A 57,671-nucleotide genomic window follows, 5' to 3' on the forward strand; every position below is an offset into this window, starting at 1 on the left:
AGCTAAGCCCTCCAGCGCCGATGGTACTGCACCCTAACCAGTGTGGGAGAGTAGGACACCGCCGAACACAACATCCCACGATGCCCCCGCCTCACGGCGGGGGCATCGTGCTTTTTCGTCTCTTTTCCTCTCATTCAGCGTGGGACAGCAACACGGCCCAGCCGGCAATGGATTGCGCGTCCACGATGCGCCCGCCGACGATCGCCGAGACGACTTCGTCGCGGGTCCACCAGGTCCATGTCATGTCGCTCTCCGTGCTGTCTCGATGATGCTCTCCATCGGCGAGATCCTCGGCGAGGACGATCGTGGTCTGTTGGGCGGTGAATCCCGGAGCCACGTCGAGGACCGCCAACAGTCGCAGCGTCGACGCGGCGAGTCCTGTCTCCTCCCGCAGCTCACGTCGCGCCGCACCGACTGGGTCGGTGTCCACCGCGTCCGCGGTGCCGGCGGGGAACTCCCAGCGCCGTGCGCCGACGGGGTAGCGGTATTGCTCCACGACACAGAACTCCTCGACGTCGTCGACCACGCGCCGCGCGATGACCACGACGCCCGGCGCGCGGTGCACGACACCGTAGATGCCCCTGCTCCCGTCGCTGCGGCGCACCACGTCCTCGGTGACCGACATCCAGTCGTTGCGATAGGTCTCGCGGCCGTCGATCCGCTGGACGTCGGCGGGGCGGGTGTCGCGGCGGGGCGTCGGTGTCACGCCACTAGGGTGACACCCGTGCGCTTGGTGATCGCGGAATGTCAGGTCGACTACGTGGGACGGCTGACCGCCCACCTCCCCCGGGCGAAGCGTCTCCTGCTCATCAAGAACGACGGGTCGGTGAGCGTCCACGCCGACGACCGCGCGTACAAGCCCCTCAACTGGATGAGCCCGCCCTGCCGGCTCGTCGAGCATCCCGCGCCCGAGGACAGCGATGCGTCGGCTCTGTGGGTCGTCACCAACAAGGCGGGTGAGGAGCTGCGCATCCTGCTCGGCGAGGTCGAGCACGACTCCGCGCACGAGCTCGGTGTGGATCCCGGTCTGGTCAAGGACGGGGTCGAGGCGCACCTGCAGGAGCTGTTGGCCGAACACGTCGAGACCTTCGGTCCCGGCTACACCCTGGTGCGGCGGGAGTACATGACGGCGATCGGGCCCGTCGACCTGTTGTGTCGGGACCCGGCCGGCGGCACCGTCGCCGTCGAGGTGAAGCGGCGCGGGGAGATCGACGGTGTCGAACAGCTCACCCGGTACCTCGAGCTGCTGAACAGGGACGCGACCCTCGCCCCGGTGCACGGAGTGTTCGCCGCCCAGATCATCAAGCCGCAGGCGCGGACGCTGGCCGAGGACCGCGGTATCCGCTGTGTCACCGTCGACTACGACGCCCTGCGGGGCATCGAGAGCACCGAGTTCCGGTTGTTCTGACCATGCCTCGCCGCAACCGTCGTCCGCCCGCGACCGCACGCGGGGTGTCCGGCGGGATGGCGCGGACCGAGCGTGGTCCCGACGGGCTCGAGCGTGATCACCACGTCCGCACCATCTCCGGCGACCGGGCGACGAAGCCCTACCGGTGCCCGGGCTGCAATCAGGTCATCGCTCCCGGCACGGCACACGTCGTCGCGTGGCCGGTCGACGACCGTGACGGCGACGACCGTCGCCACTGGCACACGGGATGCTGGCGCGGACGGGGCGCGCGGACCGGGTACCGCCGCTGAGACGGTTCAGGACCGGGTGATCTGGGCGTCCTCCGACAACCCCTTGTTCAGCAGATCGGTGCTGTCGAGTTCGACGAGGTCCTCCTCGCCGTCGAGCTCCGCCAGCAGGCGCGGCAGCTCGTCGAGCTGCGATCGCACCTCCGAGAGCTGCGCGAGCATCCGACTGCGGAGCTGACGTGCACTCTGGACGAGCTCGGCCGAGCGGGTGACCCGCTCGGTGGCCAGCGAGTGCGACCGTGCCAGCAGACGCTCGGACTCGGCCCGGGCGTTGTCGACGAGTTCGCGAGCGGTGGCCTCCGAGGACAACTCGAGCTCCTTGACCGCCTGGACGGCCTTGTCGCGGCGGGCGGCCATCGTGACGTCGAAGTCCTCCTGCGTCCGCTCACGATCGCGGTGCGCCTGGGCGTCGAGCTCCGCGGCCTCGGCCCGGGCGTTCGCGACGATCCGCTCTGCCTCCTGCTTCGCCGCGGCCATCGCCGCCGCGTGCTCGGACTCCATCGCCGCGGTGCGGTCGGCGACGAACCGCTCGTTCTCGTCGTGCGCCGTGCGGGCGGCCTCCTCCAACCGGGCCGCCTCGCCGCGCAGTCGCTGGGACTCGACCTTGGCCGCGGCGAGCTGCGAGTTCGCCTCCTCGGACGCGTCCTCCCGCAACTGTGCGGCCTCCTGTCGCGCGACCGACAGGATCTCCGCGGACTCGGACTGGGCGTTCGCGCGCATCTCCGACGCCTCGTCGGCCGCGAGCTGGAGCATCCGCGAGATGCGATCGCTCATGCCCTGCGCGGTGGTCACCGGCACGGACAAGGAGTCCACCTCGCGACGGAGCTGTTCGATCTCGTCGCGTGCGTCGTCGAGGTGCTCGGCGAGCTCGCGGGCATTGGCGGCCGCGGCGTCGCGGTCCGCGGCGATGACCCTGAGCTCCGCGTCGGACCGGGCGAAGAACTCCGCGACCTGGTCACGGTCGTAGCCGCGCATGGCGATGGCGAACGGGAGTCCGTGCGATGAGCCCTGATCGTGTTCCGGCATGCCGCGTAGCTTACTTGCCGCCGTCGGGGCCGCAGCAGGTCCGCCGCGCAGGGATCAGTGCACGTCGGCGGGCGGTTCCACCAGCTCCAACAGCACCCCGCCCGCGTCCTTCGGGTGCACGAAATTGATGCGGGAGCCGGCGGTACCGCGCCGGGGCTCGGGGTAGAGGACGCGGAGGCCCTTCTCGGTGAGCCGACGGACGACCTCGTCGACGTCGGTGACGCGGACCGCGAGCTGCTGCAGTCCGGGACCGTTGCGGTCGAGGAACTTCGCGATCGTCGACGACTCGTCGAGGGGGGCCAGCAGCTGGATCTGGGCCGCGCGGGTCGCGCCGGCGTCGGCGGGTCCGACCATCGCCTCGATGACACCCTGCTCGGTGTTCGTCTCCTGGTGCAGGCAGACGAAACCGAGAGTGTCGGAGTACCAGGCCTTCGCGGCGTCGAGGTCGGCGACGGCGATCCCGACATGGTCGATCGCGGTCACGAGTTCCCCGAGGTCGGCCGTCGCGACAGAGGTGGGAGTGGATGCACTGGTCGACATGCTGTGACGGTACCCTTGGCACCGAGCGATCGCTCGGGTCGGGCCGTACCCGCCGCCCGATCACCGGTCGCGCAGCATCCCCGAACCCAGAACGAAGAGGTCCTCAATGTCGTCGGTCATCGTCGCCGGAGCGCGCACCCCCGTCGGTCGCCTGATGGGCGCCTTCAAGGACACCAGCGCCGTCGACCTCGGCGCGACCGCCATCCGCGGCGCCCTGGACAAGGCGGGCGTCCCGGCGTCGGCCGTCGAGTACGTGATCATGGGCCAGGTCCTCACCGCCGGTGTGGGTCAGATGCCCGCGCGACAGACAGCCATCAAGGCCGGGATCGGCTGGGACGTCGCCGCACTCACGATCAACAAGATGTGCCTCTCGGGCATCGACGCCATCGCCCTCGCCGACCAGCTCATCCGCGCCGGCGAGTTCGACTGCATCGTCGCCGGTGGCCAGGAGTCGATGTCGCAGGCGCCGCACCTGCTGCCGGGCAGCCGGGGCGGGTTCAAGTACGGATCCACCGAACTGGTCGACCACATGGCCTTCGACGGCCTCTTCGACCCGTTCACCGACCAGCCGATGGGCGCGCTCACCGAGCAGACCAACGACGTCATCACCTTCACCCGTGAGCAGCAGGACGAGTTCGCCGCACAGTCCCATCAGCGCGCGGCCGCGGCCTGGAAGAACGGCGTCTTCGCCGACGAGGTGGTCCCCGTGAGCATCCCGCAGCGCAAGGGCGATCCCGTCGAGGTGACCGAGGACGAGGGCATCCGTGCGGACACGACCGCGGACACCCTCGCCCGTCTGCGTCCGGCATTCCGCAAGGACGGCACCATCACCGCGGGCAACTCGTCGCAGATCTCCGACGGTGCCGCCGCCGTGGTCGTGATGAGCAAGGAGAAGGCGACCGAGCTCGGGTTGACCTGGCTCGCAGAGATCGGCGCGCACGGCGTCGTCGCCGGCCCCGACTCGTCGCTGCAGGCGCAGCCGGCCAACGCCATCGAGAAGGCGTGCGCGCGTGCGGGCATCACCCCGGCGGACCTCGATCTCGTGGAGATCAACGAGGCGTTCGCCGCTGTCGGGCTGGCCTCCACCCAGCAGCTCGGCATCGACCCGGAGAAGGTCAACGTCAACGGCGGCGCGATCGCCATCGGGCACCCCATCGGCATCTCGGGCGCCCGCATCGCACTGCACCTGGCACTGGAGCTGCAGCGCCGTGGTGGCGGCACCGGCGCGGCCGCGCTGTGCGGTGCCGGTGGTCAGGGTGACGCGCTGATCCTGACCGTTCCCTCCCGGTCCTGACGACCGCCGGCGTGACCTCTACTACCTGTGGTAGTAGAGGTCACGCGCGTCGGGCACAATGGTGTCCATGAGCTCTGTCCTCAACCCCCGCACCGTCGCCCGCGTCTTCCGTGTCGTGGCGATCCTCGAAGCCATCTCCTGGTTGGCCCTGCTGATCGCGATGTACTTCAAGTGGGTGGAGGGACACACCGAGGCCGTCGCCGTGCCGGGCATGGTGCACGGGATCATCTTCGTCGTCTTCGTGGTCGTCTCGATCGTGACCGCGCGAGTGCTCCGGTGGACGATGCCGACCACCCTGTGGGCGTTGTTCTCCAGCATCCCGCCCTTCGGCACGCTCGTCTTCGAGATCTGGGCGCAGCGGACCGGGCGCCTCGAGCGCGACGGCGACCGCGGCGCCGTTGCCAAGCGCGCCGCATCCGTGTGAGGAGTGGTCCGGTGATCGTCGCCTTCAGCCTCGCCCCGTCCGGTGGGACCGCCGTCGCCGACGACGGCAGCATGAGCGCCGCCGTGGCCGAGGCGGTCCGCGTCGTCCGTGAGTCCGGTGTCACCCACCAGACGACGTCGATGTTCACCTACCTCGAGGGGGAGTGGGACGAGGTGATGGCCGTGGTCAAGGACGCCACCGACGCCGTCCTCGCCCTCGCGCCCCGCGTCTCGCTGGTCCTCAAGGCCGACATCCGTCCGGGTCACGACGACCAGATGACGGCGAAGGTCCGCAGGGTCGACGAGCACCTCGCGTGACGCCGCCGGCCGCGGGCCGGGCGGGCCATCGCGCGACCGCGGCGTCACCCGTCTCGTGGAGGGCGCGACGCCGGGCCGTCTCGACCGTCTTCTTCGTCAACGGGTTGCTCGCCGCGATGTGGGTCGCGCACATCCCCGTCATCTCCGACGCCACCGGCGTCGACCACGGGACCCTCGGGGTCCTGCTGTTGTTGCTCGGCGGGTGCGCCTTCCTCGGGATGCAGGTGTGCGGGCCGATCATCGACCGACGGGGGTCGCGCGGGGTGATCCTGGTCGCGGCGACGACCCTGGCGGTCGCGGCGCTGCTGCCCGTGCTGGCGACCACGGCGTGGCAACTCGGTCTCGCCCTCGCTCTGTTCGGTGTCGCGAACGGCGCCATCGACGTCGGCATGAACGCTCACGCCGTGGTGGTGGAGCAGGACCGGGGGCGGCCGGTGATGTCGTCGTTCCACGGCTTCTTCTCGCTCGGTGGCCTGGTCGGGTCGGGGATCGTGGCGGGCGGGTTGTTCCTCGACGTGCCCGTCGTCCTGACCGTCGCGGTGGTGGTCGTCGCCTCGGTGGCCGGTGTCGTCGTCATCCGCCCGTCGTTGACACGGGGACCGCACCGCTCCGACGACGTCACGCAGCAGCACGACGAGGGGTCCCGGTTCCCGATCGGGATCCGGGGACGGATCGTGCTGATGGCCGCGGTGGCGTTCGCCCTGATGCTCGCCGAGGGCACCGCGTACGACTGGAGCGCACTGCACACGACGGAACGTTTCGGGGTCGGCGACGGCGTCGGGGCACTGGCGTTCGGGGCGTTCAGCGCGACGATGCTCGTCGGCCGATTCCTCGCCGACCGCGTCACCGCCCGTCTCGGACCGGTCGCGGTGGTGCGCGGCGGTGCGGCGACGGCTGCGGTGGGCATGGTCGTCGTGATCTCGGCGCCGACACCGGTCGTCGGGATCCTCGGGTGGGCCGTCTTCGGGATCGGGGTCGCCGGCGGCGTGCCGCAGCTGTTCACCGCGGCGGGCAACGTGACGACACAGCCCAGCGGCCGGGTCATCTCGACGGTGGTGGGGTGCGGCTATCTCGGGATGTTGGCCGGTCCGGCCGTCGTCGGGTTCATCAGCCGTGCGACCACCCTGGGCACCGCGCTGTGGGTCGCGGTGGCGGCGATGGCATTCGGCTGTGCGACCGCGGGGGTGGTCCGGGCGGCCGGAGCCCGGGGCGCCCTGCGGCGTGGTGAACCCTCGGGCGTCCGTGCCAGACTGGACGTGTGAGCCGACCTCAGAACCGCGCGCAGGCAGGCGCGCTCGCCCGCGCCGCAGCGATGTCCGGGGCTGTCGACCTCTCCGGTCTCAAGGAACGCGCCGACGCCGAACGCTCGCGCGCCGCGGCACCGCAGCGACCTCCCGCCGCCCCTCCCTCAGGGCAGGATGCGGGTGCCGCGGACGGCACCGCTGCCGTGCCGCCGATCGTCGAGATCACCGAGGCGACCTTCGAGTCCGAGGTGATTGCCCGGTCCGACCAGGTGCTCGTCCTCGTCGACCTGTGGGCGACGTGGTGCGGTCCCTGCAAGCAGCTCTCGCCGATCCTCGAACGCCTCGCCCAGCAGGCCGACGGCAGATGGATCCTCGCGACCGTCGACGTCGACGCCAACCCGCGCATCGCGCAGGCGTTCGGCGTGCAGTCGATCCCGACCGTCGTCGCCATCGCCGCCGGCCAGCCCGTGTCCGCGTTCCAGGGCGTGCAGCCCGAAGCGCAGATCTCGGCGTGGATCGACGAGATCCTCGGCAAGGTCGGTGACCGGCTGACCGGGCTGCCGACCACGGCCGAGGCGCCGGTGGAGGAGCCGGGCGACCCGCGCATGGAGGCCGCCGGAGCCCTGCTCGACGAGGGCGACTTCGACGGTGCGCTCGAGGCCTATCGCGCACTCGCGCAGGAGGATCCGTCGAACCTCGAGGCCGCCTCGGCGGCGCGCAACATCGAGTTCGTCGTCCGGGCCCGAGCCCACGACCCCGCCGTGGTCGACGCCGCGGCCCCCGGTGACGTCGACGCCGCGCTCGCCGCAGCCGACGTGCTGCTGCTGAATCAACAGCCCGAGGCCGCCTTCGACCGGATCATCGAGGTCGTCCGGGTGACCGCGGGCGACGACCGGGCACGCGCACGCGAGCGACTGCTGTCACTGTTCGAGCTGTTCGACCCCGCGGAGACGTTCGTCGTCGCCGCGCGTCGCAAGCTCGCCAGCGCACTCTTCTGAGGGCACGCCCGGCGAGCCGGTCGGCGGGTCAGTCCTCGGGGACGACCCAGACCGCGCCGTTGGCGGGCAACGTCATCCGGGCCGATGCGGGACGTCCGTGCCATGACTCCGCGGTCGCCGTGACGGACCCCAGGTTCCCCTCGCCCGATCCGCTGTAGTGCGGCGCGTCGGTGTTGAGGACCTCGCGCCACACACCGGCCTGCGGCAGCCCGATGCGGTAGTCGGTGCGGGTGGTGCCGGAGAAGTTGAACACCGCCGCCAGCACGCTGCCGTCGCTGCCGAACCGCAGGAAGCTGATGATGTTGCCCGCGGTGTCGTTGGCGTCGATCCACGAGTAGCCGTTGGGTGTCGTGTCCTGGCTGTACAGCGCAGGCGTGCGGCGGTAGACGGCGTTCAGGTCGGCGACGAGCGAGGCGATCCCGGCGTGCAGTTCGCCCTCCCAGCCGGTGCGCTGGTGCCAGTCGAGGGACCGTTCCTCCGACCACTCGGCGGTCTGGCCGAAATCCTGGCCCATGAACAGCAACTGCTTCCCCGGGTGCGCCCACATGTACGCCAGCGCCACCCGCACGCCGGCCGCCTTGGTGCGGGCGTCACCGGGCATCCGCGACCACAGCGTGCCCTTGCCGTGCACGACCTCGTCGTGGCTGATGGGGAGGATGAAGTTCTCGCTCCACGCGTACATCAGCGAGAACGTGATCTCGTGGTGGTGATGACTGCGGTGCACCTGGTCCCGGCCGAGGTAGCCGAGCGTGTCGTGCATCCATCCCATGTTCCACTTCATCGTGAAACCCAGTCCGCCGAGCGCGGTGTCACGGGTGACGCCCGGCCATGACGTCGACTCCTCGGCGGCGGTGACCACCCCGGGGAAGGTCTTGTGGACAGTCGCGTTCATCTCCTGCAGGAACTGCACCGCCTCGAGGTTCTCCCGACCGCCGTGCACGTTGGGCGTCCACCCGCCATCGGGTCGGGAGTAGTCGAGGTAGAGCATCGACGCGACGGCGTCGACGCGCAGGCCGTCGATGTGGAACTCGTCGAACCAGAACAGCGCGTTGGCGACGAGGAAGTTCCGCACCTCGTTGCGTCCGAAGTCGAACACGTAGGTGCCCCAGTCGAGTTGCTCGCCGCGACGGGGGTCGGCGTGCTCGTAGAGCGGGGTGCCGTCGAAGCGGGCCAGTGCCCATTCGTCCTTGGGGAAGTGTGCGGGGACCCAGTCGACGATGACGCCGATGTCGCGGGCGTGCAGCGCGTCGACGAAGGCGCGGAAGTCGTCGGGGGTGCCGAACCGCGACGTCGGCGCGTAGTACGACGTCACCTGGTACCCCCAGGAACCGCCGAAGGGGTGCTCGGCGACGGGGAGAAATTCGACGTGGGTGTACCCCATCCCGGTGACGTAGTCGCCGAGTTCCTGCGCGAGCTGGGTGTAGTCGAGGCCGGTCCGCCACGAGCCGAGGTGCACCTCGTAGACGCTCATGGGTTCGTCGGTCGGCACGCCGACCGCGCGGCGGGTGATCCACTCGTCGTCGGACCACGTGTGGGTCGAGTCGTCGACGACGGACGCGGTGGCCGGTGGCACCTCGGTCCGGCGCGCCATGGGGTCGGCCTTCTCGCGGACCCCGCCGTCGCGACCGGTGATGCGGAACTTGTACCGCGTGCCGACGCCGACGTCGGGGACGAAGACCTCCCACACGCCGCTCGAGCCGAGCGACCGCATCGGCGCCGTGCGGCCGGTCCACCCGTCGAAGGACCCGATGACGGTGACGCCCACCGCATCCGGCGCCCACACCGAGAAGGAGGTTCCGGAGACCCGCCCGTCGGGGGTGTCGAAACCCCGGAGGTGGGCGCCGAGGATGTCCCACAGCCGCTCGTGGCGCCCCTCGGCGAACAGGTGCAGGTCGAGTTCGCCGAGCGTCGGCAGGAACCGGTAGCCGTCGGCGACGACGTACTCGGTGGTCCCGCCGGAACCGTCGGGGTACGCGACGCGGTAGCGGTAGTCGATCAGGTCCTCGATGTCGACGGCACCGACGAAGACGCCGTCGGACTGCTCGGTGAGGGGGTGGTCGACCCCGCCGATGACGGCCGTGACCGAGACCGCGTCGGGGCGCAGCGTGCGCAGCACCGTTCCGCCGGGGACCGGGTGCGCGCCGAGGACCGAGTGCGGATCGTGGTGGGTGGCCGTCCGCAGCAGGTGCAGGTCGGCGCCGGGCACCCGCGGGTCGGGTTCGTTCGTGGTGTCGGTGGTGCTCATCCGGTTGCCTCCTCGGACGGCAGTCGGTACGCCAGGCGGGTCGCCGTCGCGGGGTCGACCGGCGGCAGCGCGACGATGTGCGCGACCGCACGCCACGGCTCGAGGCGCACGTAATTCGCCTGCCCCCAGTGGAAGTGCTCGCCGGTCACCTCGTCGACGCCGGAGAAGCGGTCGTTCCAGTCCTGACCGATGGCCGGCATGTCGAGCCACAGCGTCGACTCCTCCGCCCCGAACGGGTTGAGGTTCACCACGACGACCACCCGGTCGCCGGTGACCGGGTCGATCTTCGAGTAGGCGATGATCGCGTCGTTGTCGACGTGGTGGAAGGTGATCTGCCGCAACTGCTGCAGCGCGGGATGGCGCCGTCGGATCGCGTTGAGTGCGGTCAGCCACGGTTCGAGCGAGTCGCCGCGGGACGCCGCGGCCTTGTGGTCGCGGGGACGCAGCTCGTACTTCTCCGAGTCCAGGTACTCCTCGCTGCCCTCGCGGACGGGCTGCGACTCGAACAGCTCGTAGCCCGAGTACACGCCCCACGTCGGCGCCATCGTCGCGGCGAGCGCCGCGCGCAGCGCGAACATGCCCGGGCCGCCGGTCTGCAGGCTCTCGTGCAGGATGTCGGGGGTGTTGACGAAGAGGTTGGGACGCGCCTCGTCGGCGTGCTCGGCGATCTCGGTCCCGAACTCGGTGAGCTCCCACTTCGCGGTGCGCCACGTGAAGTAGGTGTAGCTCTGGGTGAACCCGAGCTTGGCGAGCCCGTACAGCCGCGCCGGACGGGTGAAGGCCTCCGACAGGAACAGCACGTCGCGGTCGCGCTTCTTCACCTCCGCGATGAGCCACTCCCAGAGGTCCGGTGGCTTGGTGTGCGGGTTGTCGACCCGGAAGATCTTGACCCCCACCGACACCCAGTGCAGGACGACGGCGAGCACCGCCCGGTAGATGCCGGCACGGTCGTTGTCGAAGTTCAGCGGGTAGATGTCCTGGTACTTCTTGGGCGGGTTCTCGGCGAACGCGATGGTGCCGTCGGGCAGGACCGTGAACCACTCGGGGTGCTCGGTCGCCCAGGGGTGGTCGGGGGCGCACTGCAGGGCGAGGTCGATGGCGACCTCCATGTCGAGCTCACGCGCCCGCGACAGGAACCAGCGGAAGTCCTCGAGGGTGCCCAACTCGGGGTGGATCGCGTCGTGTCCGCCCTCGGCGGACCCGATCGCCCACGGCGAACCCGGATCGGTCGGTGCGGGCGTCAGCGTGTTGTTCGGGCCCTTGCGGTTCATGATCCCGATCGGGTGGATCGGCGGGAGGTACACCACGTCGAAGCCCATGTCGGCGATGCGCGGGAGGTCGGCGGCAGCGGTGAGGAACGTCCCGTGGACCGGTCGGCCGTCGTCGTCCCACCCGCCGGTCGACCGCGGGAACATCTCGTACCAGGACCCGAACAGCGCGCGCGGCCGGTCCACCCAGACGCGGTGGGCGCGACTCTTGGTTACCAGGTCGCGCACGGGGTGCTCGTGCAGCAGCGCGGCGACCTCCGGCGAGAGGGCGGGGCGGACGCGGACCGCGAGGTCGCGGTCCTCACGCAGCGTCGCCGCGGCGTCGTCGAGCAGCCGCCGGTCCGACGGGGGCACGCCGTCGGCGGCCCGGGTGAGCAGGCGCGCGCCGATCTCGAGGTCGTTGGCCAGCTCGGCCGCGTCCTGACCCGCGTCGAGCTTCGCGGTGACCGCGTGGTGCCAGGTCGCGTACGGATCGCTCCAGGCGTCGATCCGGAAGGTCCAGTACCCCACCGCGGTGGGGACGAAACCGGCGTTCCAGGTGTCGGGTTCGTGGGCGCGCACCATCGTCGTCTCGATCGCCGACGCGCGCCCGGGACCGTCGACGTGCAGGGTGGCGGCGACGGCGTCGTGACCCTCGCGCCAGACTGTCGCGCTCACCGGGACGAACTCGCCCACAACGGCTTTCGCGGCGAACTGCCCGCAGGTGATCACCGGGGCGACGTCGTCGATGCCGATTCGTCCGATCACGCGGGCGTCCGCCTCTCTGCCGTCGAGGGGTGCGCGGGGACCCGCACACCTGCTCTCGGGTCAACCGTAGGGGATCGGCCCGGTGAGTGGGGACGCCCGGGCGGAGGAGCCTCAGACGGACGAGCGGTCGCCGAGGCGGGACAGGGCGGCACGGACCACGGCCGGGTCGGTGGTCTGCCAGTACGGCGGCAGCGAGGCACGCAGGAAACCGCCGTAGCGGGCCGTGGCCAGCCGCGGGTCGAGCACCGCGATGACGCCGCGGTCCCCGGTGCTGCGCAGCAACCGTCCCGTCCCCTGCGCGAGCAGCAGGGCGGCGTGGTGCGCGGCCACCGCGAGGAAGCCGTTGCCGCCTCGCGCCGCGACGGCACCCTGACGCGCCACGAGCAGCGGGTCGTCGGGGCGGGGGAAGGGGATGCGGTCGATGAGCACCAGCGACAGCGACGGGCCGGGCACGTCCACGCCCTGCCACAGCGACAGGGTGCCGAACAGACAGGTCGCCTCGTCGTCGGCGAAGCGCTGCACCAGCTGCCCGGTGGGCGCGTCGCCCTGACACAGCACGGGCAGCGACACCCGCTCCCGGACGGCGGCCGCCGCCTCCTTCGCGCCGCGGGTGGACGAGAACAGACCCAGCGTGCGTCCGCCGGCCGCCTCGATGAGCGCGACCATCTCGTCGAGCGTCGACGACGACATCCCCGACCGCCCGGGCGGCTCGAGATGGGTGGCGACGTAGAGGATCCCCGAGCGTGCGTGGTCGAACGGCGAACCCACGTCGAGCCCGGTCCAGCGGACCGACGCCCCGTCCGACGGGACCGTCTTGCCCGACGCGGTGAGGTCGGACAGTGCGTACACCGACTCGTCGGTCCCCGCGGGACCGGATGTCGCGGCCTGCGGTGGAACGGTCTCGCCGGCGCTGCGCCCGGCGATCGGCAGCCCCCACGTCGCGGCGAGTGCGTCGAAGTTGCCCCCGATCGTGAGCGTGGCGGAGGTCAGCACCACGGTCGCGTCGGCGAAGAGCGACGAGCGCAACAGACCGCCGACCGACAGCGGCGCCACCCGCAGCACCCGACGACGGTCGTCCTTCGTGCTGTCCTCGTCGACCCACACCACGTCGCGGCGACGGGACTCGTCGGGCTCGTCGAATGCGCCGAGGATGCGCACCGCGGTGTCGTGGGCCTCGTCGAGGCCGGTGATCGCGGCCGAGCGCGCGGCGGCGTCGGTCGAGTCGGTGCCGGCCTGGGGCGGGCCGATCGCCGACCGTGCGCGCCAGAGACGGTCGCGGACGGCCGCGAACACCGCGGCAGCGCCGTCGGGCAGCCGCGTCCACCGTCCGGGGGTGGTCTCGTCGAGCAGGCGCGCCAGGACCTCGCCGGCACCGGCGACGTCGTCGGCGATCTCGTCGTCGACGAGCTTGCCGCAGCGGCGCGCCAGCATCCCCAGGGTCGCCGGGGCCATCTCGGCGGTCGCGACCGAGGTGATCCGGTCGACGAGTTCGTGGGCCTCGTCGACGATGACGACGTCGTGCTCGGGCAGGACGTTGAAGCCGCTGATCGCGTCGATCGCGAGCATCGCGTGGTTGGTGACGACGACGTCGGCGTGGCCGGCGCGGCCGCGGGCCTTCTCGGCGAAGCAGTCGGCGCCGTAGGTGCACGACGAGGCGCCGAGGCACTCGCGGGCCGACACGCTCACCTGACGCCAGGAGCGGTCGATGACCGCGGTCGGCAGGTCGTCGCGGTCACCGGTCTCGGTGTCGCTGACCCACTCGCGCAGGCGGACCACCTCGCGTCCGACGCGCGAGGAGGTGAACGGGTCGAAGAGCTCGCCGGTCTCCTCCTGCGCCTCGCCGGAGTGGATCTTGTTCAGGCACACGTAGTTCGCGCGGCCCTTGAGGATGGCGAACACCGGCTCGCGACCGAGCGGCTTCGCGAGGGCTTTCGCGAGGCGGGGGAGGTCACGGTCGACGAGTTGGCGCTGCAGGGCGATCGTCGCGGTGGAGACCACCACGGTCGAGCCCGACTCGACCGCGTGGCGGATCGCCGGGACGAGATAGGCCAGCGACTTGCCGGTGCCGGTGCCGGCCTGCACCGCGAGGTGTTCGCCGGTGTCGATGGCGTTCGCCACCGCCGACGCCATCGCGAGCTGGCCGTCGCGGCGGGTGCCGCCGAGCGCGGTGACGGCGTCGGCGAGGAGGTCGCCGACGCCGGGGATCGTGGTCACGGGAGGACGAAGCGAGTCGGGACGGCCGGGTCACCCGAGGACAGACCGAGCCCCTCCCACGGGAGGCTGACGAGGGCGTCTGCGAGGTGGGCGCGGGCCTGTTCGAGGGTGGGCAGGTCGGCCACGGGCTCGCCGCCGCGCACGAGCGGGATCTGCAGCGGCCGCACCGACAGGCCGGGGGTCGCCGGCGGTTCGGTGTCGGCGGCGTACACGATCTCCTCGACGATCGTCCCTGTCTCGCGGGCGGTGCGGACCGCGGCCTTGCGTCCGCCACGCGACTCCTTGTGGCTTGCGCGCTTGGCCACGCCGATGCCGTCGACCTCGACGAGCTTGTAGACCATCCCCGCGGTCGGCGCGCCGCTGCCGGTGACGAGCTGTGTGCCCACCCCGTAGGCGTCGACGGGCTCCGCGCGCAGCGCGGCGATGCCGTACTCGTCGAGGTCACCGGAGACGACGATCCGGGTGTCGGTGGCACCGAGGTCGTCGAGCTGGGCGCGGACCTGCCGAGCCAGCACACCGAGGTCACCACTGTCGATGCGGACGCCTCCGAGGCGGCGGCCGGCCACCTCCACCGCCGTGGCGACTCCGCGGGTGATGTCGTAGGTGTCGACGAGCAGGGTGGTGCCGACGCCGAGCGCGTCGACCTGCGCGGCGAACGCCGCCCGCTCGTCGGGGCCGTCGGGACCGGTGTGGGCCAGGGTGAAGGAGTGCGCGCTGGTCCCCGCCCCCGGCACGCCGTAGCGACGCGTCGCCTCGAGATTCGACGTCGAGGCCATCCCGGCGAGATACGCGGCGCGGGCCGCGGCGACGGCCGCCGCCTCGTGGGTTCGTCGGGAGCCCATCTCGATGATCGGCCGCCCCGCGGCCGCGCTGACCATGCGCGCACCGGCGGACGCGATCGCGCTGTCGTGGTTGAGGATCGACAGGATCAACGTCTCGAGCACGACCGCCTCGGCGAACGTGCCGCGGACGGTGAGGATCGGCGAACCCGGGAAGAAGAGCTCCCCTTCGCGGTACCCGTCGATCGAGCCGGAGAAGCGGTAGTCGTCCAGCCAGGTGAGGGTGTCGGGGTCCAGGAACTGCTCGAGCGCGGTGAGCCGGTCGGCGTCGAACCGGAAACCGGCGAGGGCGTCGACGAGACGCCCGGTGCCCGCGACCACCCCGTAGCGGCGACCGTCCGGCAGGCGTCGGGCGAAGACCTCGAAGGTGCACGGTCGGTGCGCCGTGCCGTCCCGCAGGGCCGCGGAGACCATCGTCAGCTCGTACCGGTCGGTGAACAGAGCCGTGTTGTCGATGCTCACCATCACCTACCCTTGTGGCCATGCGCGGACGGACGTCGATCGCAGACGCACGCACCGACCGACCGGATGAGGCACGCCTCGAGCGGTGGCGGTCGGGTGCCGTCGCGGTCGACGGTCGGCACGAATCTACCCCGGGCGGCGCGGCGGTCGCCGACCCCGACACGGCCGACGCGAACACCTCCGACGACCGCCCGTGGGTGACGATCGTGTGGGACGACCCGGTGAACCTGATGCGCTACGTCACCTACGTGTTCCAGAAGCTGTTCGGGTACTCCGAGACCCGTGCCGCGGAACTGATGATGCAGGTGCACACCGAGGGCAGGGCCGTGGTCTCCAGCGGCGACCGCGACAAGGTCGAGATCGACGTGCGCAAGCTGCACGCCGCGGGTCTCTGGGCCACGATGCAGCGCGACAGCTGAGACGGTGCAGAACTGGAAGCGACGCGGACGTGGTGCGTCGCTGCGCATCACGAGCCGCCTCGACGTCCACGAGAGCGAGTTGATCGCCTCGCTGGTGTCGTCGATGACCGAACTGCTCGACGAGCGTGCGTCGACCGCGCCCGACGACGAGCTCGCCGCGATGACGGGCATCGCCGTCGGCCACTCGTCGGCCCCGGAGGACGCCACCCTCGGACGACTCCTGCCCGACTTCCACCGGCCCGACCAGGACCGACACCTCGCCGCCGACGCGGTCACCGGCGACCTCAACGGCGCACTGCGCAGCGTCCACGAGCCGCACATCATCGAGGCCAAGTCGCAGGCGCTGCGCACCGTGCTGGAGACCCTGCCGCAGGGGGGTGGTGACGTCTCGCTGACGCGTGCCCAGGCCGAGGAGTGGATGACCGCGATCAACGACGTGCGGCTGGCGCTCGGGGCCATGTTGGGCGTCACCGAGACGACTCCCGACCATCTGCCACCCGACGACCCGCAGGCCGCGCATCTGGACGTCTACCACTGGCTGACCGTCGTGCAGGAGCTGCTCGTCGTCGCGGTGATGGGCGCGTCGCGATGACCCCGCGCCGCCGATGACCGGACTCGGCGCGATCACCGACGTCGCCGGTATCGCGGTCGGACACGCGCACCGCATCGACGACGACGCCACAGTCGCCACCCCCGACGCGCCCGGCTCCGGGTGGGCCACCGGGGTCACCGTCCTGACACTCCCGCCGGGGTCGATCGCGGCCGTCGACGTCCGCGGCGGGGGACCGGGAACCCGGGAGACCGACCTGCTCGACCCGGTGAACTCGGTGCAGACCGCCCACGCGATCGTTTTGTCCGGCGGCAGCGCCTACGGGCTCGCCGCCGCCGACGGCGTGATGAGCGGCCTCGAGGACTCCGGCGTCGGGCTGCACATGGACGCCCGCGGGGGAGTCGTCCCGATCGTTCCCGCCGCCGTGATCTTCGACCTGCCGGTCGGCGGATGGCACAACCGCCCTGATGCCGCGCTCGGTCGGTCCGCGTTCACCGCGGCCGGGCATTCCACGGACCGGGGCTCGGTCGGTGCCGGTGCCGGTGCACGGGCGGGGGTGCTCAAGGGCGGCGTGGGGACGGCGTCCACGACCGTCGACCTGGGCGAGGGCGTGGTGGTCACCGTCGCGGCGATCATGGTCGCCAACCCCGTCGGTGACGTCCTCGACCCGACCACGGGACTGCCGTGGGACGCCGCGCCCGACGAGCTCGCGGCCCACGGGCTCCGCGCGCCGTCGGCCGCGGAGATCGCCGCGCTCGGGGAACTGCGGGCCAAGGCCACCGTGCTCAACACCACCATCGGGGTGGTGGCGACCGACGCCCGCCTGGATCCCGCGGCGACGCGACGCATTGCGATGGCCGCCCACGACGGCATGGCCCACGCGATCCGCCCCGCTCACTCGCCGCTCGACGGCGACACCGTCTTCGCGGTCGCCACCGGAGCCCTCGTCCCACCGTCGGATCCTCGCGTCCCCGCGGGGATGCATCCGGCGGTGCCCGCGATCGCGCGGATCGGCGCCGCGGCCGCGATCGTGACCCGGCGGGCCGTCGTCGACGCGATCCTGTCCGCGACGGCCGTCGCGAGCATCCCGGCCTGGCGCGACGTCCTGCCGTCGGCGCTGCGCGGATAGTCGGTCGGCGCGGACACGTCGGTATCCTCGGGTGACCCGACACGAGGAGCGCAGGTCATGGTGTCCACCGGAGCGCCGCAGGGCGCCGTCCCACCTCTCGGCGCCGGATCGGGACCCCGCGTCGGCCCCGGCCGCGAGCCGCGTCTGGCGCTGTGGATCCGATCGGCCGTCGTCATGGCCGTGGTGATCGGTGTGCTGTACGTCGTCGAGGCGTTCGACGCCGCCGCGAACTTCCGCCTCGACGACGACGGCATCCATCCCCGGGACACCGACCGGTGGTGGGGGATCCTCACCTCGCCGTTCCTGCACGCCGGCTTCGACCACCTCACCTCCAACGCGGTCCCCGCCGCGGTCCTGGGTTTCCTGCTGCTTCTCGCCCGCCGGTTCGTGATTACGACACTGGTGGTGTGGGCGTTCTCCGGGATCGGCGTGTTCCTGTTCGGCCCGGCCACCTCGGTGACCATCGGGGCGTCGGGGATCATCTTCGGCTGGCTGGCGTTCCTGCTGGTCCGCGGACTCTTCAACCGGTCACCGGCGCAGATCGGCATCGGTGTGCTGCTGCTCCTCGTCTACGGGTCGGTCCTCTGGGGTGTGGTACCCGGTCAGCCGCAGATCTCCTGGCAGGCGCACCTGTTCGGGGCGATCGGCGGGGTCGTCGCCGCGTGGGCGTTGGCCGGACGTGATCGTCGCCGCCGCGCCGCGACGTCCGCGCCGGTTCTCGAGCCCCGCCGGTGACCGACGTCGATCCCCGCCAGGACGCACCGATCGGGATCTTCGACTCCGGCGTGGGGGGACTGACCGTCGCGCGGGCGATCGTCGACCAACTGCCCGACGAGGACATCGTCTATGTCGGTGACACCGCGAACGGTCCGTACGGACCGCTCCGGATCCCCGAGATCCGTCGGCATGCGCTTGCGATCGGCGACGACCTCGCCGACCGCGGCGTGAAGGTGATGGTGATCGCGTGCAACACCGCGTCGTCGGCCTGCCTGCGCGACGCCCGGGAGCGGTACCCGGTGCCGGTCGTCGAGGTGATCCTCCCGGCGGTCCGTCGTGCGGTGGCGACCACCCGGAGCGGCCGGATCGGCGTCATCGGTACGGCGGCGACGATCGCCTCGCGCGCCTACGACGACGCGTTCGCGGCCGCCCGCGGTGTGGAACTGACGACCGTCGCGTGCCCCCGCTTCGTCGACTTCGTCGAACGCGGCATCACCTCGGGGCGTCAGATCCTCGGCCTGGCGCAGGGATACCTCGAACCGCTGCAGCAGGCCCGCGTCGACACCGTCGTCCTCGGGTGCACGCACTACCCGCTGCTCTCCGGGGTCATCCAGCTCGCGATGGGCGACGAGGTCACGCTGGTCTCGAGCGCCGAGGAGACCGCGAAGGACGTCCTGCGGGTGCTCACCGAGACCGACACGCTGCGTCCGCACGACGGCAGGCCGGCGCACCGCGACTTCACCGCGACCGGTGACCCCGACTCGTTCGCCCGTCTCGCCGCGCGATTCCTCGGACCGGCCCTCGGTGCCGTCGCGCCGATCTGACGCCGTGGTCGCGGAGTCGCTGCGCGGGGCTCGTCGCTGTGGTCGGCGTCACGTGGCACAGTGAACGGCATGCGAGTGACCGTCCTGGGGAGCTCGGGGAGCGTCGTCGGCCCCGAGAGTGCGGCGTCGGGGTATCTGCTCACCGTCGACGGCCACCAACCGGTGGTCCTGGACTTCGGGCCGGGGGTGCTGGGTGCGTTGCAACGCGTGCACGACCCCAACGACGTGACGGTGATGCTCAGCCATCTGCACGCCGACCACTGTCTCGATCTCCCCGGCCTCCTGGTGTGGCGCCGCTACCACCCGGTGCCCGCGTCGCTGAAGGTCGCGCTGTGGGGACCCGACGGCACCGGCACCCGGATCGGGGCGGCGTCGTCGGAGTACGCGGGGCAGGTCGACGACATCTCCGACACCTTCGACGTGCACCACTGGGCCGACGGCGAGTCGGTCGAGATCGGCCCGCTGACCGTGACGCCCCATCGGGTGCTGCACCCGCCGGAGACCTACGGCCTGCGGATCACCGGACCCGACGGCCGGGTGTTCGCCTTCAGCGGTGACACGGCCGAGTGCGACGCGGTCGTCGACCTCGCCCGCGACGCCGACCTCTTCCTGTGCGAGGCGTCGTGGACCCATGCGCCCGAGGAGCGTCCGCCCGGACTGCACCTGTCGGGGACGGAGGCAGGCCGGATCGCGGCGCGCGCCGGGGTGAAGTCGTTGGTGCTCACCCACATCCCACCGTGGACGGCGATCGAGGACGTCGCCGCCGAGGCGAAGGCGGAGTACGACGGACCGCTCGACGTGGCCCAGCCGGGACGCGTCTTCGAGGTCTGAGACAGCCCTGCCGCATCCGCCGTGCCGAGGGCCCCGCGCGGTCGCCGGTCGCGTCGTTAGAGTGGCCGCGTGAGCAGACGAGCAGACGGACGCACCGACGACGAGATGCGGCCCATCCGGATCACCCGTGGATTCACCGACCACCCCGCGGGGTCGGTCCTCGTCGAGTTCGGCAGCACCCGCGTGATGTGCACCGCGAGCGTCGAGGAGGGTGTCCCTCGGTGGCGCCGCGGGTCCGGGCTCGGGTGGCTCACCGCCGAGTACGCGATGCTGCCCGCCGCCACGCACACCCGCTCGCAGCGGGAGTCGGTGAAGGGCAAGGTCGGCGGCCGGACGCAGGAGATCAGCCGGCTCATCGGCCGGTCGCTGCGTGCCTGCATCGACCTGGCGGCGCTGGGGGAGAACACGATCGCCCTCGACTGCGATGTGCTGCAGGCCGACGGGGGCACCCGGACCGCGGCCATCACCGGCGCGTACGTCGCACTCGTCGACGCGGTCGCACTGCTCAACGACCGGGGTCTGCTGGCCGACCCGCAACCCATCTCGTGCGCCATCGCGGCGGTGAGCGTGGGTGTCGTCGACGGACGCGTACGCCTGGACCTGCCCTACGAGGAGGACTCGCGCGCCGAGGTCGACATGAACGTCGTCGCGACCGACGCCGGCACCCTTGTCGAGATCCAGGGGACGGGGGAGGGTGCCACGTTCTCGCGCGCCACCCTGGACAAGATGATGGACATGGCCGCGGTCGGCACCGAGAAACTGTTCGAGGCGCAGCGTGCGGCGCTCGGCGCACCGCTGCCGACCGCTCCCGGCGTGTGAGCGGTCCCGCCGCGACGACGCTGCTCGTCGCCAGTCGCAACGCCAAGAAGCTGACGGAGCTGCGACGTCTGGTCGTCTCCGAGGGCATCGAGGGTGTCACGGTGATCGGTCTCGACGAGGTGCCCGCCTTCCCCGAGACCCCCGAGACCGGCGCCACCTTCGAGGACAACGCCCTGGTCAAGGCGGTTGACGGCTGCGCGGCAACAGGTTTCGCGTGCCTCGCCGACGACTCGGGGCTCGAGGTGGACGCCCTGCGGGGGATGCCCGGCGTGCTCAGCGCCCGCTGGTCCGGGCGCCACGGCGACGACGAGGCGAACCTGCGACTGCTGCTCGGCCAGATGTCCGACGTGCCCGACGAACGTCGCGGTGCCGCGTTCGTCTCGGCGTGCGCCCTGGTGACGCCGTCGGGCGGACAGCACGTCGTTCGCGGGGAGTGGCGGGGTCGGATCGTCCGGGAGCCGCTCGGCGAGAACGGGTTCGGCTACGACCCGATCTTCGTCCCCGACGACGACGACATGTCGGGCGGGTCCGTCGCCGGTCGCACCGCCGCGCAGCTGGCCCCGGCCGAGAAGGACGCCATCAGCCACCGCTCCCGTGCCCTCGAGCAGCTCCTGGCCGTCCTGCGGGACCTCGGTACCGGATCCTGACGCTCGGCCAGGTCAGACGTCGAGCTGCGCGCGTACCTCGCGGGTGCGGATGTGCTCGAACCAGAACGACAGGAACGGGATGGTGCCCGCGATGAGGGTGAGCACCGTCTTGCCGACCGGCCACCGGACCCTGATCGCGAGGTCGACGGTCATGGCTAGGTACACGACGTAGATCCAGCCGTGGACGACCGGCACGAAGTCGAGCGAGTCGACGCTGAACCCGTACTTGAGGATCAGCTCGACGACGAGCAGCAGCAACCACAGGCCGGTGACCCAGGCGAGCACGCGGTAGCGCAGCAGTGCACCCCGGATCTTCGACACCGGCTGTGTCACCGGCTTGGCCGTCGTGACGGGATCCGAACTGCTCACACCCAACTCCTGGTTCGACTCGACGTCCGAGCTCACCGCGCGTCGCGGCGCGCGAGATCGGACAGATAGCGGTTGTACTCCGCGTGCGCGCGGTCCTCGGGAGACGCGCCGTCGTCGAGGACGTCGTCCGCGGCCGAGCGGGGCGCGGGACGCGGGGGGAGCACGTCGGGGCGGATCTCGGTCGCGCCGCGGGTGGCGGGATCGAGCTTGGCGACCTCTTCCGGATCGCTCTCGAGCACCACGAAGCGCCGGTAGGCGTACACGACGAACGCCGCGAACGCCGGCCACTGCAGTGCGTACCCGAGGTTCTGGCCGGTGCCGTCGGTCGACTCGAACCGCGTCCACTGCCACCACGCGAGGCCCAGGCAGGCGACGAACGCCACCGCGACCAGCACGATGAGTGCGGGCCGGTGTCGACGACGGTGTGGACTGCTCACGAGACGACGGTACCGCGCGGCCGCGCCTCGTCGGCCGACCGTTAGGGTGGCGCTGCACACGCGCGAGTGGCGGAACTGGCAGACGCGCTGGATTTAGGTTCCAGTGGGGCAACCCGTGGGAGTTCGAGTCTCCTCTCGCGCACCCGTTCCGGACCGCGCCGCCCGGGCATGTCGGGCGGACGCGCCGCTTCCTAGACTGACCCGATGAGCAGCGAGCCACGCCGGATCGACATCGCCCTGCCCGAGCTGCGGCTGGCCGCGCTCGCCTGGGGATCGGACGACGGTCCGCTCGCGGTCCTGGTCCATGGGTACCCCGACTCCGCGTGGTCGTGGCGGCACCTCGGACCCGCGCTCGCCGAGCAGGGGTTCCGCGTCGTCGCACCGTTCACCCGCGGCTACGCACCGAGCGACATCCCCGCCGACGGCGACTACCACGTCGGCGCGCTCATGCACGACATCGTCGGGGTGCACCGCGAGCTCGGGGGCGACGACCGGGCGGTGCTCGTGGGGCACGACTGGGGCGCCGTCACCGCGAACGGGATCGCCGCCTGGCCGCGGTCACCGTTCCGGCGGGTGGTGTCGATGGCGGTGCCGCCCGTGCCCGCGATGACCCGGTCGGTCGCGTCGCCGGCGCAGACGGTGCGCATGCTCGCGCGTCAGGCCCGGATGAGTTGGTACATGGCCTACAACCAGGTGCCGCGGCTGGCGGAGGCGTCTCTCGACAGGCTCATCCCCCGGCTCTGGCGCGACTGGTCACCCGGGCACGACCCGAGTGGTGATCTCCCGCATGTCTTCGACGCACTGCCCGACCGTGACCACCGGCGCGCCGCACTGGGGTACTACCGCGCGCAGGTGCGTCCGCGTCGGCCGCAGGCGCGCTATCGCGAGCTGCAGGACTTCTGGCTGAAGGGTCCGATCGTCCCGATGCTCTACCTGCACGGCGCCGACGACGGTTGCATGCAGGTCGGCTACACCCGGGGGGTGCGTGACGTGCTGCCTGAGGGCAGCGCCGTCGAGATCGTCGCGGGCGCGGGACACTTCCTGCAGGTGGAACGACCCGAGGAGGTCAACCGACTCGTCCTCGACTTCGTCGGACGCTGACGGCGGACGCCCCTCGGGCCGTCTCGTGCCCCTGCCCGGGGTGACTCAGTCGACCTGCATCTCGCCCATCGGGCCCCAGCCGTCGGCGCCGATCTTCTCGCTGATGATCTTCGGCGTGTGGGCGAGGTACTGCGGCAGGTCGGCGACCGCGGCCGTGAAGTGATCGCTGTTGACGTGCGCCTCGGCGCCGTCGTCGGCGAAACCCTCGGTGAGCACGTACTCGTTCGGGTCGTCGAGGCTGCGTGCCCAGTCGAAGAACATGTTGCCCGGCTCGGCGCGGGTGCCCGCGGTGAAATCGGCGACGATCGACGGCCAGTCGTCGGCGTGCTCGGGCTTCACCGGGAACTTGACGACGATGAAGATCACGGATGCTCTCCTGGGGTGGTGGTGGACGATTCCCTGCCACGGTACGTGGCGGGGACGATGGTGACCGGAATCCTCACGGGGTGAGGATGGCTCGACCACGGACGTTGCCGGCGTCGAGATCGTCGATGGCACTCTGGAAGTCGTCGAGGGAGTACTTCGCGGTGTGCAGGGTCACCGCCCCCCGCGCGGCCAGCTGCATCAGGTCGCACAGGTCGTTGTACGACCCGACGAGGTTGCCCACGATGTTCTTCTCGGCCGAGATGAGATCGATCGACGGGACGTCGATGTTCTCGCCGTATCCGACGATGTGGTAGTCGCCGGCGCGACGCGTCATCGCCAGTCCTTCTGCGGTGGTGCCGTTCTCGCCCACGAAATCGATCACGACCTCCGCCCCGTGGCCTCCGGTCAACTCCAGCACCTGCTCGACCTGGGTGCCGTCGGCGACGATTCCGCGGTCGGCGCCGATGGACTCGGCGAGCTTGAGGGCCTGCTCGTTACGGTCGACCACGACCAGCTCGGCGGGGGTCAGGGCCTTGAGGACCTGGATCCCGATGTGCCCCAGTCCTCCCGCCCCGATCACGACGCAGCGGTCGCGCGGCGTCAGTCTCCTCGCCGCCTTGGCCGCTGCGTGGTACGCGGTGAGGCCCGCGTCGGCGAGGGCCGCGATGTCCGCGGGTTCGAGCGAGTCGTCGATCCTCACCACGCTGCGCGCGGAGGTCTTGATGTAGTCCGCGTATCCGCCATTCGTGTCGATACCGGGGAACGCGTTGACCTCACAGTGCACATCGTCGCCGGACCGGCAGGCGCGACACAGGCCGCAGGTGATCAGCGGGTGCAGGATCACCTTGTCGCCCTCGGCCACATGGGTGACCGCGGAGCCGACCGCATGGACCCAGCCGGCGTTCTCGTGACCGATCGTGTACGGCAGTGTGACGCCGGACTTCTCGGCCCACTGACCCTCCAGGATGTGGAGGTCGGTGCGGCACACACCGGCACCGCCGATCTTCACGACGACGTCGAACGGGCCGGTGGGTTCGGGCACCGGGACCTCGGTCATCTCGAGTTTCTGGTGGTAGCCGACCACCTGGACGGCGCGCATCGTGGACATGGTCTCTCCGGTTCTGTGGGGTGGGTCAGGACGCCGCGCGCACCGTGAGGGCGTCGAGCGGGACGAAGGTCGGGTCGGCGGGCTCGTCGGCGTACCGGGTACCGAGAAGGCCCCTGCACCAGTGGGCATTTCCCTCGATGGAGATGCGGGTGGAACGCGCCCGACGCAGGGCATGGGTCACCGCGTCGGGCGCGTAGCCCCTACCGTCGGCGTCGACGAGGACCAGGTCGTCCGGTTCGGTGCCGAGACCGATGGCGTGCCGGCGGCTGCGCAGTGAGCGCGTGGCGTCGTCGTCGGGGAGATCGCCCAGGCGAACCGCGCCGAGGTGTTCCTCGGTGCGCTCGGGATCGGTGCGGAGCAGCCCGGTGAGGCAGCGTTCCATGGCCGCGGTGTGCGCCTTGCGCGCGAACGTGGCACGCAACTCGTCGAGATCGGAATCCGCCTCGTGCCGGAATGTCCCGCGGTATCCGGCGTCGGCGGCCAACCCGGTGTTGATGATCTCCGAGTCGTGGTGGTCGTCCAGTTCGACGACCACCACCGACGTCCACGGCAACGCGGTGAGGGCGTCCTTGGCGTCGGACGCCATGAGGTAGGCGAAGTTCGGCGCGCAGAACGAGGTGGGCAGGCGCAGATGGACCTCCACCGCGCCGTCGGCGCCGGCGTCGATCGACCGCACGAAGCCGAGGTCGGTGATCGGTTCGTCGAGTTCGGGGTCGATCACCGCGTCGAGGGCTCGGCGGATCTCGGCGTGCCGGGTGGTGTCGAGGGTGGGAGCCGACATCATGCACCGACCATCTCGTCGGCGCCCCGGGGGCCGGTGGCGGTCTCGTCGGCGTCGGGCAGCTGCAGTTCGGCGGGCACCGGGATGTCGTAGAGCTTGGCCGCGTTGAGCCCGAGGACCTTCTTCTTCTGGTCGGTGGTGATCTTCGGGTACTCGCTGAGCTCGTCGGGGATCTGGAAGTCGACGAAGCCCTCCACCAACCACTTCGGGGTCCACAGGGCGTAGTCGGAGGAGAAGAAGATGCGGTCCTCGCCCAGCCAGTAGAGGAGCTCGCCCATGATCTGCGCGAAGTACTTGGGGCGGGTGTGCATGAAGGGGATGGCCACGGCGAGGCCCGCGTAGACGTTGGGCTCCTGGGTGGCGATCCAGCAGAAGTCCTCGAGGCGGGGGAGTCCGCAGTGCTCGACGACGAAGTTCAGATCGGTGAAGTCCGACGCCACGTGGTCGACATCGGCGACGTCGAACGCGTCGCGGTCGAGCGGTCGGATGGTGGGGCCCTTGTGGACGTGGATGTTGCGGATGCCGAGCTCGCGGCACGCCTCGAAGTACCGGTAGGCCCATGGGTCGTCGAGCTTGTAGCCGCGCGACTCCCCGTGCCATTCGGCCGTGTAGAGCTTGACGCCCTTCAGGTTGTACTTCTCGGCGTCGAGCCGCAGCTGGTCCAGTCCCTGCTCGCCGTTGCGCGGGTCGAAATGGTGGTTGTAGGTCAGTTTGTCCGGGTGCGCGGCCGCCAGCTCCGACGCCTCGTCGGTCTGGCCGAACCCCTTGTAGTAGAACTCGCCGAGATGGGCGGGCTGGAAGATCGCATGGTCGACGTGGCCGACCTCGAACAGGTCGTGCATCAGTCGGTCGCCGCCCTGGTAGAGGTACTCCTCGTAGCTCCACAGCTCCGACTCCGGCGACAGGTTGCGGTGGTAGTCGTAGAAGCAGTCGATGAACTGCTTGCCGTGGATGTTGCGCTGGTTCTCCGCGCGCGCATCCCAGAGCGCGATGTGTGCGTCGACGATGAAGTAGTCGGCGTCGGGTGTGTGATACATGTCGACCTCTCTGACGCATGTGATCAGTGCCACACGTCTGGTGCGACCGTAGGCAGCGGTCCGCGGGTGATCGAGGGGGCGACCGTCTCACTTTGAGACACCCCCTGAGCTGCCGGACCGTCGACCCACGCTCTTGTGGCACCCGTGCGGCATTTCGGAGGCCGAGTAACCTGGGTCACATTCGGAAGGGGTGATGGATGTGGCTCAGCCGCCGGCATCTCGGCGCGATCTCACGCGGGTCGGTACGTCGACCGGCGAGCGCCGACTGCTCGCGTCGTGGCGGCGGTCGGCCGAGTACGGGGTCGCCGACGACGCGGTCACCCCTGCTTTCACCGGAACCCACGACCTGGACTCGCTGTTCTGGTCGTGCGGCACGGAGGTGCTCACCGACCTCTCTCACACGCTGTCCGGCGAGCCCGTCGGACTGATGCTGACCGATCCCGACGGTGTCGTCCTGCACCGCGCGAGTGGGGACTCGTCGTTGCTCGGCGCACTCGACGACGTGCGTCTCGCGCCGGGGTTCGCCTACTCCGAGCGCGAGGTCGGCACGAACGGCCTGGGATTGGCCCTCGCCGACCGGACGCCGACCCTGGTGCGCGCCGAGGAGCACTACGCGCAGAACCTCAGCAGCTTCACGTGCGCTGCGGTCCCGGTGATCGACCCGGCCACCGGGCGGGTCGAGGGCTGCGTCAACCTGACGACCTGGTCACGATCGTCGCCGGATCTGCTTCTCGCACTGGCCCGGTCGGCGGCCGGGACCACCGCCGCCCTGATGGGAGCGCGATCGGCGGGCCGGCGTGCGCGACCCGTCCCGCGCGGGACCGTCATGCGCATCGACCTGCCGCGCCTCGAGCCCGGGGCGGGCACACTGCGCGGGTTGTCGCAGGCGTGGCGCGACGTCGTGGACCGTGCCGAGCGCGGACTGCGCGGCGGGCAGGTCGTGGCCGCAGTGGGGGAACGGGGCTCCGGACGTGCCACCGCGCTCGCCCAGGCCGCCCGTCGTGTGCGTCCGCGCGACCGCATCCTCTCCGCCGCGCCGCCCACCTCCGGCGACGTGGTGACGTGGCTCGACCTGTGGCTGCCGGAGGTCGGCAAGGACCACACCGCCGTGATCGTCCGTGACGTCGACCGACTACCCGACTGGGTCGCGGTACGTCTCGCCGACCTGCTCGGCCGACGACCCGCCGGCGACGTACCGGTGGTGGTGACCGCGGAACACCTCGAGGACGTCCCGATGGTCCTCCGGTCGGCGATCGACGCGGTCGTCGACATGCCGCCGTTGCGTGACCGACCCGATGACATCGCGCCGCTCGCGGCGCATCTCGCGGAGACTGCGCGGGGACGGGCCGTCGACATCGCTCCTGCCGCGGAACGTGCGTTGGGGGCCTACGACTGGCCGGGCAACGTCGGCGAACTCGCCGACGTCGTCCGATCGGCAGCACTGCGGGGCGACCGGATCGACGTGGGATCCCTGCCGTCCGACGTCCTCGCCGGTGGCGGTCGACGTCTGTCGCGGATCGAGGCATTCGAGCGCGGCGAGATCGTGCGGGTCCTCGCGTCCGGGCCGCCCAGCATGAACGACGCCGCGCGGTCGCTGGGGATGAGCCGGGCGACGTTGTACCGCAAGATCACCCACTACGGCATCACCACGACGGTGGGCGCCTGACGACACCCACCGTGGGTGCCTACTTCGTGTAGAGCTTCTCGATCTCGTCGCCGTGCGCCTCGTGGATCACGTTGCGCTTCAGCTTCATCGTCGGCGTGATCTCACCGGACTCGATCGAGAAATCGCTGTCGAGGATGGTGAACTTCTTGATCTGCTCGGCCTTGGACACCTTGGTGTTGGCCTGCTTCACCGCCTCGTCGATCTCCGAGCGCAGGTCCTCGTTGGTCGCGAGGTCGGCCATCGAGGTGTCGGCGGGCAGCGAGTGTCGCTCGAGCCATCCGGGTGCGGCCTCTTCGTCCAGGGTGATCAGGGCGGCGATGAACGGCCTGTTGTCGCCGACGACGAGGCACTGGCTCACCATCGGGTGTGCGCGGATGGAGTCCTCGAGCGGGGCGGGGGAGACGTTCTTGCCGCCCGCGGTGACGATGAGTTCCTTCTTGCGACCGGTGATCTTGAGGTAGTCGTCCTCGAGGGTGCCGATGTCGCCGGTACGGAACCACTCGCCGTCGAACGTGTCCTTGGTGGCCTCCTCGTTGTGCCAGTAGCCGGAGAACACCATCGGGCCCTTGAGGAGCACCTCGCCGTCGTCGGCGATCTTGACCGCGGCGCCCGCGACCGGACGTCCGACGGTGCCGACGCGCTGCGCCTCCGGCGAGTTGACCGTGACCGCGGCGGTCGTCTCGGTGAGGCCGTAGCCCTCGTACACCGGGATGCCGATGCCGCGGAAGAAGTGTCCGAGGCGCTCACCGAGCGGGGCGCCGCCGGAGATCGCGTCCTCGCACTTGCCGCCGAGCGCCGCGCGCAGCTTCGAGTAGACGAGCTTGTCGAACACCGTGTGCTTGGCCTTGAGGAGGATGCCCGCGCCTCCGGAGTCGAGCGCCCGCGAGTACTCGATCGCGGTGTCGGCGGCGCGGTCGAAGATCTTCCCCTTGCCGCCGTCGTGGGCCTTCTGCTTGGCGCTGTTGTAGACCTTCTCGAACACGCGCGGCACCGACAGGATGTAGCTGGGCTGGAACTTCTCGAAGTCGGCGATCAGGTTGGGGATGTCGTTGGTGTGGCCGAGGACGACGCCGCTCTCGATGGCGCCGACGGCGACCATGCGGGCGAACACGTGCGCGAGCGGAAGGAAGAGCAGCGTCGAGCGGCCCTCGCCCATCACGTGGCCGAGCGTCTGCCGGACGCTCTCGCACTCGCCGAGGAAGTTCGCGTGGGTGAGCGCGACACCCTTGGGGTTGCCCGTGGTCCCGGACGTGTAGATCAGTGTCGCCATGTCGGAGGCGTGCATCCCCGCCCGGCGCCGGTCGAGCTCGGCGTCGTCGACGTCGGCGCCGCGCTTCGCGAGGACACCCAGGACGTCGTCGTCGATGACCAGCGTCTCGCGCAGGCCCGCGGCGTCGACGACCGCGGCGTGCTGCTCCTTCTGCTTCGCCGACTCGACGAGCAGCATCGTGGTGCCGGAGTCGGAGAGGATGTACTTGACCTGGTCGGAGGCCGAGGTCTCGTAGATGGCGACGGTGGCACCACCCGCGCGCCAGATGGCGTAGTCGAGGACGGTCCACTCGTAGCGGGTCGAGGAGAGGATCGCGACGCGGTCGCCGGCCTCGACGCCCGAGGCGATCAGGCCCTTGGCGGTGGCGTCGACCTGATCGGCGAACTCCGCGGCCGTCACGTCCGTCCAGCGGCCGTCGACGCGGCGCCGGAACAGCTGCAGGGAGCCGCGCTCCTCACGCAGACGGATCGGGCGGTCGACGATCGTGGTGTCGTCGTCCACGACGATCTCGTGCGGACTGGTCGCTGCTGCGGTCACGGGGAGCCTCCGATCGAGAGTGGTCGGCCGCCGAGAAATCGGACAATCCGGTCCGGGCGACGATGTGACACAGATTACGCGTGCCCGGGCACCGAGAACCGTAGCAACGGGCGATGAAACGATTCCGACAGGGTGTGTCATGGATCGCCTGTCGACGATGCGAGCGACACCGGCCCCGGCGACTAGAGTGCTCCGTGCAGGTCGGACACAGCTCACCGGGGGAACAGGGCACGGTCCGACGATTCGGATCGACGGCCGGGTGGCCGGGAACAGTGGGTGTGTGGCGTGGACGGCAGTGTGTCCGACGGACAGAACGACGGCGAGCGCAGCGGCGCCGGTGACACGGCGCCGGACGTGACGTTCGCCGACCTCGACATCGCCTTCCCGGTGCTGCGGGCGCTGGAGGACGTGGGGTATGAGACCCCGTCGCCGATCCAGGCCGAGACCATCCCACCGCTCATGGCCGGACGCGACGTCGTCGGGCTCGCGCAGACCGGTACCGGCAAGACCGCGGCCTTCGCGGTCCCGGTGCTGTCGCGGATCACGACCGACGGAAAAGCCCCCAAGGCGCTCGTGCTGGCGCCGACCCGCGAGTTGGCGCTGCAGGTCTCCGAGGCGTTCGGCAAGTACGCGGCCCACCTCCCCGAGGTCCGGGTGCTCCCCATCTACGGCGGACAGTCCTACAGCGTCCAGCTCTCGGGCCTCCGCCGTGGCGCGCAGATCGTGGTGGGCACCCCCGGGCGTGTCATCGACCACCTCGACAAGGGGACGCTGGACCTGTCACAGCTGGAGTTCCTCGTCCTCGACGAGGCCGACGAGATGCTCACGATGGGCTTCGCCGAGGACGTCGAGCGGATCCTGCGGGACACCCCCGACTCCAAGCAGGTGGCGCTGTTCAGCGCCACCATGCCCAGCGCGATCCGTCGGCTGGCGCAGAAGTACCTCGACAAGCCCGTCGAGATCACCGTCAAGGCCAAGACCGCGACGGCCCAGAACATCACGCAGCGCTACCTGCAGGTCTCCCACCAGCGCAAGCTCGACGCGTTGACACGGGTGCTCGAGGTGGAGACGTTCGACGCGATGATCGTCTTCGTCCGCACCAAGTCCGCCACCGAGGAGCTGGCCGAGAAGCTGCGCGCCCGGGGGTTCTCCGCCGTCGCGATCAACGGTGACATCCCGCAGGCGCAGCGTGAACGCACGATCGCCGCGCTCAAGGGCGGGTCGGTCGACATCCTCGTCGCCACCGACGTCGCCGCCCGCGGCCTCGACGTCGACCGCATCAGCCATGTCGTCAACTACGACATCCCCCATGACACCGAGTCGTACGTGCACCGCATCGGCCGCACCGGTCGCGCCGGGCGTTCGGGCAACGCGCTGCTGTTCGTGTCACCGCGCGAGCGGCACATGCTGCGCTCGATCGAGCGCGCGACCCGGCAACCGCTCACCGAGATCGGGCTCCCGAGCGTCGACGACGTCAACGCCCAGCGGGTGGCGAAGTTCGGTGAGTCGATCACCGAGAACCTCGGATCCGACGACCTCGACACGTTCCGCAAGCTCGTCGAGGACTACGCCCGCGAGAACGACGTCGCCATGGCCGACATCGCCGCGGCGCTGGCCCTCGAGACCCGCGACGGCGGCTTCTTCCTCACCCCCGACCCGCCCGCCGGCGAGCGCGCGCAGCGCGGGGACCGGCCCGAGCGGCCGCGTCGGGAGGGTCAGCCGCGGTTCGCGACCTACCGGATCGCCGTCGGCAAGCGCGATCGCGTGACCCCGGGCGCGATCGTCGGAGCGATCGCCAACGAGGGTGGCCTGACCAGGCAGGACTTCGGGCACATCAGCATCCGCAACGAGTACAGCCTCGTGGAGCTGCCCGACGACCTCGGACGCGAGACGTTGACCGCGCTGCGGTCGACGCGGATCAACAACAAGCCGATCAACATCGGGGTCGACCAGGGTCCGCCGCGGCAGCGGTCGTCGGCGCGCACGCACCGCGACGGCCCCGGCCGACGAGGAGCGCCCAAGGTGGCCGGCCGCGGCGGCGGACGGCACTGATCCCGTCCCTCCCTGACCGGTGGATCACGGCCGCGTAACACGGGGCACGCGTTGTGCGACCTACCGGGGAGAGTCGTCGCGACCCACGGGTCGCCGACGTTGAGAGATCGGGACACGAGGATCGGTGAGTCCACATGAGCACGGTGGATCGCATCTCGGCGGCGGAAGCCGCCGAACACACGCAGCACGGCCAGGCGGTGGTGCTCGACGCCCGTCCGCAGGTGGTCCGTCACCAGGGCTCGCTGCCCGGGGCGGTCGTGGTGGAGCCGACCGACCTCGTGGACGCGCTGGCGCCCACCTCCCCGCGCCGGATGGCCTGCATCGCAGGACTCGACACCGAGATCGCCGTCGTGTCGGTGCGGGCCCACGCGCGGCGGATCGCCGAGCAGATCGCCGGTCTCGGATACACCAACGTGCGCTGGGTGGACGGCGGGTACCCCGCGTACCGGTCCGCGCTGCACCCGGGCTGATCGTCGGGGCGGTCGAGCTCACCCCGCCTCCCGCCGAGGTGAGCGGTCGATGCGTTGCGTGTTCGACCAGGTCACCAGGTAGCGTTCTACCTACTCGGGTCGAGTGTCGACCTGAGGTTGACCTCGAGGGAGAGCGGCGACCTCGACCGACGGTGGTGCGGGCGAAGAGGACCTGATGACCGAAGCGATGTCCGGGGACGACCGGCGGGGCCGCGTGCTGCGCCTCCTGCAGTTCCTGCACGAACTCGTCGCGGCCCGGTCCACCGTGGTGCGCGACGTCGGGGACCACCCGTCGGTGCTGTGGGTCGGCGACGAGTGGAACCTGCCGGTGAAGGCGAAGGCCGCGCCCGGCTCCACGCTCGTCGAGATCCGCGCCGACGGGCCCGCGCCGGAGGCGTACGCGCTCGCCGCCGCGATGCTCGACAGTCTGGCCGAACGTCCCGAGTCGCTGGAACTCGTCCTCGCCGCAGGCCTGCTCACGGTGTCCGACGTCGAGGCGCCCGACACCGAACCCACCATCAATCAGCACCTGCTGACGCAGTCGGTGGTCGCCGAGCACGACCACACCGAGGGCGTCATCACCGTCCGCCTCGTCGGCGACTCGGTGCCGCGCCTGCAGGACGGACTGCTGCTCGGCGGGGTGGAGGGATTCGACCTCGGCCGCTCGGCCGCGGTGGCCGACGCGCTCGCCGGCGTGCCCTCCGTCGTCGCGGCCGGTGTCGACGACATCCTCGAGACATGGCGCACCACGGTCGCCGCGGGGACGGACGTGTCGATCGCCACGCGACCGGCCCTGGTCCTGCGCGACCGCGGGTCGGGCGCGGTGCTGGCCTACTACGAGACGATGATGACCGCCCTGCGTGAGGAGTCGGCCGACGTCCCGATCGGCCTGGCGCAGCTGGTGGAGCCGATCGAGGCCCCGGAACGGCTCGACCGCCTGGCCGCGAGCGGCGCCATGAGCGCCGGCGAACTCGTCGAGGACGCGCTCTATCCGCTGCCGTCGAACGTCGAGCAGCGCGACATCCTCGCTCAGCTCGGCGTCGACTCCGGTGTCGTCGTGGAAGGCCCGCCAGGGACCGGCAAGACGCACACCATCGCCAACCTGATGTCGGCCCTGCTGGCCAAGGGACAGCGTGTGCTCGTCGTCAGCGAGAAGGCGCAGGCGCTGCAGGTGCTGCGGGACAAGCTGCCCGCCGAGCTGCGCGAGCTGGCGGTCGCCATCACCGACGTCACCAAGGACGGCTCCGCGTCGCTCGCCGAGAGCGTCGCGGCGATCGCCGCGCGCAAGGGGACCTTCTCCGAGCGGGTCGCGACCTCGGAGATCAAGAACCTGCGGTCCAAGCGGGACCAGGCGCGGGCCAAGCGGGAGCAGATCCTGCGGGAGATCTGGCAGCTGCGGGAGTCCGAGACCGAGAAGCACGAGTGGGTGGCGCCCGGCTACAGCGGCACCGCCGCGCAGATCGTGCGTGCCTGCCAGGACGTCGCCGACCGGTACGACTGGCTGCCCGGCCCGCTGGACGCGGTGCTCCCGCCGCTCGACACCGACGAGATGAGTCGGCTGCTCACGCTGCTGCGGGAGCGCGACGACTCGTGGGCGCGGCGTCTGGGCCAGAAGCTGCCCGACCTCGAGGACCACCTGCCGGACTCGGTGGCGCTGGAGGCGATCTGCGGACGGGTGCGCGCACAGCCGCACGAGAAGATGGCCGGCAACGGGTCGCTGCTGGCGATCCTCGCCGACGTCGACAGCGCACGTCTGTCCGCCATCAAGGCACAGTGCGACCGCCTCGCCGCGGCGGTCCGCGAGGTCCGCGGCTTCGACGCGCCGATGCAGGACATGACCGAGCGGTTGCTGTCGGGATCGGCTGCGTACCTGTGGAACCGGGTCACGCAGATCTCCGCGGTGATCGACGAGGCGACCCAGCGTGACGCCGCGATCGGCACGCACGACGTCGTGGTCGACCCGATCCCTCCCGGCGCCGCCGATGTGTTCGCCGACGCCGCCGAGCACCTCCGCTCGGGCGGCACCTGGCGGGGTCGGTTCCGCAAGTCGCCGCAGCAGCGCGCCGTCGAGGCCCTGGATGTGACCGCGACCGTCGACGGGCGTCCGGCCACGGATGCCGCGTCGCTGCAGATGGTCGCCGACCACCTGCGCGTGCTCGAGAACGTGGCCACCGTGCAGGCGGTCCTGGCCGACGTCGACGTCGACGTCGACACGTCGGGGTCGCGGTCGGCGCAGCTCGGTCGACTGGTCTCCCTCGACGAGCAGCTCGGGTGGGTCTCGGAGTTGCTCACAGGTCGCGACGCCCTCATCCGGCGGTTGGAGTCGATCAGCCCCGGCGGGCCGCGACCCAAGAGTGTCGACGAGGTGGAGGAGGTGGCCCGTCAGACCGGTGCCATCGCCGCCACCAACGATGCCGTCCTCGCCCGGCGCGAGCTGGAGGACGCCGCGCGCAGCCTCGCCGCCGTGACCGACCAGGGCCCGTCCGAGGAGGCCGACGCGCTGGTCGCCGCGCTGACCGCGGCCGACATCGACGCGGTCAAGGACGCCCGCCGGGCCTTCACGGTCGCGCGTGCGCAGCGGGACCGGCAGGGCGCCCTCGACCTGCTGGAACTGCGCCTCAAGCAGAAGGCGCCCGGTCTGCACCGGGTCCTGGTCGACACCGCCGACGACACCGCGTGGGACGCGCGGCTGCGTGACCTCGGGGACGCCTGGTCGTGGCGTCGTGCCTACTCGTGGGCGCAGGAGCGCAGCGATCCCGACCGCGAGTCGCGGCTGGCCGCCGACCTGGACTCGGTCGAGGCCGACATCGCCCACTTCACCGCGGGCCTCGCCGCCGCGGCGGCGTGGCGGGAGTGCCTGGAGCACATGACCGTCACCCAGGTGCAGGCACTGCAGTCCTACCGGGACCACATCACCAACCTGGGCAAGGGATCCGGCAAGCACGCCGAGCGGTTCCGCACGGCGGCGCGCTCGGCGATGACCCAGGCGCAAGGTGCCGTGCCGGCGTGGATCATGCCGATCTCGCAGGTGCTCTCGTCGATCGCGCCCGAGCAGGACTCCTTCGACGTCGTCATCGTCGACGAGGCGTCGCAGGCCGACATCACCAGCCTGTTCCTGCTGTGGCTGGCACCGCGGGTCATCGTCGTCGGCGACGACCGGCAGTGTGCGCCCGGCGGTTTCGGCGGCGCGGGGCTCGACGAGGTGTTCGCCAAGCTCGACAGCTACCTGCACGATGTCCCGCAGTACATGCGTGACAGCCTGACCCCGCGGTCGAGCCTGTTCTCCATGCTGCGCACCCGCTTCGGCCACGTGGTGCGCCTGCGGGAGCACTTCCGCTCGATGCCCGAGATCATCGAGTACTCGTCGCGCCAGTTCTACCCGGACTCGCCGCTGGTGCCCGTGCGGCAGTTCGGCGCCGATCGCCTGCCGCCGCTGCGGTCGGTGCACGTCCCGGACGCCGTCGCGACGGGGGAGGGCTCGGCGCTGACGAACGTCGACGAGGCCGACGCCCTTGTCGCGCAACTGGTCCGGTGTCTGCGAGACGATCGCTACGACGGGCTGACCTTCGGTGTCGTCGTGCTGCAGGGGCAGCGTCAGGTCGACGTCATCACCCAGAAGCTGCGGTCGGCGATCGGTGTGGAGGAGTGGCACGAGCGGGCGCTGCGGGTCGGGACGCCGCCGGACTTCCAGGGCGACGAGCGCCACGTGGTGTTCCTGTCGATGGTCGTGTCCACCGACCGCAACCCGGTGTCGTTGACGCGCAGCGAGTCCCAGCGCCGCTTCAACGTCGCCGCGTCGCGCGCGATGGAGCAGGTGTGGCTGTTCCACAGCGTGTTGTCGGAGGACCTGCGGCCCAACGACCTGCGGTACTCGTTGCTGACCTACCTCGAGCGCACCCAGAACGCTCTCGTCGACCCGATGCCGACCGACATCGGGGCCACCGAACGAGCGGAGCCGTTCGAGAGCCTCTTCGAGCAGAAGATCTTCGGCGAACTGCGGGACCGCGGGTACCACGTCGTCCCGAAGGTGTCGGTGAACAACCGCGTCATCGACCTCGTCGTCACCGGTACCGACGGACGTCTCGCCGTCGAGTGCGACGGGGACGAGTTCACCAGCACACCCGAGCAGGCCCGCGCCGACATGGAGCGCGAGCGCGAACTGCGTCGCTGCGGCTGGCGTTTCTGGCGGGTGCGGGAGTCGGAGTACCTGCTCGACCCCGAGCGGGCGCTGGCGGGCCTGTGGTCCGAGCTCGAGGCCCGCGGGGTGCACCCCGAGACGGTCGGCGCCGGTGAGGATGTCGGCAGCGCGCAGCCGTGGGAGCCGATCGACCTCGGCGGTGACTGACCCTCCCGTCAGGCCGTGATCGCAGCCCGGATGGCCGCGGCGGTGGCGTCGGGATCGGGGTCGCGGCGTGTGACGAACCCCTTCGCGAACGACAGCCGGTCACCGTGGTGGCGCGGCACGACGTGCATGTGCGTGTGGAACACCGTCTGGAACGCCGCGCGCCCGTCGTTGAGGACGAGGTTCACCCCGTCGGCGGCGATCGTCGACGCACGCAGAGCCGCGGCCACGCGACCCGCACCCGCGAACACCGCAGCACCGTCCTCTGCGGGGAGACCGGCCAGGTCCGGGGTGTGTCGGCGGGGGATGACGAGGGTGTGGCCGGGCTTCACCGGCCGGATGTCGAGGAACGCGACCACGTCGTCGTCGGCGTAGACCTGCCGGGACGGGGCCACGCCGGCCACGATCGCGCAGAAGACGCAGTCCATGCGGTCACAGTACGAACCGCCGGAGACCGCGGTCGACGCGGCCGCATTCGATAACGATTTGATGACGAAACAGCTCCACCTCGGAGATCAGACGCCCGATCGCGTCGCGGCGCGCTGACCTGCGCCGTGCCGGACCACGTCACCGGAGGTCGTCGGGGTCGTCGTTGTTACCCGCGGGGATACCGACGGGTATACCCACGGGTCACCCCAGAACATGAGGGATCCCTCATTTTCGTGTGCGACGATGTCTCTCGTCCGCACGGCAGACGGCAGCCCGGTCACATCGGATGAGTGACTGCGCTGTTCGTCTCCGTGACAACGACTTCCGCCGACGATCGGCGGAGGGCCGCGGTGACACACCGCATCCCGGTCACACCGGGGTGTCCATCGGCCCGCACCCGACATCGATGTCGTCCCGCTCGTCGTGCGTCCCGTCGCGGACGCCGACGATCACCCGCCCCGACGTCCACCGACGCCCCGAGGAGATCCCCTGTGACGGTCAACGAATTCCGCAACGGCACCGACGGCACGCCGTCCTCCCGCCACACCGACACCCTGATCGCGCGGCTGCGCGGAGGGACGCCCTACGCCGTGACGTTCGGCGGACAGGGGACACCGTGGCTGCCCGCGCTGGCGGAACTCGTGATCGACGCCGAGCTCGACCACTCGCTCGCGCAGGTGGTCGACGCTGCCGAGCGGCTCGTCGAGCCCGTCGTCGGCGAGATCGACGCCGTGCGGCCCGACGGGTTCGACCCCCTGGCGTGGGTTCACGGCCTCGCCGCCGACCGCACCGTGCCGGCCCCGACCGTCCTCGCCGGCGCGGCTCAGTCCGTCCCGGGCATCCTCCTCTCCCAGATGGCGGCCCTCGCCGCGCTGGCCAAGCAGGGCCTCGACACCGCCGAGATCGCCCCGACCGCGGTCGCGGGCCACTCCCAGGGCGTCCTCGCCGCCGACGTCGTCTCCGACGCCGGCGGCCGTGGCGCGCTGCTCGCGGTGGCGCACCTCATCGGTGCGGCGGGCGCCACCGTCGCCCGGCGGACGGGTCTGGTGGTCACGGCCGACGGCACCCCGATGGTCTCGGTGTCGAAGGTCGACCCCGCCCGCCTTGCCGCCGTGCTCGACGAGCACCGCGCGTCGCTGGTGGGTGACGACGCCCTCATCGCGCCCGTGGTCGCCATCCGCAACGGGCGGCGGTCCGTCGCCGTGTCCGGTGCCCCCCGTCAGCTGACGGCGATCGAACAGCGCTGCGCCGCGATCGCCGCGGCCGAGGCGGCCGATCGCAAGGCCAAGACCACCGGCGGTGCCCCGTTCGCGCCCACCTTCGACCCGATCGACGTGTCGATCGCGTTCCACCACCCCGCCCTCGCCGACGCCGTCGACCTGGTCGCCGAGTGGGCGGGCCGCTGTGGCCTCGACTCGGCCTGGGCGCGCGGTCTCGCCGAGGCGATCCTCGTCGCGCCGTGCGACTGGGTGCGCAGCCTCGACGACGTCGCCGACGCCGGTGTGCGCTGGCTCCTGGATCTCGGCCCCTCCGACTCGGCCACGCGGCTGTCGGTGCCCAACGTCCGCGGACGCGGCATCGGGTGCATCCCGGCGAGCTCTCGCGGCGGCCAGCGCAACATCTTCGCCCCCGGCGGCGTCCCGTCGGTCCCGTCCCCGTGGAGCGTGCACGCGCCGGCCCTCGCCGAGCTGCCGGACGGCCGCACCGTCGTCGAGACGGCGTTCACACGTCTGACCGGGCGCTCGCCGATGCTGCTCGCGGGCATGACCCCGACGACCGTCGACCCGGAGATCGTCGCCGCGGCGACCAACGCCGGCCACTGGGCCGAGCTCGCGGGTGGCGGGCAGGTCACCGAGGCGATCCTCGCCGAGAACCTCGATCGCCTGCACACCCTCCTGGAGCCGGGCCGCCAGGCGCAGTTCAACGCGCTCTTCCTCGACCCGTACCTCTGGAAGCTGCAGCTCGGCGGCAAGCGTCTCGTGCAGAAGGCCCGCGCCGCAGGCGCGCCGATCGACGGTGTCGTCGTCTCGGCCGGCATCCCCGAACTCGACGACGCCGTCGCGCTGGTCGAGGAACTGATCGACGCGGGGATCCCGTGGGTCGCCTTCAAGCCCGGCACCGTCGAGCAGATCCGCTCGGTGGTCCGCATCGCCGCCGAGGTGCCCGCGCACCCTGTCATCGTCCACATCGAGGGCGGCCGCGCCGGCGGTCACCACTCCTGGGAGGACCTCGACGATCTCGTGCTCGCCACGTACGCCGAGCTGCGCGCCCGGCCCAACGCGGTCATCTGCGTCGGCGGTGGCATCGGCTCACCCGAGCGGGCCGCCGACTACCTGACCGGTCGCTGGTCGACCGCACACGGTTACCCGGCCATGCCGGTCGACGGCATCCTGCTGGGCACCGTCACCATGGCCACCCTCGAGGCGACCACCTCGCCCGCGGTCAAGCAGCTCCTCGTCGACACCCCCGGGTGCGACACCTGGATCGGCGCCGGCCACGCCCGTGACGGGATGGCCTCGGGCCGCAGCCAACTCGGCGCGGACATCCACGAGGTCGACAACGCCGCCTCCGCGTGCGGGCGTCTGCTCGACGCGGTCGCCGGTGACGCCGACGCCGTCGCCGAGCGCCGCGCGGAGATCATCGCCGCCCTCGACGCGACGGCGAAGCCCTACTTCGGCGACGTCGCCGAGATGACCTACCGGCAGTGGCTCACCCGCTACGCCGACCTGGCCGTCGGCACCGACCCCGGCCCCGCGCCGGTCTGGGCCGACGTCACCTGGCGCGACCGCTTCCTGCAGATGCTGCAGCGCACCGAGGCGCGGATGCACCCCGCCGACCGCGGCGAGGTCGCGACGGCATTCGTCGACGACGCCGCCACCGACAACCCGCACGCGGCGATCGACGTGCTCGGCAGCCTCTACCCGGAGATCGACGCCGACCCGCTGCACCCGGCGGACGTCGCGTTCTTCCTCGGCCTGTGCCGGACCCCCGGCAAGCCGGTGAACTTCGTGCCCGTCGTCGATGCCGACGTGCGTCGGTGGTGGCGTAGTGACTCGCTGTGGCAGGCCCACGACGCCCGGTACGGCGCCGACGAGGTGTGTGTCATCCCCGGCCCCGTCGCGGTCGCCGGCATCACCGAGGTCGACGAGCCCGTCGGCGCACTGCTCGACCGCTTCGAGGCGCATCTCGTCGCCGAACTCGGCTCCCGCGGAGTCGACCCCACCCCGGTGCCCAGCCGTCGCGCCGGTCTCGCCGGCCACACCGGCGTCCTCGCCACCGTGCTCGCCACCGACTCGGTCGAATGGGCGGGCCGCATGGTGCCGAACCCGATCGTCCGGCTCGGCGACGTCGATCGTTGGGAGTTCCTCGACGACGGCGACGACCGTGCCGAGCACGCACCCACCGGCGCGACCCTCACCCGGGTCGACGGCGGCGTCGAGCTCGTGGTGCCCGTCGCGTCGGCCTCGGTCACCATCCCGATGCGGCTCGACGCCTCCTTCGTCGACGGTGGCGCCCCCCGCGTCGACCTCGACGCCGCGTCCGCCGCGATGCGGACCATCCTCGCGGTCGCCGCGGGCGACCTGCCCGAGGTGGTCGACGGGGTCGCGACGACGGAGGCGCGCTGGGGCGCACACCTCGCCGCCGACCACGCCGGCGTCACCGCACACGGCCTGCCGCAGCACCTCTCGGCGTCGACCCCGTCGGGCAGCGGTGGGTTCGCCGTCCCCGACGCGATCGTCGGGCTGGCCTGGCCCGCGGTGTTCGCCGTCATCGGTGCGGCCCGCTCGCAGGACGGGCGCCCGGTCGTCGAGGGACTCCTCGACCTGGTCCATCTCGATCACGCCGTGTCCGTCGCCGGCGAGCTGCCGCGCGTCGACACCGACGTCGTGGTGACCGCCACCGAGCGCTCGGTGGCCGAGGTCTCCGTGGGCCGGGTCGTGACCGTCGACGTCGAGATCACCGGTCCCACCGGCTCTCTCGCCACGCTCACCGAGCGGTTCGCCATCCGCGGTCGGACCGGTGAGGGCGACCTGACCGATCCCGTCCGCGCCGGCGGCGCGGTGGTCGACGAGCGCTCGGCGACCCGCGCGCTCGTCCGGACCACGAAGGTCACCGCCCCCGCGCGGATGCACGGCTTCGCCGCGGTCTCCGGCGACCGCAACCCGATCCACACCGATCTGCGCGCCGCACGTCTCGCCGGTCTGGGGGAACCGATCGTCCACGGGATGTGGCTGTCGGCGCTGGCCCAGCACGTCGTGACGGCCACCGACGCCGACCGTCCCGTCCCGGCACCGCGCCCGCTGCTCGGGTGGACCGCCCGCTACCTCGGCATGGTCCGCACCGGTGACGAGGTGACCGTGCGCGTGGAGCGCGTCGGACTCGACCAGGGGGCCGAGGTCGTCGAGGTCACCTGCTCGGTCGACGGCGACCTGGTCCTCGCGGCCACCGGACGCCTCGCCGCCCCACGCACCGTCTACGCGTTCCCCGGGCAGGGCATCCAGAGCGCGGGCATCGGTCTCGCGGCCCGCTCCCGCTCCGCCGCGGCCCGCGACATCTGGGACCGCGCGGACGCGCACACCCGTGCGGCCCTGGGCTTCTCGATCCTCGCCGTGGTCCGCGACAACCCCACGCGCCTCGTCGCGCGGGGCACCACCTACACCCACCCCGACGGCGTGCTCTTCCTGACGCAGTTCACGCAGGTCGCGATGGCGACGCTGGGTGTCGCGCAGATCGCCGAGCTCCGCGAGGCCGGCGGCTTCGTCGAGGGTGCGATCACCTGCGGACACTCGGTCGGTGAGTACAACGCGCTGGCCGCCTGCGCCGGTGTCCTCCCGCTCGAGGCCGTCCTCGAGGTCGTCTTCCAGCGTGGCGAGGCCATGCACCACCTCGTCCCGCGAGACGAGCTGGGACGCAGCAACTATCGGCTCGCCGCCATCCGGCCCAGCCAGTTCGGTGTCGCGGACGACGAGGTCGTCTCGTTCGTCGCCGAGGTCTCGCGTGGCTGCGGCGAGTTCCTCGAGGTCGTCAACCTCAACCAGCGGGGCACCCAGTACGCCATCGCCGGCACCGTCCGCGGGCTGGAGAACCTCGAGGCGCACATCGAGCGTCGTCGCGCCGAGGTCGGCGGCAAGCGAGGCTTCATCCTCATCCCGGGCATCGACGTGCCGTTCCACTCGAGCGTCCTGCGTGACGGGGTGCCGGAGTTCCGTGCGCGGCTGCAGGAGCTGCTGCCCGAGAACCTCGATCCCGACGTGCTGATCGGGCGATACATCCCGAACCTGGTCCCGCGACCGTTCACCCTCGATCGCGACTTCGTGGTCGAGATCGCCGACCTCGTGCCGTCGCAGCCGCTGGCCGACGTCCTCGACGACTGGGAGGCCGCGTCCGCCGATCGCTCGTCGCTGGCCCGGATCGTCCTCGTCGAGCTGCTCGCCTGGCAGTTCGCGAGCCCGGTCCGCTGGATAGAGACCCAGGACCTGCTGTTCGCCGGCCGCGAGACCGGCGGCCTCGGTGTCCAGCGGTTCGTCGAGGTCGGTGTCGCCACCGCCCCCACGCTCTCCGGGCTGGCGACCAACACCCTCAAGCTCGACGACTTCGCGGACTCCGCCGTGCAGGTGCTCAACGTCGAGCGCGACAGCCAGGTCCTGCTCGCGCAGGACGAGGCGCCCGAGGAGATCGACGACGATCCCACGGGATCGGCATCAGAGGAGAAGCCCACGGAGCCGGTCCCGGCCGCCGCTCCCGTCGCCGCCGCACCGGCCCCCGCCGCCGCGGCAGGACCCCGTCCCGACGACCTCGCCTTCACCCCGGCCGATGCGGTCCGCGCGGTCATCGCGCTGTGGACGAAGATGCGCCCGGACCAGATCGGTGCCGCCGACACCATCGAGGCGCTGTGCGACGGTGTCTCGTCACGACGCAACCAGCTGCTGCTCGACGTCGGCGCCGAGCTCGGTCTCGGCGCGATCGACGGTGCGGCCGAGGCCGACATGGGCTCGCTGGCGTCGACCGTCGACGCCCTCGCGCGTGGCTACAAGCCGTTCGGCTCGGTGCTCACCGACGCCGTCGGCGACGCGCTGCGCAAGGTGCTCGGACCGATCAACAAGCGGCCCTCGCACATCGAGGACCGGGTGTCGTCGGTGTGGCAGCTCGGGCCCGGCTGGGCCCGTCACACCACCGTCGCGCTCGCGCTGGGCACCCGCGAGGGTGCGTCGGTCCGCGGCGGGGATCTCGGCGGGCTGGTCGACGGGCCGCTGGGCTCCGTCGACGCCCTCGACGCGGCGATCGACGCCGCGGTCGCCGCGGTCGGCGCACAGCGCGGTGTCGCGGTGAGCAAGCCGGCCGCCGAGTCCGCCGGTGGCGCCACCGTCGACGCCGCGGCGCTCGGTGCGCTCACCGAGCAGTTCACCGGTCGCAGTGGCGCGTTGGCGAGCGCGGCACGCACCGTCCTGCGCAAGCTCGGACTCGACGACGACGTCGCCGAGATCGATCCGGGCGCGGCCGACGAGGCCCGCGCGGCACAGGTCCTGTCCGAGCGTGTGTCCGCCGAGCTCGGCTCGGACTGGCTTCGCATCGTCACGCCGGCCTTCGACGCCCGCACCGCGGTCCTCGTCGACGACCGCTGGGCCAGTGCCCGTGAGGATCTCGCACGTCTGTGGCTGGTCGACGACCATTCCCTCGACGCCGACTTCGAGACGGTCACCGGGCGCTTCGCCGGTGCCGGCCACACGGTCGCCCAGCAGGCGACGTGGTGGCAGGGCAAGGCGCTGCACGTCGGTGACGGTGTGCGGGCCCGGGTGTACGCCCAGATCGCCCATCTCGCCGAGGATCCCGCTCCGGGCCGGTTCGCGGGCGAGGTCGCGGTGGTGACCGGCGCCTCCTCGGGGTCCATCGCCGCGGCGGTCGTCGGACGACTGCTCGCCGGCGGTGCGACCGTCGTCGCGACCACCTCCCGCCTCGACGGGTCCCGTCTGTCGTTCTTCAAGCAGCTCTACCGCGAGCACGCCCGCGACGGCGCGGCCCTGTGGGTCTCGTCGGCGAACATGTACTCCTACACCGACGTCGACGACCTCGTGGAGTGGATCGGGACCGAGCAGTCGGAGACCGCAGGCGGCTCCACCACGGTCGTCAAGCCGGCGCTGCGCCCGACGTTGCTGTTCCCCTTCGCCGCGCCGCGGGTGGCCGGCGACCTGTCCGACGCCGGCCCGCGGGCCGAGCTGGAGATGAAGGTCCTGCTGTGGTCGGTCGAGCGTCTGATCGCCGGCCTCGGTGAGCTCGGTGCCGACCACGACATCGACGGCCGCGTGCACGTCGTGCTCCCCGGCTCGCCCAACCGCGGCATGTTCGGCGGGGACGGCGCCTACGGCGAGAGCAAGGCCGCCCTCGACGCGCTGGTCGCGCGGTGGTCCGCGGAGTCCTCGTGGAACACCGGAGTGACGCTGGCGCACGCGATCATCGGATGGGTGCGGGGCACCGGACTCATGGGCCACAACGACCCCATGGTGTCGGCGGTCGAGGCCGCGGGTGTGCGCACGTGGTCGACGGCGGAGATGGCCGACGAACTGCTCGGGCTGTGCGCGCCGGAACGGCGTGCCGACGCACGGACGGCACCGATCGTCGCCGACCTCACCGCGGGACTCGGCGAGGCCGATCTCGACCTGGCCGCCCTCGCGGCGCAGGCACAGGAGCAGGCCGCGACCGTCGAGACCGTCACCGAGACCGCGCCGGTGACGGTGTCGGCCCTGCCGGCGCCGGCGCGCCCGGCGACGGGCACCACGCCGTCATGGCCCGAACTCGCCGTCGACCCCGCGGACCTCGTGGTCATCGTCGGTGCAGGCGAACTCGGCCCGTACGGGAGCGCCCGGACCCGTTTCGAGATGGAGGTGTCCGAAGAGCTGTCCGCGGCCGGTGTGCTCGAACTCGCCTGGAGCACAGGGCTCGTCCGCTGGGAGCAGACCCCGAAGCCCGGCTGGTACGACACCGAGAGCGGCGACCCCGTCGCCGAGCACGAGATCGCGGACCGCTACCACGACGCGGTCGTCGAGCGCTGCGGCATCCGCCGCTACGCCGACGACGGGGCGATGGTCGACAACGCGGCCCCGCTGCTCACGTCGGTCTTCCTCGACGAGGACCTCACCTTCACCGTCGCCTCGGAGGAGGAGGCCCGCGCGTTCGCGGCGTCCGACGCCGAGCGCACCAGCGTGACCGCGCTGGAGTCGGGGGAGTGGGAGGTCACCCGCCGGGCCGGCACGGAGATCCGCGTCCCGCGTCGGTTCTCGTTGAGCCGCACCGTCGGTGGGCAGATCCCGACCGGATTCGACCCCACCGTGTACGGAATCTCCGCCGACATGGCGTCGTCGCTCGACCGCGTCGCCCTGTGGAACCTCGTCGCCACCGTCGACGCGTTCCTCGGCTCCGGCTTCGACCCCGCCGAGCTGATGCGGTGGGTGCACCCCGGCCTCGTCGCCAACACCCAGGGCACCGGCATGGGCGGCATGGAGTCGATGCGATCGCTCTACATCGACACCCTGCTCGGTGAGTCGAAGGCGAACGACATCCTGCAGGAGGCGCTTCCGAACGTCATCGCCGCGCACGTCGTGCAGTCCTACGTCGGAAGCTACGGCGCGATGATCCACCCGGTCGCCGCCTGCGCGACCGCCGCGGTCTCCGTCGAGGAGGGCGTCGACAAGATCCGGCTCGGCAAGGCGCTGTTCGCGGTGGCCGGCGGTTTCGACGACCTGTCCGTCGAGGGCATCGTCGGGTTCGGCGACATGTCGGCCACGGCCGACTCCGGGGCGATGGCCGCGCGGGGCATGGATCCCCGCCGGTTCTCCCGCGCCAACGACCGCCGCCGCGCCGGGTTCGTCGAGTCCCAGGGCGGCGGAACGGTTCTGCTGGCCCGCGGCGACGTCGCGGCGGACATGGGACTGCCGGTCCTCGGTGTGGTGGCGTGGGCGCAGAGCTTCGGCGACGGCGTGCACACCTCCATCCCGGCCCCGGGTATCGGAGCCCTCGGCGCGGCCCGCGGTCGCACCGAGTCGCCGATGGCGCGCGCCCTGCGCGACCTCGGCGTCAGCGCCGACGACGTCGCGGTGGTGTCCAAGCACGACACGTCGACCAAGGCGAACGATCCCAACGAGGCCGACCTGCACGAGCGGGTGGCCGGCGCGCTCGGCCGCAACGACGGTGCACCGCTGTTCGTGGTGTCGCAGAAGTCGCTGACCGGACACGCCAAGGGCGGTGCCGCGGCGTTCCAGCTGATCGGGCTCTGCCAGATGCTCAGCGAGGGCGTCGTCCCGCCCAACCGCAGCCTGGACTGCGTCGACGAGGCGATGCGCGAGCACCCGCACCTCGTGTGGGTGACCGAGGCGCTCGATCTCGGCGAGCGGTTCCCGCTCAAGGCGGGTCTGCTCACCAGCCTCGGCTTCGGCCACGTGTCCGGTCTCATCGCGGTGGTGCACCCGGAGGCGTTCGTCGCCGCTCTCGACCCCGAGCGTCAGGCCGCGTACCGGGAGGCCGCGGCGCAGCGGTCCCGCGAGGGTGCGCGCCGTCGGCTGGAGGCGATGTGCGGCGGGGCGCCGCTGTACCAGCGCCCGCCGAACCGTCGTCTCGGCGACGACGGCCCGGACCCCGACCGTGAGGCGGCGATGCTCCTCGACGAGTCGGTGCGCCTCGACTCCGGCGGCGACTACCCGGCGGCGTACGCCGGGTCGGGCGCGGCACGGCGGTGAGCGTGCTCGGTGTCGGCATCGACATCGTGTCGGTGCCCGAGTTCGCCGAGCAGATGACGCAGGCGGGCACGACGTTCGCCGACCGGTTCACGGTCGGTGAGCGTCGTGACTCCGCGGCCGGGACCGGCGACGACGCACGGCATCTCGCGGCCCGATGGGCGGCGAAGGAGGCCGTGGTCAAGGCGTGGTCGCTGAGTCGGTTCGCGTTGCCGCCGGCGATGGAGGCGGTCGAGCACAGCGACATCGAGGTCGTCACCGACGCCTGGGGTCGCCCGTCGATCCGCTTGTCCGGGACCATCGGGGAGCACCTGCGCGACGCCACGGTCCACATCTCGCTGACCCACGACGGGCCGTCGGCGGCGGCGGTCGCGGTGATCGAGGCGCCGGACCGGACCTGAGCTCAGGTCTCGGGGTCCTCGAGGAGCAGGTAGCCGGTCAGCATCCGCTTGAGCTCGGCGACGGTGCGCGCGTGGTCGTGGCCGTCCTGCACCGAGAAGCTGAGCAGCGAATAGGCGGTGTGCACGAGCACCTCCGACATCATCGTGCGTCGCGCCCGCTGGCTCGGGGTGAGAGGCGCGATGATGCGCGCGACCATCTCGGCGAGGGCACGCTCGTGGACCATCGCGGTCGCGCGGGTCGCGGGAGTGGACTGCACCGCGAGCCACACGGCACGCCGCGACGGGTCGTCGCGCCACAGCGACGCGAGGTGGTCGAGGAACTTCTCCAGCAGTCGCGGCCAGTCGAGCGAGGGGATCTCCTCGCCGAACGCGGCCAACGCGTCCTGGACCCCCACCGCGTCCTGCCGGTCGAGTTCGCAGACGATGACGTACTTGTTCGCGAAGTACTGGTAGAGCGTCCCGATCGGCACGTCGGCGCGGGCCGCGATCTCCTCGCACGTCAGCGACTCGAAACCGACCTCGATGAGCAGCGACCTCGCCTCGACGAGCATCGCCTCGAACCGGCGGCGGCTGCGCTCCTGCGTCGGTCGCTTACGGGGCACCAGGGGTGCCGTCGGGTCACCCATGGTCGATGGCGGTCACACCGCGATGTCGCGGCGGAGCTTGGCGACGTGGCCGGTGGCCCGGACGTTGTACTGGGCGACCTCGATGGTCCCGTCGGCGTCGACGAGGAACGTCGAGCGGATCACGCCGGTCACGGTCTTGCCGTACATGGTCTTCTCGCCGAACGCACCCCACTCGGTGAGCACCGTCTTGTCCGGGTCCGACAGCAGCGGGAAGGTCAACTCCTGCTCGTCCCGGAACTTCGCGAGCTTGGCGGGCTTGTCGGGGGAGATGCCGACGACGTCGATCCCCGCCCCGGACAACTCGGCGAGGTTGTCGCGGAAGTCGCAGGCCTGCTTCGTGCATCCCGGTGTCGACGCCGCGGGGTAGAAGTACACGACGACCTTGCGGCCGGCGTAGTCGGCGAGGGAGACGGGGTTGCCGTCCGCGTCGGGCAGCGTGAAGGCCGGGGCGGTGTCACCGGGAGCGAGCCGTCGTGTCGTCACGCGTGACACGGTAGCCGAGCGTCGACCGCCGGTCGTGGCCACGGAGGTGTCCGGGCGGTGGGTCGTGTCCGGTCACGGCGTCGGTGAACTACGGTTGCCAGAAGAGTGCCCGGCCACCGTGTCGGGACGACCACCGGCGGGCCCGATCGAGGCGTCGACCCGCCGACGACGATGGAGGACACGTGGCACGCGACCCCGACAGCATCGAACGCGACATCGTCCGCGCCCGCGAGGATCTGGCCTCCACCCTGGACTCGCTCGCCGAGCGCGCCAACCCGCAGCGTCTCGCCGAGGACGCCAAGAACGGAGTCGTCGCCACCCTCAACGCACCGGCGGTCAAGTACCCGCTGATCGGTGTGGGTGTCCTGGTCCTGGCGCTGACGATCAAGAAGCTCGTCAGCTGATCTCACCGCGCGGTCGTCGTCCCGGACGGCCGCGCGCTCTCGGCGACGAACAGTGCCTCGGTCGCCGCGACCGCGCACTCCGTGACGTCGGCCAGCGGCGCGCCCGCCTCGACCTGTGCGGCGATGAGTTCCCGGAGGCCGCCGACGAGCAGCACCACCATCGGACGTGACGGCGGGCGGTGGCCCTCCCGCCGGAGGTCGTCGCTGTCGGCGAGGTCGCAGACGAGGTCGACGAACCCCTCCCGCGTCGCGCGCTCGACGTCGCGCGCGCCCGCCCGCAGTGTCGGGGCGTCGCGGATCCAGCTCAGCGTGATCGCCGGTTCCGCCGACGCCCCGGTGATCCACGTCCGGATCCCCACACGCACCTGATCGCGCCAGGGCGCGCTGCGATCGATCTCTCGGTAGATGAGGTCCATCTGACCCTGGCTGACGGTGGCGAGCATCGCGGCGAAGCACTGTTCCTTGTCCCCGAAGTGCTCGTAGAACGTGCGCCGCGACATGTGCGCGAGACGCACGACGTCGGCGACGGTCGTGTCCCGGAAACCGCGGTCGACGATGGACGTCGCGAGGGCGTCGATGAGACGGCCGCGCACGTCGTCGGTACGGGCGATCTCGCGGGGGGACGGGAGCGCGCTCGCCCCGTCGGATTCCATGGTGGCGAGCGTATCGGGCAGATCGGGGCGCTCCGGGCGACGCCCGTCGACAATCCTGGTACGCCTGCGTACCATCGTCGGCACCGGCGACCGCCACCGCGCAGAGACGAGGGTTCCCATGAGCATCCCGACCACCGAGCGCTCCGCCGCGCCGACGACACCACCGAGCCCGCGCGTCCCGCGTCCGCTGATCGCCGGCGCGACGGTCCTCAACCGCCGCGCCGGGCTGGAGTGGCTGCGATCGCGACACGGGTCGGTCTTCACCATCGACATCCCGGTGTTCGGCTCGACGGTGGTCGTCGCCGATCCCGCGGTCGCGCGCGAGGTGTTCCGCGCCCCCACCGACGTCCTCGAGTCCGTCGAGCAGAACCTCGGCCGTGTCCTCGGGCCGAACTCGATGTTCGCGCTCACCGGGGATCGGCATCGCCGCGAACGCAAGCTCCTCGCGCCCCCGTTCCACGGTCGGCGACTGCGGGCCTATCAGGACGTCATCGCCTCCGCGGCGCGGGCCGAGATGGCGACGTGGCCCACCGACCGCGAGTTCGCGACGATGCCGTCCTTCATGCGCATCACGCTGGACGTGATCATCACGGCGGTCTTCGGCGCCCACGGCCCGGAGTTCGACCGTCTACGGATCGTGTTGCCGCGCATGGTCGAACTGGGTTCGATGCTCGCGGTCGTGCCGCTGCCGCACCTCGAGTCGCTCGGTGACCACAGCCCGTGGGGTCGACTGCGTCGATGGCGCCGCGAGTACGACGCGATCGTGGGCCGACTGATCGACGCCGCGCAGCGCGCCGACGATCTCGACGACCGGGACGACGTGCTGTCGATGATGGTGGCCAGCCGCTACGACGACGGCAGCCCCATGACGCGCGACGAGATCGCCGACGAACTGCTGACGATGCTCGCCGCCGGACACGAGACGACCGCGACGACCCTGGCGTGGGCCGTCGAGCGGATCCGGCGTCACCCGGCGCTGATCGGACGGCTCGTCGCCGAGCGCGACGCCGGCGGCAGCGACCTCCTCGAGGCCACGATCCTGGAGGTACAGCGGGCGCGACCGGTGATCGACGTGACTTTCCGGACCGTCGTGGCGCAGGAGGCGCAGCTCGGCGAATGGACGGTGCGGCGCGACCAGTCGGTGATGGTGGGAATCGGACTCATCCACTCCGACCCTGCCGTCTGGCCGGACCCCGAGCGATTCGACCCCGACCGATTCGTCGGCGGCCGACCGGATCTCACCGAGTGGATCCCGTTCGGGGGAGGCTCACGGCGCTGCATCGGTGCCTCGTTCGCGTCGATGGAACTGCTCGTGGTGCTGCAGACCCTGCTCGACGACCTCGTCCTCGAGGCGACGACCCACCCGGGGGAGCGGTGGCGTCCGCGCGGCGTCGCCTATGCGCCCGCGCGGGGCGGGCGTGCGCGGGTGACCAGGCGGCACAGCGCCTGACGCAGGCGGTCGAACAGGCCCGGCGCGGCCGGCGGTCGTGACGGCGGCGGCGACACCCGGGTGACCCCCGAGGCCTCCGTCCACCGCAGTGAGCCGCCCAGGAAGTCCTGGCGGCGTCCGTCGCCGTCGGCGTACTCGTCGGACACCGGCCAGCCGAGTGACCCGGCCTGTGCACCCAGTTCCGTGTAGCGCGCCCCGATCGCCCCGTGCGTCCAGTATCCGGTCCGGGACCCGTTCTGGCGGAACAGGACACCCCCGGCGAACGGCTGTGTGCCGCCGCCGTCGACGACGCTGTGAGGGCCGGCCGGATAGCCCAGTGGTCCACGCTCGAACCTCAGGTCGGCCCAGGCCTCGAAGAGTCCGTCGTGGGGGATCGGCTCCGCATGCACCCGCCCGTCGGCGGTACGCGGCATCGTCGGTGACCAGTAGATGTGCGCGTGCTCGAACTCCGCGAACCGACCGAGCCCGTCGGGGCAGGTGACCTCGCCGACGGTGATGCGGCGCCCGATCCACGCGGCGGCGACGCGGGCCGCCTCGTCGATCTCGTTCAGCGGCGGCGCACCGATCCCACAGGCCGACGCGAACTCGTCGGCGGTCAGGCCGTCGGCGGAATTCATGTCGCAGTTGCCGAACGGCGGTGCGCCCTCGGGCAGTCCGCCGCCCCAGCCCTGTCCGTCGGTGTACTGGTGGGCGATCTGTCCGGGCAGGTCGGGGTTGCTGCCGTACCCCGCCCCGATGACCCGCAGTCCGGGTGGCCGTGTGCGCCACATCGCGGAGAAGTCCGCGGCGTTCGCGTATCCGATGACCCGACGGGCGTTGCCCCCGCAGTACCCGACGAGATCCCAGTAGGCGCGGTTGATCCAGTCCGACCCGTCGCCCGACGGGTTGCCACCGGACTCGACGTCGAGCATGAGCACCACCCGAGGGTGCAGCCCGCCGTTCCGGTCGATCTGGTCGCGCAGCGTCGCGGCCGTCTCCTGCCAGTTCGGACGGACGTAGCAGTAGACGATGCCGACGGTGAGGCGTCCGGTGTCGAGCGAGCGGCGGATCCATGTGTAGTTCGCGGCGAAGTTCGGGTCGCGGAACGTGCCGTCGTTCGCGCGGATCGACAGGATGGGATACGGGTAGGTGTCGTCCACGGGTGGCTGGTAGTACGAGACGTCGGCGAAGAGGGTGTCGGTCATCGCATCCCACTGTGCCCGGCCGGTCCGACGACGTCCCGATGCGCCCGGCCACCACGGGATTTCCGGACCCGCCGGTCGACCTGTTAGTGTCTCTTCTCGCGCCACCGCGCGCCATTAGCTCAATTGGCAGAGCAGCTGACTCTTAATCAGCGGGTTCGGGGTTCGAGTCCCTGATGGCGCACCCGAGGAGAGCCCTCGTCGCGACCGATCCGGTCCGACGGGGGCTCTCGTCGTCGGGACCGACGTCCGGGCGTGCCGTGACCTCGGCGTGACGAGGTTCTCGTACACTGATGCGGTCTGCCTGAGGGGGTCGGGCGTGAGGCCGCGATGGGCGTCGTCCGCGGTCGAGGGGCGCAGCGGCGCGCACGAGTCGGTGAACAGATGTATTCGGGAGTGCAATGGTGTTCGGACGGTCCAGTCGTCGTGTCTCGTGGTCGGTGGCGGCGGTCGCTGTCGTCGCGGTGATCGCGACAGCGTGTTCGGCGGGGACGGCGGCCCCCACGTACAGCGACAAGGTCGCCAGCAACGTCGGATTCGACGACCTGCTGCGTCCGGCCATCTCCGTCACCGGGTTCGCGGGCGCGCCGCTCACCGATCGCGCGGCCGGCGTCCAGCCCGGTGCGCCCCTGAAGGTCACCGCGCAGTCGGGCACTCTCACCGATGTCCGCATCCCCAAGGCCGACGGTGCCGGGAACGTCGCCGGCGTGTTCAACGCCGATCGCACGACATGGACCTCGACCGAGCCGCTCGGCTACGGCACCACCTACACGCTGTCCGCGGATGCCCGCGGGATCGCCGGGGCATCGGCTGCGCAGATGTCCTTCACGACACGCTCCCCGAACAACCTCACCGACGCGTACCTGCTGCCGGAGAACAACTCCACGGTCGGCATCGGTCAGCCGGTGGCCATCCGCTTCGACGAGCCCATCACCGACCGCAAGGCCGCGCAGGACGCGATCACCGTGCGCACCGACCCCCCGGTGGAGGGTGCGTTCTACTGGCTGAGCGACAGCGAGCTGCGCTGGCGGCCGCAGAACTTCTGGAAGCCGGGCACCAAGGTGCACGTCGACGTGAACACCTACGGCATCGATCTCGGTGACGGCGTGTTCGGTCAGCAGAACAAGACCCTCGACTTCACCATCGGCCGCGCCCTCGTCGCCACGGGCGACGACAACACCAAGCAGGTGTCGGTCGCGATCGACGGCAAGGTGGTCCGCACCATGCCGGTGTCGTTCGGCAAGGACAGCTCGCCGACCAATCCCGGCACCTACATCGTCGGTGACCGCGTGCCGAGCATCATCATGGACTCGTCGACGTACGGCGTCCCGGTGAACTCGCCCGGCGGCTACCGCGAGACCGTCTACTTCGACACACAGATGTCCTACAGCGGGATCTACCTGCACGCCGCCCCGTGGTCACTCGGCGACCAGGGCAACACCAACGTCAGCAACGGATGTCTGAACGTCAGCCCCGCGAACGCCGAGTGGTTCATGAACACAGCGCTGCGCGGCGACATCGTCGTCGTCAAGAACACGATCGGCCCCGTTCTCCCGGGCACCGACGGACTCGGTGACTGGAACATCCCGTGGGACGTCTGGAAGAAGGGGAACGCGGGCGGCAACGCCTGACCGGCTCCACCACACTGCCATTCGCCAGTGTTACGCTCCGCGTTGACACGATGGCCGGGTGGATCGGCCGTCCCATGCGGCGCCCCCGCGCCCGAGGAGAGGCAGTTCCCCGATGGCACAGCGTTCCCCGTGGATGACCGACGACCTCGACGACCTGCGCAGCATGGTGCGCGGGTTCATGGACAAGTCGGTCGCGCCCAACGTCGACAAGTACATCGAGCAGCACCACGTCGACCGTGACCTGTGGAACCAGGCCGGCGAACTGGGACTGCTGTGCATGTCGATCCCCGAGGAGTACGGCGGCGGGGGCGGCACGTTCGCCCACGAGTCGGTGCTCATCGAGGAGCAGGCTCGCATCGGTGACTCATCGTGGGGCGTGTCGCTGCACAACGGGATCATCGCCCACTACCTGCTGGCGTACGGCTCCGAGGAGCAGAAGCAGGCGTGGCTGCCGAAGATGGCGTCGGGCGAGGTGGTCGGTGCCATCGCGATGACCGAGCCCGGCACCGGCTCGGACCTGCAGAACGTGAAGACCCGCGCGATCCGCGACGGCGACGAGTACGTCATCGACGGCTCGAAGACGTTCATCACCAACGGGTCCCAGGCCGACCTGATCGTCGTGGTCGTGAAGACGGACACCTCGGAGGGCGCCAAGGGCATCTCGCTGGTGCTGGTCGAGGGTGACCGCGAGGGCTTTCGCCGCGGGCGCGTCCTGGACAAGATCGGCCAGCGCGGCCAGGACACCTCCGAGCTGTTCTTCGACGGCGTCCGCGTCCCCACGTCGAATCTCCTCGGGACCGAGGAGGGCCAGGGCTTCATCCAGCTGATGCAGCAGCTCCCGCAGGAGCGGCTGATCATCGCGGTCGCGTCGATCGCCGGGATGGAGGCCGCGATCGACCACACCCTGCGCTACACCAAGGACCGACAGGCGTTCGGGCGCCCCGTGTTCGGGTTCCAGAACACCAAGTTCAAGCTCGCCGAGGCCGCCACCGAGACGCGGGTCGGTCGCGTCTTCGTCGACGACTGCATCGTCAAGCACCTCGACGGGCAGCTCGACATCCCCACGGTCGCCATGGCCAAGTGGTGGACCACAGATCGTGCGATGAGCGTCCTCGACGAGTGCCTGCAGTTGTTCGGCGGTTACGGCTACATGAGCGAGTACCCCGTGGGTCGGATGTGGGCCGACGCCCGCGTGCAGAAGATCTACGCCGGCACGAACGAGATCATGAAGGAGATCATCGCGCGGTCGCTCTGACGGCGACGATCTCGCAGGCGCCTGTGATGGGGGTTCCCCCCATCACAGGCGCCTGTTATCGTCGTGGGCGTGTCACGGTCGCAGGCGCGGTGGACCGACGAAGACATCGCCGGTCTCCCCGCCTGGACGCTGGTCCAGGCCTACCACCCGATCGCTCGACGGTTCCATGAGATCTTCGCCGCCGAGCAACTGACGCCGGTGCAGTTCGGGGTGCTGCTCCAGCTCGAGGCGACACCGGGCATCTCCCAGGCCCAACTCGCCCGCAAGATCCTCGTACGTCAACAGAGCATGGCCGAACTGCTGTCGGGTCTCGTCGAACGAGGTCTTCTCGCACGGGATCTCGACGCGCGGCGTGGTCGGACGGTACCCATCGTCCTCACCGACGCCGGACGTGATCTCGTCCTCCGTGCAGCCGATGCGGTGGCGCAGTTCAATCGAGCCGCCCATCTGGGGCTCACCGAAGCCGAATCCCAGACCCTGAACAGCCTGTTGCACAAGGTGATCGCCGCGTCTCGCGAATGGTGACGCGCTGATCACCGGTGCCTGTCGGGAGACCGAGGAGTTCTCATGGATGCTCTTGCACGATTCGTCACGTCCCACCGGTGGTGGGTCATCGCCGCCTGGATCGTCCTGACCGCCGTCGGCGGATTCGGCGCGTCCAAGGCGGTGTCGGCGCTCAGCTACGACTTCGGACTCCCCGGCCAGCCGGGTTACGAGACGAACGTCGACATCGTCACGCAATTCGGGTCCGGTGGTGCGAACGCGCCCATCCTGCTGGTGGCAGAGGGTGAGGACCGACGGCTCGCAGCCGCCGACGGTGCCGCGGTCGCGTCCGCCGCACAACGGGCAGCACCGGGTGCGCGTGTCACGTCGTTCGCCGATCACCCGGAGTTGCTGTCGCGCACCGGGACGACCGGCGTGACCCTGGTGTACCCGACGCCGCGCGGGGGCGCGGAACCCTATGTCGCCGCGACTGCAGCGCTTGAGGCCGCAGCGCGGACGGCCGCCACATCGACCGGTGTCGGGGTGACGGTCACCGGTGCCGACGCCCTGGCGAGTGGGGGCGAGTCCGGTGGGGTCGACATCCTCGCCGAGACCCTCTTCGGCGGTGTCGGTGCTCTCATCGTGCTCGCCCTCGTGTTCGGGTCGTTCCTCGCGCTCATGCCGCTGATGGTGGCGGCCGCGTCGATCCTCACGACGTTCCTGATCCTCTGGGGACTGACTGCGGTCACCGACGTGTCGTTCATCGTGCAGTACCTGTTGGCGCTCATCGGTCTCGGCGTCGCCATCGACTACGCCCTGCTGATCGTGACGAGGTGGCGTGAGGCGCGCGGTCAGGGTCTCGACGACGTCACCGCGGTGCGGGAGTCGCTGACCACTGCCGGCCGGTCCGTGCTCTTCTCGGGTCTCACCGTCGCGGTCAGCCTGGCGGCGTTGATCGCCCTGCCGGTGCCCTTCCTGCGCAGCATCGGGTTCACCGGTCTGCTCATCCCGCTCCTCAGCGTGGCCGTCTCGCTGACACTGCTGCCCGCGTTGCTGCTCGTCGCGGGACGCAGACTCGAATGGCCACACCGCAGAGGCACCAGCCCCGACAGTCGGCTCTGGCGCCGCGTGGGGACCACCGTGGTCCGCCACCGGTGGATCTCGGCGATCGCCGCCCTGGCGGTGCTGGTGGTCCTCGCCATCCCGGTGTTCTCCCTGAATCTCGCCGACCCCACCAACGACTCACTCGCATCGCGCGGGGGGCCGGCGGGAACGGCCATCGCAGCCGTGGAGAACTCCGGACTCGGCGCCGGACTGACGAAACCGGTCGAGGTGGTCACCGACCGACCGGACGTCCTCGCGTCCCGGCTCAGCGAGGTCCCTGGTGTGGCAGGCGTGGTGGCGCCGGAGTCCTGGCGTTCCGGGGACGCCCACATCGTCGACGCGTGGACGACCGACGACGTGTCCACGTCCGCCGGTGCCGACGCGGTGGCGCGGATCCGCGCCGCCGCCGAGGCCGACGACGCGCGTGTCGGCGGCGTCGCGGTGCAGAACGCCGATTTCATCGACGCCGTCTACGGCAACGCGTGGTGGGTGCTCCTCGTCATCGTGGTGGTGACGTTCGCGCTGCTGGCGCGGGCGCTGCGCTCGATGGTGCTGCCGTTGAAGGCGTTGGTGCTCAACGTGATCTCGTTGGGCGCCGCCTACGGCATCACGGTGTTCATCTGGCAGGACGGGTTCGGCACCGAACTGCTGTTCGGGCAGCAGTCGTCGGGCGCGATCACCGTGTGGATCCCGATCGCGGTGTTCGCCTTCCTGTTCGGGTTGTCGATGGACTACGAGGTCTTCCTGCTCAGCCGGATCCGCGAGGAACACGAGGCGGGCGTCGAGACCGACACCGCGACCGTGACAGGCCTGACTCGCACCGGTCGACTCGTGACCTCGGCCGCGATCATCCTGTTCCTGGCGTTCATCTCGCTGTCCCGCGTCCCGACGACCGACGTCAAGATCCTGGCCACCGCGCTCGCGCTCGGCATCCTCATCGACGCGACCATCGTCCGAGGCGTCCTGGCCCCGGCTCTCGTCGCCGCCCTGGGCCGCGCCAACTGGTGGGCACCGTGGCGGCGGGAGCGTGCGAGGTCCTGACAAGGCGTGTCCGGTGACGA

47 protein-coding genes and 2 tRNA genes are annotated in these 57,671 nt (G+C 71.1%); 30 read left to right on the forward strand and 19 right to left on the reverse strand.

All coding sequences use genetic code 11. The features are described 5' to 3' along the window. Nucleotides 1-130 precede the first annotated feature (130 nt). Nucleotides 131-706, reverse strand: coding sequence for an NUDIX hydrolase (locus Q1A98_RS12380; RefSeq protein ID WP_299573861.1), 576 nt, complete (start codon nucleotides 704-706; stop codon nucleotides 131-133). An 18-nt stretch (nucleotides 707-724) separates the two neighbouring features. On the opposite strand from Q1A98_RS12380, the gene nucS reads away from it, so the two are divergent. Together nucS and Q1A98_RS12390 are read left to right on the forward strand one after the other, a co-directional pair. Next, entirely contained in the window at nucleotides 725-1,408 is a 684-nt protein-coding gene (gene nucS, locus Q1A98_RS12385) for an endonuclease NucS (RefSeq protein ID WP_299573864.1), read from the forward strand. 2 nt (nucleotides 1,409-1,410) lie between these two features. Further along, nucleotides 1,411-1,698 carry an ATP/GTP-binding protein gene (locus Q1A98_RS12390; RefSeq protein WP_299573867.1) on the forward strand — a complete coding sequence of 96 codons (288 nt, stop codon included), beginning with the start codon at nucleotides 1,411-1,413 and terminating at the stop codon, nucleotides 1,696-1,698. Between the two features lie 6 nt (nucleotides 1,699-1,704). Here Q1A98_RS12390 and Q1A98_RS12395 read toward each other — a convergent pair whose 3' ends face one another. Both Q1A98_RS12395 and mce read right to left on the reverse strand, forming a co-directional pair. Then, nucleotides 1,705-2,721, reverse strand: a complete 1,017-nt coding sequence (locus Q1A98_RS12395) for a hypothetical protein (protein WP_299573869.1) — start codon at nucleotides 2,719-2,721, stop codon at nucleotides 1,705-1,707. Between the two features lie 54 nt (nucleotides 2,722-2,775). Then, nucleotides 2,776-3,261 carry a methylmalonyl-CoA epimerase gene (mce, locus tag Q1A98_RS12400; protein ID WP_299573872.1) on the reverse strand — a complete coding sequence of 162 codons (486 nt, stop codon included), beginning with the start codon at nucleotides 3,259-3,261 and terminating at the stop codon, nucleotides 2,776-2,778. Between the two features lie 106 nt (nucleotides 3,262-3,367). Between mce and Q1A98_RS12405 the strand changes: the two genes are divergently transcribed. The 5 genes from Q1A98_RS12405 to Q1A98_RS12425 all read left to right on the forward strand — a co-directional run bounded on the left by Q1A98_RS12405 (nucleotide 3,368) and on the right by Q1A98_RS12425 (nucleotide 7,538). Continuing rightward, complete coding sequence (locus Q1A98_RS12405; protein ID WP_299573874.1) at nucleotides 3,368-4,555, forward strand: acetyl-CoA C-acetyltransferase; 1,188 nt, start codon at nucleotides 3,368-3,370, stop codon at nucleotides 4,553-4,555. Nucleotides 4,556-4,622: 67 nt separating this feature from the next. Beyond that, the gene (locus Q1A98_RS12410; RefSeq protein WP_299573876.1) at nucleotides 4,623-4,979 is read left to right on the forward strand and encodes a DUF3817 domain-containing protein; all 357 of its coding nucleotides are present in this window, start codon (nucleotides 4,623-4,625) and stop codon (nucleotides 4,977-4,979) included. Nucleotides 4,980-4,990: 11 nt separating this feature from the next. Beyond that, nucleotides 4,991-5,296: an MTH1187 family thiamine-binding protein gene (locus tag Q1A98_RS12415; RefSeq protein WP_299573878.1), complete on the forward strand. Its 306-nt coding sequence runs from the start codon at nucleotides 4,991-4,993 to the stop codon at nucleotides 5,294-5,296. Next, on the forward strand, nucleotides 5,293-6,558 hold the full coding sequence (locus Q1A98_RS12420) for an MFS transporter (protein ID WP_299573880.1): 1,266 nt from the start codon (nucleotides 5,293-5,295) through the stop codon (nucleotides 6,556-6,558). The genes Q1A98_RS12415 and Q1A98_RS12420 overlap by 4 nt, the downstream gene beginning before the upstream one ends. 50 nt (nucleotides 6,559-6,608) lie before the next feature. Then, the gene (locus Q1A98_RS12425) at nucleotides 6,609-7,538 is read left to right on the forward strand and encodes a tetratricopeptide repeat protein (protein ID WP_299574644.1); all 930 of its coding nucleotides are present in this window, start codon (nucleotides 6,609-6,611) and stop codon (nucleotides 7,536-7,538) included. A gap of 28 nt (nucleotides 7,539-7,566) precedes the next feature. Here the strand turns inward: Q1A98_RS12425 and glgB are convergent, their stop codons facing one another. The 4 genes from glgB to Q1A98_RS12445 all read right to left on the reverse strand — a co-directional run bounded on the left by glgB (nucleotide 7,567) and on the right by Q1A98_RS12445 (nucleotide 15,313). Continuing rightward, complete coding sequence (gene glgB, locus Q1A98_RS12430; RefSeq protein WP_299573882.1) at nucleotides 7,567-9,783, reverse strand: 1,4-alpha-glucan branching protein GlgB; 2,217 nt, start codon at nucleotides 9,781-9,783, stop codon at nucleotides 7,567-7,569. Further along, nucleotides 9,780-11,798: an alpha-1,4-glucan--maltose-1-phosphate maltosyltransferase gene (locus Q1A98_RS12435; protein WP_299573883.1), complete on the reverse strand. Its 2,019-nt coding sequence runs from the start codon at nucleotides 11,796-11,798 to the stop codon at nucleotides 9,780-9,782. The genes glgB and Q1A98_RS12435 overlap by 4 nt, the downstream gene beginning before the upstream one ends. Nucleotides 11,799-11,909: 111 nt before the next feature. Beyond that, nucleotides 11,910-14,012 carry an ATP-dependent DNA helicase gene (locus Q1A98_RS12440; protein WP_299573886.1) on the reverse strand — a complete coding sequence of 701 codons (2,103 nt, stop codon included), beginning with the start codon at nucleotides 14,010-14,012 and terminating at the stop codon, nucleotides 11,910-11,912. Further along, complete coding sequence (locus Q1A98_RS12445; protein ID WP_299573889.1) at nucleotides 14,009-15,313, reverse strand: nicotinate phosphoribosyltransferase; 1,305 nt, start codon at nucleotides 15,311-15,313, stop codon at nucleotides 14,009-14,011. Before Q1A98_RS12445 ends, Q1A98_RS12440 begins: the two co-directional genes overlap by 4 nt. Before the next feature lie 38 nt (nucleotides 15,314-15,351). On the opposite strand from Q1A98_RS12445, the gene clpS reads away from it, so the two are divergent. The 8 genes from clpS to Q1A98_RS12485 all read left to right on the forward strand — a co-directional run bounded on the left by clpS (nucleotide 15,352) and on the right by Q1A98_RS12485 (nucleotide 21,249). After that, a complete protein-coding gene (clpS, locus tag Q1A98_RS12450) occupies nucleotides 15,352-15,732 on the forward strand; it encodes an ATP-dependent Clp protease adapter ClpS (RefSeq protein WP_299574646.1) in 381 nt (126 codons plus the stop codon). A gap of 4 nt (nucleotides 15,733-15,736) precedes the next feature. Continuing rightward, nucleotides 15,737-16,324 (forward strand): DUF2017 domain-containing protein, encoded by a 588-nt coding sequence (locus Q1A98_RS12455; RefSeq protein ID WP_299573892.1) that lies wholly within the window; start codon nucleotides 15,737-15,739, stop codon nucleotides 16,322-16,324. Between the two features lie 13 nt (nucleotides 16,325-16,337). Beyond that, a complete protein-coding gene (locus Q1A98_RS12460; RefSeq protein ID WP_299573895.1) occupies nucleotides 16,338-17,411 on the forward strand; it encodes a P1 family peptidase in 1,074 nt (357 codons plus the stop codon). Between the two features lie 174 nt (nucleotides 17,412-17,585). Continuing rightward, a complete protein-coding gene (locus Q1A98_RS12465) occupies nucleotides 17,586-18,146 on the forward strand; it encodes a rhomboid family intramembrane serine protease (protein WP_299574647.1) in 561 nt (186 codons plus the stop codon). Next, nucleotides 18,143-18,952: a glutamate racemase gene (murI, locus tag Q1A98_RS12470; protein WP_299573898.1), complete on the forward strand. Its 810-nt coding sequence runs from the start codon at nucleotides 18,143-18,145 to the stop codon at nucleotides 18,950-18,952. The genes Q1A98_RS12465 and murI overlap by 4 nt, the downstream gene beginning before the upstream one ends. Before the next feature lie 69 nt (nucleotides 18,953-19,021). Further along, on the forward strand, nucleotides 19,022-19,783 hold the full coding sequence (locus Q1A98_RS12475) for a cyclic nucleotide-degrading phosphodiesterase (RefSeq protein WP_299573901.1): 762 nt from the start codon (nucleotides 19,022-19,024) through the stop codon (nucleotides 19,781-19,783). A 69-nt stretch (nucleotides 19,784-19,852) separates the two neighbouring features. Then, complete coding sequence (rph, locus tag Q1A98_RS12480; RefSeq protein WP_299573904.1) at nucleotides 19,853-20,602, forward strand: ribonuclease PH; 750 nt, start codon at nucleotides 19,853-19,855, stop codon at nucleotides 20,600-20,602. Beyond that, on the forward strand, nucleotides 20,599-21,249 hold the full coding sequence (locus tag Q1A98_RS12485) for a non-canonical purine NTP pyrophosphatase (protein ID WP_299573907.1): 651 nt from the start codon (nucleotides 20,599-20,601) through the stop codon (nucleotides 21,247-21,249). The genes rph and Q1A98_RS12485 overlap by 4 nt, the downstream gene beginning before the upstream one ends. Before the next feature lie 12 nt (nucleotides 21,250-21,261). On the opposite strand, the gene Q1A98_RS12490 is transcribed toward Q1A98_RS12485, so the two are convergent. Next, nucleotides 21,262-21,618 (reverse strand): DUF3817 domain-containing protein, encoded by a 357-nt coding sequence (locus Q1A98_RS12490; RefSeq protein ID WP_299573910.1) that lies wholly within the window; start codon nucleotides 21,616-21,618, stop codon nucleotides 21,262-21,264. Between the two features lie 32 nt (nucleotides 21,619-21,650). Further along, nucleotides 21,651-22,055, reverse strand: a complete 405-nt coding sequence (locus tag Q1A98_RS12495; RefSeq protein WP_299573913.1) for a transcriptional regulator — start codon at nucleotides 22,053-22,055, stop codon at nucleotides 21,651-21,653. A gap of 60 nt (nucleotides 22,056-22,115) precedes the next feature. Between Q1A98_RS12495 and Q1A98_RS12500 the strand changes: the two genes are divergently transcribed. After that, nucleotides 22,116-22,197, forward strand: a tRNA-Leu gene (locus Q1A98_RS12500). Nucleotides 22,198-22,259: 62 nt separating this feature from the next. Beyond that, nucleotides 22,260-23,156, forward strand: a complete 897-nt coding sequence (locus Q1A98_RS12505) for an alpha/beta hydrolase (RefSeq protein WP_299573916.1) — start codon at nucleotides 22,260-22,262, stop codon at nucleotides 23,154-23,156. 45 nt (nucleotides 23,157-23,201) lie between these two features. Here the strand turns inward: Q1A98_RS12505 and Q1A98_RS12510 are convergent, their stop codons facing one another. The 4 genes from Q1A98_RS12510 to Q1A98_RS12525 form a co-directional block, all read right to left on the reverse strand. Then, nucleotides 23,202-23,522, reverse strand: a complete 321-nt coding sequence (locus Q1A98_RS12510) for a putative quinol monooxygenase (RefSeq protein ID WP_299573919.1) — start codon at nucleotides 23,520-23,522, stop codon at nucleotides 23,202-23,204. Between the two features lie 73 nt (nucleotides 23,523-23,595). Further along, entirely contained in the window at nucleotides 23,596-24,621 is a 1,026-nt protein-coding gene (locus Q1A98_RS12515; RefSeq protein ID WP_299574649.1) for an NAD(P)-dependent alcohol dehydrogenase, read from the reverse strand. Between the two features lie 34 nt (nucleotides 24,622-24,655). Then, nucleotides 24,656-25,414 carry an iron-sulfur cluster assembly protein gene (locus Q1A98_RS12520; RefSeq protein WP_299573921.1) on the reverse strand — a complete coding sequence of 253 codons (759 nt, stop codon included), beginning with the start codon at nucleotides 25,412-25,414 and terminating at the stop codon, nucleotides 24,656-24,658. Then, entirely contained in the window at nucleotides 25,411-26,448 is a 1,038-nt protein-coding gene (locus tag Q1A98_RS12525; RefSeq protein WP_299573924.1) for an amidohydrolase family protein, read from the reverse strand. Before Q1A98_RS12525 ends, Q1A98_RS12520 begins: the two co-directional genes overlap by 4 nt. Nucleotides 26,449-26,641: 193 nt before the next feature. Here Q1A98_RS12525 and Q1A98_RS12530 point away from each other — a divergent pair, with 193 nt between their 5' ends. Further along, nucleotides 26,642-28,114 carry a GAF domain-containing protein gene (locus tag Q1A98_RS12530; RefSeq protein WP_299573927.1) on the forward strand — a complete coding sequence of 491 codons (1,473 nt, stop codon included), beginning with the start codon at nucleotides 26,642-26,644 and terminating at the stop codon, nucleotides 28,112-28,114. 19 nt (nucleotides 28,115-28,133) lie between these two features. Here the strand turns inward: Q1A98_RS12530 and Q1A98_RS12535 are convergent, their stop codons facing one another. Further along, nucleotides 28,134-29,921, reverse strand: a complete 1,788-nt coding sequence (locus Q1A98_RS12535) for a long-chain fatty acid--CoA ligase (RefSeq protein ID WP_299573930.1) — start codon at nucleotides 29,919-29,921, stop codon at nucleotides 28,134-28,136. A 354-nt stretch (nucleotides 29,922-30,275) separates the two neighbouring features. Here Q1A98_RS12535 and Q1A98_RS12540 point away from each other — a divergent pair, with 354 nt between their 5' ends. From Q1A98_RS12540 to Q1A98_RS12550, 3 genes are all read left to right on the forward strand, one after another. Next, nucleotides 30,276-31,973 carry a DEAD/DEAH box helicase gene (locus Q1A98_RS12540; RefSeq protein ID WP_299574651.1) on the forward strand — a complete coding sequence of 566 codons (1,698 nt, stop codon included), beginning with the start codon at nucleotides 30,276-30,278 and terminating at the stop codon, nucleotides 31,971-31,973. A 134-nt stretch (nucleotides 31,974-32,107) separates the two neighbouring features. Further along, entirely contained in the window at nucleotides 32,108-32,443 is a 336-nt protein-coding gene (locus tag Q1A98_RS12545; protein WP_299573933.1) for a rhodanese-like domain-containing protein, read from the forward strand. Nucleotides 32,444-32,618: 175 nt separating this feature from the next. Then, on the forward strand, nucleotides 32,619-36,788 hold the full coding sequence (locus Q1A98_RS12550; RefSeq protein ID WP_299573936.1) for an AAA domain-containing protein: 4,170 nt from the start codon (nucleotides 32,619-32,621) through the stop codon (nucleotides 36,786-36,788). 8 nt (nucleotides 36,789-36,796) lie between these two features. Here the strand turns inward: Q1A98_RS12550 and Q1A98_RS12555 are convergent, their stop codons facing one another. Next, nucleotides 36,797-37,213: an HIT family protein gene (locus Q1A98_RS12555; protein WP_299573939.1), complete on the reverse strand. Its 417-nt coding sequence runs from the start codon at nucleotides 37,211-37,213 to the stop codon at nucleotides 36,797-36,799. A gap of 492 nt (nucleotides 37,214-37,705) precedes the next feature. On the opposite strand from Q1A98_RS12555, the gene Q1A98_RS12560 reads away from it, so the two are divergent. Both Q1A98_RS12560 and Q1A98_RS12565 read left to right on the forward strand, forming a co-directional pair. After that, the gene (locus Q1A98_RS12560; protein WP_299573942.1) at nucleotides 37,706-46,942 is read left to right on the forward strand and encodes a type I polyketide synthase; all 9,237 of its coding nucleotides are present in this window, start codon (nucleotides 37,706-37,708) and stop codon (nucleotides 46,940-46,942) included. Then, on the forward strand, nucleotides 46,939-47,340 hold the full coding sequence (locus tag Q1A98_RS12565; RefSeq protein ID WP_299573944.1) for a holo-ACP synthase: 402 nt from the start codon (nucleotides 46,939-46,941) through the stop codon (nucleotides 47,338-47,340). The genes Q1A98_RS12560 and Q1A98_RS12565 overlap by 4 nt, the downstream gene beginning before the upstream one ends. Nucleotides 47,341-47,342: 2 nt before the next feature. Here Q1A98_RS12565 and Q1A98_RS12570 read toward each other — a convergent pair whose 3' ends face one another. Together Q1A98_RS12570 and bcp are read right to left on the reverse strand one after the other, a co-directional pair. Then, complete coding sequence (locus Q1A98_RS12570) at nucleotides 47,343-47,966, reverse strand: TetR/AcrR family transcriptional regulator (protein WP_299573947.1); 624 nt, start codon at nucleotides 47,964-47,966, stop codon at nucleotides 47,343-47,345. 12 nt (nucleotides 47,967-47,978) lie between these two features. Beyond that, a complete protein-coding gene (gene bcp / locus Q1A98_RS12575; RefSeq protein WP_299573950.1) occupies nucleotides 47,979-48,449 on the reverse strand; it encodes a thioredoxin-dependent thiol peroxidase in 471 nt (156 codons plus the stop codon). Nucleotides 48,450-48,631: 182 nt separating this feature from the next. Between bcp and Q1A98_RS12580 the strand changes: the two genes are divergently transcribed. After that, on the forward strand, nucleotides 48,632-48,853 hold the full coding sequence (locus Q1A98_RS12580) for a DUF3618 domain-containing protein (protein ID WP_299573953.1): 222 nt from the start codon (nucleotides 48,632-48,634) through the stop codon (nucleotides 48,851-48,853). A gap of 2 nt (nucleotides 48,854-48,855) precedes the next feature. On the opposite strand, the gene Q1A98_RS12585 is transcribed toward Q1A98_RS12580, so the two are convergent. After that, nucleotides 48,856-49,506 (reverse strand): TetR/AcrR family transcriptional regulator, encoded by a 651-nt coding sequence (locus Q1A98_RS12585; protein ID WP_299573955.1) that lies wholly within the window; start codon nucleotides 49,504-49,506, stop codon nucleotides 48,856-48,858. A 118-nt stretch (nucleotides 49,507-49,624) separates the two neighbouring features. On the opposite strand from Q1A98_RS12585, the gene Q1A98_RS12590 reads away from it, so the two are divergent. Beyond that, nucleotides 49,625-50,956 (forward strand): cytochrome P450, encoded by a 1,332-nt coding sequence (locus Q1A98_RS12590; protein WP_299573958.1) that lies wholly within the window; start codon nucleotides 49,625-49,627, stop codon nucleotides 50,954-50,956. Here the strand turns inward: Q1A98_RS12590 and Q1A98_RS12595 are convergent. Beyond that, a complete protein-coding gene (locus Q1A98_RS12595; RefSeq protein ID WP_299573961.1) occupies nucleotides 50,902-52,140 on the reverse strand; it encodes a hypothetical protein in 1,239 nt (412 codons plus the stop codon). The two genes, Q1A98_RS12590 and Q1A98_RS12595, sit on opposite strands and share 55 nt — an antisense overlap. A gap of 108 nt (nucleotides 52,141-52,248) precedes the next feature. Between Q1A98_RS12595 and Q1A98_RS12600 the strand changes: the two genes are divergently transcribed. The 5 genes from Q1A98_RS12600 (at nucleotide 52,249) to Q1A98_RS12620 (ending at nucleotide 57,651) form a co-directional block, all read left to right on the forward strand. Then, nucleotides 52,249-52,321: transfer RNA gene (locus Q1A98_RS12600), tRNA-Lys, on the forward strand. A gap of 217 nt (nucleotides 52,322-52,538) precedes the next feature. After that, nucleotides 52,539-53,768 carry an Ig-like domain-containing protein gene (locus tag Q1A98_RS12605; RefSeq protein ID WP_299573964.1) on the forward strand — a complete coding sequence of 410 codons (1,230 nt, stop codon included), beginning with the start codon at nucleotides 52,539-52,541 and terminating at the stop codon, nucleotides 53,766-53,768. A 112-nt stretch (nucleotides 53,769-53,880) separates the two neighbouring features. Further along, entirely contained in the window at nucleotides 53,881-55,023 is a 1,143-nt protein-coding gene (locus Q1A98_RS12610) for an acyl-CoA dehydrogenase family protein (protein WP_299573966.1), read from the forward strand. A gap of 69 nt (nucleotides 55,024-55,092) precedes the next feature. Further along, nucleotides 55,093-55,548 carry a MarR family transcriptional regulator gene (locus Q1A98_RS12615; protein ID WP_299573969.1) on the forward strand — a complete coding sequence of 152 codons (456 nt, stop codon included), beginning with the start codon at nucleotides 55,093-55,095 and terminating at the stop codon, nucleotides 55,546-55,548. A gap of 42 nt (nucleotides 55,549-55,590) precedes the next feature. Further along, nucleotides 55,591-57,651 carry an MMPL family transporter gene (locus tag Q1A98_RS12620; protein ID WP_299573972.1) on the forward strand — a complete coding sequence of 687 codons (2,061 nt, stop codon included), beginning with the start codon at nucleotides 55,591-55,593 and terminating at the stop codon, nucleotides 57,649-57,651. Nucleotides 57,652-57,671 lie beyond the last annotated feature (20 nt).

Source organism: uncultured Williamsia sp. (assembly GCF_947494875.1).
Classification (GTDB): domain Bacteria; phylum Actinomycetota; class Actinomycetes; order Mycobacteriales; family Mycobacteriaceae; genus Williamsia_A.

What these genes read in the sequence shown, in the direction of transcription:
- Q1A98_RS12390 (WP_299573867.1), top strand. Translation starts at nt 1,411, where the DNA reads ATGCCTCGCCGCAACCGTCGTCCGCCCGCGACCGCACGCGGGGTGTCC.
- Q1A98_RS12395 (WP_299573869.1), bottom strand. Translation starts at nt 2,721, where the DNA reads ATGCCGGAACACGATCAGGGCTCATCGCACGGACTCCCGTTCGCCATC.
- mce (WP_299573872.1), bottom strand. Translation starts at nt 3,261, where the DNA reads ATGTCGACCAGTGCATCCACTCCCACCTCTGTCGCGACGGCCGACCTC.
- Q1A98_RS12405 (WP_299573874.1), top strand. Translation starts at nt 3,368, where the DNA reads ATGTCGTCGGTCATCGTCGCCGGAGCGCGCACCCCCGTCGGTCGCCTG.
- Q1A98_RS12410 (WP_299573876.1), top strand. Translation starts at nt 4,623, where the DNA reads ATGAGCTCTGTCCTCAACCCCCGCACCGTCGCCCGCGTCTTCCGTGTC.
- Q1A98_RS12425 (WP_299574644.1), top strand. Translation starts at nt 6,609, where the DNA reads ATGTCCGGGGCTGTCGACCTCTCCGGTCTCAAGGAACGCGCCGACGCC.
- glgB (WP_299573882.1), bottom strand. Translation starts at nt 9,783, where the DNA reads ATGAGCACCACCGACACCACGAACGAACCCGACCCGCGGGTGCCCGGC.
- Q1A98_RS12460 (WP_299573895.1), top strand. Translation starts at nt 16,338, where the DNA reads ATGACCGGACTCGGCGCGATCACCGACGTCGCCGGTATCGCGGTCGGA.
- Q1A98_RS12465 (WP_299574647.1), top strand. Translation starts at nt 17,586, where the DNA reads ATGGCCGTGGTGATCGGTGTGCTGTACGTCGTCGAGGCGTTCGACGCC.
- Q1A98_RS12475 (WP_299573901.1), top strand. Translation starts at nt 19,022, where the DNA reads ATGCGAGTGACCGTCCTGGGGAGCTCGGGGAGCGTCGTCGGCCCCGAG.
- Q1A98_RS12505 (WP_299573916.1), top strand. Translation starts at nt 22,260, where the DNA reads ATGAGCAGCGAGCCACGCCGGATCGACATCGCCCTGCCCGAGCTGCGG.
- Q1A98_RS12515 (WP_299574649.1), bottom strand. Translation starts at nt 24,621, where the DNA reads ATGCGCGCCGTCCAGGTGGTCGGCTACCACCAGAAACTCGAGATGACC.
- Q1A98_RS12520 (WP_299573921.1), bottom strand. Translation starts at nt 25,414, where the DNA reads ATGATGTCGGCTCCCACCCTCGACACCACCCGGCACGCCGAGATCCGC.
- Q1A98_RS12525 (WP_299573924.1), bottom strand. Translation starts at nt 26,448, where the DNA reads ATGTATCACACACCCGACGCCGACTACTTCATCGTCGACGCACACATC.
- Q1A98_RS12530 (WP_299573927.1), top strand. Translation starts at nt 26,642, where the DNA reads ATGGATGTGGCTCAGCCGCCGGCATCTCGGCGCGATCTCACGCGGGTC.
- Q1A98_RS12545 (WP_299573933.1), top strand. Translation starts at nt 32,108, where the DNA reads ATGAGCACGGTGGATCGCATCTCGGCGGCGGAAGCCGCCGAACACACG.
- Q1A98_RS12550 (WP_299573936.1), top strand. Translation starts at nt 32,619, where the DNA reads ATGACCGAAGCGATGTCCGGGGACGACCGGCGGGGCCGCGTGCTGCGC.
- Q1A98_RS12555 (WP_299573939.1), bottom strand. Translation starts at nt 37,213, where the DNA reads ATGGACTGCGTCTTCTGCGCGATCGTGGCCGGCGTGGCCCCGTCCCGG.
- Q1A98_RS12570 (WP_299573947.1), bottom strand. Translation starts at nt 47,966, where the DNA reads ATGGGTGACCCGACGGCACCCCTGGTGCCCCGTAAGCGACCGACGCAG.
- Q1A98_RS12585 (WP_299573955.1), bottom strand. Translation starts at nt 49,506, where the DNA reads ATGGAATCCGACGGGGCGAGCGCGCTCCCGTCCCCCCGCGAGATCGCC.
- Q1A98_RS12590 (WP_299573958.1), top strand. Translation starts at nt 49,625, where the DNA reads ATGAGCATCCCGACCACCGAGCGCTCCGCCGCGCCGACGACACCACCG.
- Q1A98_RS12595 (WP_299573961.1), bottom strand. Translation starts at nt 52,140, where the DNA reads ATGACCGACACCCTCTTCGCCGACGTCTCGTACTACCAGCCACCCGTG.
- Q1A98_RS12605 (WP_299573964.1), top strand. Translation starts at nt 52,539, where the DNA reads ATGGTGTTCGGACGGTCCAGTCGTCGTGTCTCGTGGTCGGTGGCGGCG.
- Q1A98_RS12610 (WP_299573966.1), top strand. Translation starts at nt 53,881, where the DNA reads ATGGCACAGCGTTCCCCGTGGATGACCGACGACCTCGACGACCTGCGC.
- Q1A98_RS12620 (WP_299573972.1), top strand. Translation starts at nt 55,591, where the DNA reads ATGGATGCTCTTGCACGATTCGTCACGTCCCACCGGTGGTGGGTCATC.